The following is a 57,671-nucleotide window of genomic DNA, read 5'->3' on the forward strand; positions in this document are numbered from 1 at the left end:
AATACGACCTCCCTTCGCCAGCCGTAAGAAGATTATACAAAACTTAGACTATTTTCATCATCTGATGGTGCCGCGTCAGCGGCATGGGAGTCTATAAGAACTTGTAGGGGTATCGCCAGCATGTTCTGAACAATTATTTCGGGAAAGAGACCGTTTTTAAATAATGCGGTCTTTTTTGTTTATAAAAATATGCAAATGTTTTGATAAAATGAAAGAAAAAGACCGGATGGGATGGGGGGATGCCAATTGAAAAACCAGCACCATGTTCTTACCGCAAAACTCGCGCCTCCCCGCGTGAAATCACAGTACTTGTATCGTGACCGGCTGGATGAATTGTTCCTGCAGGTGATCGATTATCCGGTAACCCTGGTTCAGGCGGAAGCGGGCTACGGCAAAAGTACAGCGCTGGTTTCCCATATATGCTCCCATTTTGATCATGTTGCCTGGTATACGGTGGAAGAGGGAGAACGGGACACTCTCCAATTTTTGTTCTATTTGATCCACTCTTTAAAAACGGTCGACTCCCGGATCGGGGACAGATCCCTGCGGTTGTTGAAAGAGTTGGATTCCACCGTGTCCGTAATTCAACGATGCATGACCATGTTGTTGAATGACTTGGCGGAGTACGCGCCGGACCCTTCGATTCTGGTTCTCGATGATCTGCATACCGTAGCCGATGCTGAAGGTATCCAAACAATAGTGGAAATGCTGATCCGGTACCTGCCTCCCCACGTTCATCTGGTGATCGGAACCCGCAGAGGACTGGATTATCCATCCGTACGGCGGTTGCAGTCGACATTCGATTTGTTGGCTGTTACCAAACAGGATCTGCGGTTTACTGCAGAAGAAATCGCGGAACTGTTTGAAGAGCAATACGGGATCACTCTCAGCGAGGATCAACTGAAGGATTTGCAGGAACAAACGGAAGGCTGGATCATTGCTCTGCAAATGATTTGGAAAGGGCTTGAAAAAGGGATTGAATTGACTCAGTTGTGGAAGGCGCAGCCGGAAACGGGGCGACAATTGTTTCATTATCTGGCTGAGGAGGTATTTGACCGGCAGCCGGAGGAGATCCAACAATTCCTGTTTCACAGCTGTATTCTTGAACGACTCGAACCCGACATCTGTGATTTTTTAACGGACCGGGGCGATTCTGCCCAACTCCTTGTCCAACTGGAACGGGACGGGCTGTTTGTTGCCGGGTTGGGACACGGACACTACCGGTATCACCGGTTGTTTCGGCAGTTTTTGCTGACACACTTTTTGCTGAATGGCAGGGAAGAACAATGGCGTTCCCTCCATCGGAAGGCAGCCGGTTATTATTTGGAAAAAGGCGATATCGAACTCACCCTGCATCATTATTACGAAGCCGGGATGTGGGATGAGGTGGTCAGCCTGCTTTTGGAATGGGGAATCGATTTTTTGCAAAACGGCAGGTTGGAGTTGCTGCGAAGCTGGATTGACCGGCTCTCGAGCGAAGTGCTGCAGAATCACCCGCAGCTGCTGTTTTGGCGAGGCGAAATTGACCGGGTCTCCTCCCGCTTCTCCGGGGCGGGTCATTGGTACACCCTTGCTGAGGGAGGGTTTATCCAACAGGGCAATGTGTTGGGCCGCAGTCTGGTCTACCGCGGTCAGGCACAATTGTTTTTGGATACGATCCAACCGCTCAAGGCCAATCATTGGCTGGAAAAAGCGGTCAAAGTGCTGGGTGACGACCATCCGCAGGAAACTGCGAAAGTGCTCCGATTGCTGGCGGAGAACCACACGAACAGCGGACGCCTGCAAGAGGCGGAGGAAATGCAAAAGCGTGCGGATCAGCTGGACCCAGGGACTCCCAAAGACGAATTGGACATCCGAATCCATTTGCGAACGGGAAGACTTGCTTCCGCTCTTGAAATGACTTTGCAAATTATTGAGGAAGAACAAAAACAACCGGGCCCTCATCCGAAACGGATCGCCAAATCGCACCGTGAAAAACACCTGCTTTTGTCTCTGATACAAGCGTTTATGGGGGATGTTGCTGCAAGCCAGTCCAATGCGGAACAGGGCATTCGGATTGGCCGCCAGCTGCAGTCCCCGTTTGTCGAGGCAGTCGGTTACATGAGGCTGGGCCACGCGCAAGCGCTTTCCGGAAGGTTGGAGGAGGCACAGACATCCTACCGCCGTTCGATCGAAATGAGCGAAAGTTTGAATGTGGAACGGGGTAAAGTGGAGGCGCTGATGGGGCTCTGCATCACGTCCGGATTGCTTGGGGAATTGGAACAGGCGGACCGGTACGGGAGAACCGGTTTGGAGCTGGCGCTGTCGGTTCACGACATGTGGTGTGCCAATATGATACGCCTGTCGCTTGGATTGGTTTGCGCTATTTGGGGGCAGCATGAAGAAGCCCTGGCATGGTTGCTGCAAGCCGAAAAAGGGTTTCTCGATTGCGGCGACCGGTTTTTGCTTGCAAACGTCCGGATGTGGCTGGCTGTCATTTATGAAAGGACCGGACAGACGGAAGAATTTGGCCGTGTGACGCCTCTCTTTTTGCGGGCGATCGAGGAAGAGGGATACGACTATCTGGTGGCAAAAAGAACCCTGTTCGGTCCGAATGACCTGCAGATTCTTGTGCCGACGCTGATTCTGGCCCGCGATGCATTGCAATTGGAAACCGCCGACAAACTGCTTGGCCGGATCGGATGCAAGGGGATACAGAAACATCCGGGACATACTCTCAGAATCTTTACATTAGGCAAGTTTGCCGTATTCCGGGGAATGGATGAGGTGGGACGAAAAGAGTGGAAGCGGGAGAAATCCCGCCAGCTGTTCCAACTGTTTGTGACCCGATCGGGGCAATTCCTGCACCGGGATGAAATTTTTGAGCTGCTTTGGCCCGGGGCGGATGAAAAAACGGCCACCCGGGATTTCAAGGTTGCGTTAAACGCCCTGTTTGCCGCAATTGAACCGGACCGGGAGGCGAGGGCCGATTCTTTTTACATTGAACGTGTCGATTCGTCGTACCGGCTCCTTTCCGGCGCGATTGTTTGGATTGATCGCGACGAGTTTGAAATCCGGGCGGAGAAAGGGCTTGCATCCGCAGAGAAAGATTCGCTGCCGGGGGCCGATGATTCAAGGGAGACGGTAGAGGAACTGAAAGCGGCCATATCCCTGTATAAAGGGGATTTCTTGCAGGATTATCCATACCAGGATTGGTGTGCGGACGAAAGGGTACGATTGCGCAACCTGTATCTTCGGGTACTGGAAAAAATGGCCCGCATCCATCAGGTGCAGGGTGCGTTAAACGACGCGATTGCGTGCTGCGAACGCATTCTTGCAACGGATCCCTGCTGGGAGGCGGCTTATCAGATTTTGATGTCCTGCTATCAGTTGTTGGGCAACCGCAGTCTGGTCATCTCCACTTATAAAAGGTGTGTTACACAAATGGAAGACCATTTGGGATTATCCCCGATGCCGCAGACCACCAAACTGTATCACCAGCTTGTTCGCAGAACGCGTAACTCTTTTGTAACCCCTTCCGGCTAAGATGGGGAGGATACCCCGCTAAGAACGGTGCCGTCTATGGCACCAACGCGGGATAAAACATCCTGTTTTAAGGAGTTATGTGCATGACAACGATTGGGATTGTGAGCACGGGCGTATACATTCCCGAAAGATTTGAAACCGGAGCGGAGATTGCCGAAAAAAGCGGACTTCCCAGGGAAGTCGTCGAGACAAAGATGGGGATTCTGCGCAAAACCCTGCCCGGTCCGGATGACCACACTTGCCAGATGGGGATTTTGGCGGCGGAGAAGGCGTTGCGGAAGGGCAATGTGGATCCATCTTCCATTGACCTCGTGATCTATATTGGTGAGGAGCACAAGGAATATCCGCTCTGGACGGCGGGGATCAAACTGCAGAAAGCCGTCGGGGCCGTCAATGCGTGGGCATTTGACGTGCAGCAGCGATGCGGCACAATGGTCATGGCCATGAAAGTGGCAAAAGACATGATGCTTGCCGACCCGGAGATCCGGACGGTTCTCTTGGCTGGGGGTTATCGGAACAGCGATTGCATTGATTACACCAACCCCAGAACCCGCTTTATGTACAATCTGGCGGCGGGAGGGGCGGCCGTGGTTCTGAAGAAGGACCATGAGCACAACCGGCTGTTGGCCAGCCACATTATTACGGACGGGGATTTCTCCGAGGACGTGGTGGTTGTGGCCGGCGGGACCAAACACCCGATCACACCCGAAGCCATCGAGCAGCGGCTCAACTACCTGGATGTGTTGGATCCGGAAGGGATGAAACAACGGCTTGAGCAGAAGTCGATGGACAATTTCATCAAGGTGATCGAGCGGGCTGTTGAGAAGAGCGGGTACAGCGTCGGGGACATCAAGTACCTTGCCATTCTTCACATGAAGCGATCGGCCCATGACTATGTCCTGAACCGGTTGGGGCTTTCGGAAGAACAATCCTATTACCTGTCGGAGTACGGACATATCGGTCAATGCGATCAGGTTCTGTCGCTGGAGCTTGGAGTGGCAACCGGCCGGATCAAACCCGGGGACCTTGTGGTGTTTGTCAGCGCCGGCATTGGATACGCCTGGGACGCATGTGCCATTCGCTGGGGTTAAAAATAAGAAGTCAAAGCCAGGGGAACTCATTTCTTCGGGCTTTTTTCTTTGTCGAAAAATTTTTCTTTACATTATCAGACAATTATATATATTCTAAAACTGAGAGGTGATTCATATGTCAGAAATAGTGCTTGCGGAAGAAAGCGCTCAGCTGCCTCTGACCAAGAAAGGGCAAAAGACCAGACAAAAGCTGCTGCAAGCGGCAGAGGAGATTTTTGGAACGCAAGGATACTTTAACGCTTCCGTCGTGGACATTACCCAGAAAGCCAATGTCGCGCAGGGGACTTTTTACAACTATTTCTCATCCAAGCAGATGATCTTTGAAGAATTGATCAAACAGTTAAGCAGTGACTTCCGGAAAGAGATCCGGATGGAAGCGGCCAAGGCAACCAATGCCAGGGAAGCCCAATTAATCGGATTCCGTACTTTTTTCAAGTGGGTGAAGAATCATCGCAATCTCTACAGCATCGTGCAACAGGCGGTCCTGGTGGATGAACAACTGTACCGATGGTACTATGACCGGCTGGCAAGCGGCTATGTCAAGGGGTTGCAGGAAGCGATGGCAAATGGGGAATTCAAGGAACTGGATCCTGAAACGGTGGCCTATTGCCTGATGGGAATCAGCCAATTCATAGGCATGCGCTGGGTTTACTGGGAAGATCAAGAGGTGCCGGAACGGGTTCTTGAAGACATGGCAAGTTTGATTTTCGGAGGACTAAGCAAAACCAGCAAACCGTAAAGGGAGGGGGAGGCAACATGCAAGGCATCGCTTACTGGATCGACAAGAGGGCATCGATCACACCGGATCGGACAGCTTTGGCCGGAGAGGCGCGACGAGTCACTTACCGGGAAATGGCGGAAGAAATCACCCGCATCGCCCTGACTCTCCGAAATTCTTATGGTGTGGCCCCAGGCGACCGGGTCGCGATCCTGTCGGGGAACAGCATCGAATATATTGAAATATTGTTTGCCATTGCCAAACTGGGGGCCATGGCAGTCCCGTTAAATATCCGGCTGACGGAACAAGAACTTGCTTACCAGGTGACAGACAGTGGGACCTCGGTTGTAATTGCCAGTCGGGACTTCTGGCAGACGGCCCGCATTTTACAAGAAACATGCAAGTTCCATCATCTCGTGCAAGTCGATCAACTTCCGGCAGACGCAGCGAACATGGATTCCCCGGCGGCTGACGGCAGTTTGCACCCAATCGCTTCCAACATCAATGGGGAGACTCCTTACATCATCTGCTATACGTCAGGAACCACAGGCCGTCCCAAAGGGGCTGTTCTTACCCAGGAAAACATGTATTGGAACGCTATTAACAATATTCTGGCCATTGACATCACTTCAAATGACCGGATTTTGACCCTGCTGCCGCTGTTTCATATCGGCGGAATCGGTTTGTTTGCCTTTCCTGCCCTGCTCGCAGGCGGGACGGTGATTGTACCCGACAGATTCGATCCGAATCAAGCCCTGTCGTTGATTGAAACGGAAAAGATCACCATTGTGATGGGGGTGCCCACCATCCATGACGCCATTCGCAAGAGCGACCGGTTTGCATCGACCGACTTTTCATCCATTCGCTGGTTCTATAGCGGAGGAGCACCCTGTCCGCATGAATTGATCCGATTTTATCTGGAACATGGAATTCCTTTCGGTCAGGGGTACGGCATGACTGAGACTTCCCCGACCGTGTTTATGCTCTCCCGGGAAGACTTTCGTCGGAAAATTGGCTCTATTGGAAAACCGGCCATGTTCTGCGACATTCGGATTGTCGACGACGGAGGAACCGATGTTCCAACAGGAGAGGTTGGAGAACTCCTGGTGAAAGGCCCCAATGTCCTGAAGGAGTATTGGAATCTGCCGGAAGCAACCGCCGGAAGTTTCTCTGACGGGTGGCTCCATACGGGGGATCTGGTGAAGATGGACCAGGAGGGTTTTGTCTATATCGCAGGACGCAAGAAAGACTTGATCATCTCCGGCGGTGAAAATATCTATCCTCTGGAAGTCGAGCAAGTTTTCGCTCAGCATCCTTCCGTGGAGGAGGCGGCTGTAATTGGCAAACGGGATGAAAAATGGGGAGAAGTGCCCGTTGCCATTGTGGTCCCGAAAGAGGGGGTCCAACTGACAGAACGGGAATTGATCGACTATTGCATCAGGAGACTTGCAAAGTACAAGTGTCCCAAACAGGTCATCTGTGTAAGCGCTTTACCGAAAAATGCCACGGGCAAAATCGACAAGGCTTCCCTCAAAAAGCAATATGGGATTCCATCATAAGGGGGAGTTCATGTGAATCAACAAACGGTGCAAAGACAGACCGCAATCGGAATTGCAGCAACGGGTGTATTTTTTCCCCCGCAGGTGGAGACCGCAGACGCATTGGCCGAAAAAACGGGAATCCCGGCGGATGTGATACGGGACAAATTCGGTCTTGTGCAAAAACATGTTTCCGATTCCACCATGCACGCTTCCGACATGGCCATTGCAGCAGGGCGCGCCATTCTGAAGGAAGTGGATCCGCTTTCGATTGATGTGGTCATTTATTTCGGGAGCCCGCATAAGGATTATCCTGTATGGTCAAGCGCTCCCAAAATCCAGCATGAGCTGGGCGCCAAAAACGCTTACGCGTTTGAAATGATGAATGTCAGTTCGTGCTTCCCGATGGCTTTGAAAGTGGCAAAAGATATGCTGACCGCCGATGCATCCATCGAAAACATCCTTCTCGTCGGCGGGTGCAAAGAATCCCATATCATCGATTATCAGAATCCGCGTTCCCGGTTTATGTTCAACTTTGCCGACGGGGGAGCGGCAGCTTTGGTCAGGCGCGGGAATTTGACCAATCAGATCTTGGGATCCTGTTTCATCACGGATGGTTCTTTTCACAATGACGTAAAAGTTCCGGCCGGCGGATCGGTCCTCCCCGCATCCGAACAAACGGTTCGCGACAGGCTTCACTATATCGACGTGGCCGACCCGGCCGACATGAAAGTCAGACTGGATCCCGTTTCGGTGCCCAATTTCATCCGGGTTGTGAAGAAGGCGGTGGCGAACAGCGGCCACCGGGTAGAGGACATTGATTTGCTTCTGCCGCTGCACACGAAGAAATCCATGTTCCATGAAATGTTGGACGGACTTGGCCTTAAGGAAGAGCAGGCGGTTTATCTGGATCATCATGGTCACATGTCCGCTCTGGATCCTTGCATTGGGCTGCATTTTGCCAAACAGCAAGGAAGACTGAAAGGAGGGGATCTGGTCGTAACAGTCAGTGCCGGTACAGGCTACACATGGGCTGCAACGGTGATCCAATGGGGTAGGGAATCCTTTGTAACTCCCGTGTAACGAACGCACGGTAGAATTGTCACAAATCTTCGATAGATTACTATAACAAGGGGGTAGTACCGAATGCAAACCAGGAGGTTCGGAAGAATCGGACTTGTTTCTGTGCTTTCCGCATCGCTGCTGATGGCATCCGCTTGCGGCAACTCCACGGAAACAGGCGGCAAAGAAACCGGAGGCAAGGAAACGAAGACCCCAATCAAAATCGGGGTGGTAACCTCAAAAACCGGCCCGTTGGAAGCCTATGGAAAACAGGAGCTCAACGGCTTGAAACTCGGCATCAAATATGCAACGGGCGGAACCAATGAAGTTCTGGGCCGAAAGATTGAAATCATTGAAGAAGACGACCAGTTTAAACCGGAAGAAGGCAAGAACAAAGCCCGAAAGCTTCTGGAAGAAGACAAGGTTGACATCCTGCAGGGAACCGCGTCATCTCCGGTGGCCCTGGCCATCACCGATTTGGCAAAGGAAAACAAAAAGATCTTCATGATCGATCCGGCAACAGCAGATGACCTGACCGGAGCGCAATTCCATAAATACGTGTTCCGTACCGGCCGCAACACCGGACAGGACTGGGCTGCGGGAGCCAAGTATGCGGTGGAGAACCTTGGGAAAACCTTCTATCACATTGCGCCCGACAATGCGTTCGGCAAATCGAGCGCGGCTGCGGCAAGGGCTGCCATTGAAAAATTGGGCGGCCAAATCGTAAAAGAGGACTTTGCTCCGGCAACGACCCAGGACTTCACTCCCTACCTGCAAAGGGCCATTCAGTCCAATGCCAAGGTTCTGCTGATCACCTGGGCGGGAGCAACCCCCCTGTTCAAGCAAATCAACGAACTGGGAGTATATCAAAAGATGACGGTTTATACCGGTATCCCGGATCTCGCGGGAATCAAGTCAATGGGTGACGGTGCCGAAGGAATGGTTGGATTCAACACCTATCACTACACCCTGCCCAAGACCAAGGAAAACGACTGGCTGGTAGAGAATCATAAGAAGGAATACGGTACGGTGCCTGACCTCTTCACCGCTGGTGGATTCGCGGCTGGAATTGCCATCGTGGAGGGTATCAAAAAAGCGGGTTCCACGGACGGAGACAAGATTGCGGCAGCTCTTGAAGGATTCAAGTTCCGGGCAGCCAAAGGCGAATACACATTCCGTAAGGAAGACCATCAGGCTCTGCAGCCGATGTATATTGTGAAACTGAAGAAAAAAGACGGAGAACTGGTGCCGGAGCTGATCAAAGAGCTCTCGCCGGAGGAAACCGCACCGCCCATAACAGTGAAATAAGTTCTGAATACCTGGTCGGATGCCCTGCCTTGGCAGGGCATCTTTGCCAAAGGAGGGAATTCCATGTCCGAGACCATGTTGCAGACAAAGGGTCTCACCATTCAATTCGGCGGTCACGTCGCCGTCAACCGGGTGGACTTCCGGTTGGAACCCCGGACATTCAAATCCATTATAGGACCCAACGGCGCCGGAAAAACCACTTTTTTCAATCTGATCAGCGGGCAATTGAAACCCACAGCGGGGACCGTTCATTTTAAAGGGACAGACATTACCGGATTCGCAGTACATGAACGAACACGTCTGGGGATCGGACGGTCTTTCCAAATTACAAACGTGTTTCCCAATTTGACCGTACTGGAGAACGTCCGGGTGGCAGTTCAGGCAAAAAGCGGTGTTGCGTTTCGTTTGTTATCCCACTATCGAAAATTCAGTCAGATCGAGGAGCAAGCGGCCAGGCTTCTGGAGCAAGTTCACCTGGCATCGAAAGCGGAACAATTGGCCAAGAATTTGTCGCACGGTGACAAGCGAAAACTGGAAATCGCGATTCTTCTGGCACTCCGGCCGGAATTGATTCTGCTGGACGAACCGACGGCCGGCATGTCCCTGGAGGAAGTGCCGTCAATCATTGAAGTGATCCGTTCCCTGAAAGCAACGGGTGAACATACGATTCTTCTGATCGAGCACAAGATTGACATGGTATTGGATTTGTCAGATTCGATAGCCGTTCTGTTCAACGGCAGACTTCTTGCAGACAGCACCCCTGACGAAATCATGAACGATGAAAGGGTGCAATCCGCTTATCTGGGAGGTCTCTATGAAGACTCTATTAAAGGTTGAGAACCTGCAGACATTCATTGGACAGTATCACATTCTGCAGGGTGTGAATCTTGAGGTGGAAGAGGGATCTGTCACTGTGGTTTTAGGAAGAAACGGGGCCGGAAAAACCACCACCCTCAAAACCATCATGGGGATTACTCCGCCAAAAGAGGGGCGAGTGATCTTTCGGGGAGAAGAAATTCAGGGCCTGGCTCCCCACCTGGCAGCCAACCGGGGAATCGGGTATGTCCCGGAGGATCAGGGGATTTTTTCCGATTTGACGGTTGAGGAGAACATGAAGCTTGCCATACGGAAAAACGACGCTTCCACCCGGGAGAGGTTGGATGTGGTATTGGAACTGTTCCCCGATCTGAAAATCGCGTGGAAAAGAAAAGGCGGAAATCTGAGCGGCGGACAAAAGCAGATGCTGTCCATTGCCCGGGCATTCGTCAATGACAATCACCTGCTGCTGATTGACGAACCCAGCAAAGGGTTGGCTCCGATAATAGTTGAGAAAGTGATGGAAGCCATCAACCAGCTGAAAGAGCACACGACCATTGTACTGGTGGAACAGAACTTCCTGATGGCCAGCGGAGTCGGTGATAACGTCTTCCTGTTGGATGACGGTCACACGGTCTATAAAGGCACAATGGCAGAACTGCAAAGAAACGATGAGTTGAAGAAGAAGTATCTCGGGATTGCGGTGTAAGGGAAGGGAGGTTGTTGCGGTGGATTTGCATGTGAATCTGTTTCTGAACGGCATATCTTTGGGCATGTTGATATTCCTGATCGCCGCGGGATTATCCCTGATCTTCGGATTCATGGGCGTGTTGAACTTTGCGCACGGGGCCATTTTTATCTGGGGGGCTTATTCGGGATGGACCGTGTATGGTCTGACAGGCAGCTTCGCCCTTGGATTGTTGGCGGGAACGTTTATCGGCGTGGCGCTGGGATACCTGGTCGAAAGGTTCTTCGTGCAGCGTTTCTACGGGGACCATATAGCTCAAATTCTTTTGACGCTTGGCTTAATGCTGGTATTGACTGAATTGTTGAAGGTTTTCTGGGGCCCCAACATCCAAAACTTTGAAAAACCGGAGTTGCTGCAAGGGGTGGTTTCCATTCTCAACCAGCCGTTCCCCGTCTATAAAGGTTTTATCATTGTGGTGGGACTGCTGATCGTATTTGGAGTTCATTGGATGCTTACCCGCACAAAATACGGCATCATTATTCGCGCAGGCGTACAGGATCCCGTAATGGTGCAGGCATTGGGTATCAATGTAAGAAAAGTATTTACCATGGTGTTTGCTTTCGGTGCGGCTCTGGCTTCTTTTGGCGGGGTGATGTACGGTCCTTCCTTTGGCTCTTTGTTCCCGGAATTGGGGCTGCAGAATCAGCTGCTGGCATTCATTGTGATTGTTATCGGCGGCATAGGAAACTTTCTGGGAGCTTTCGTCGGCAGTTTGCTGGTGGGATTGTCCCAAACTTTTATGGGTTACTACTGGCCGGAAGCAGCTCTGGCAGTGAACGTGGCCTTGATGGTCATTGTTTTGATGCTGAAACCGGAAGGCCTGTTCGGGATGCGGAGGTGAAGGGATGCTGAAATTTCTAAACAATAGGGCGGTTCTGTTGGCTTTTCTTGTCGTACTGGCTGTGATGCCTTTGATAAGTTCCAAGACTTTTATGGCCACATTGATTCAAATTTTTATTATCGCGGTCTATGCCATGAGTTATGACCTGCTTCTCGGGTATACGGGGATTGTATCGTTCGGCCATGCCATGTTTTTTGGAATTGGCGCTTACTCTGTTGCCATCATGAGTGACAAGCTGGATGATCCGAACATGGTGGTTCCGGGGATTCTGATTGGACTTATAATTTCGGTTCTACTGTCGGTGGCAATCGGATTCCTGTCCCTTCGGGTAAGGGAAGTCTATTTTTCCATGATTACGCTGGCAGTTGCGGAACTGCTGTTTATTGTGGCGGAGAAGTGGACCCGGGTGACAGGCGGAAACGATGGGATGAGTTTTTCGATTCCGGAATTCCTGCGTGACCGTACGGTTATGTACTATGCCGCACTGCTTTTCCTGGTCTGCATGTATCTGTTCCTGAAGCGTGTGGTGGATTCTCCGCTGGGGAAAACCTTGCAGGCCATTCGTGAGAATGAACAACGCGTGGAGTCATTAGGCTATAACGTACTGGGTTTTAAAGTGGTATCCATCGTCATCTCCGGAGCAGTTGCCACTCTTGCAGGCGTTATGTTCGGTCTGTTCCAGCGTTTTGTGAATACTTCCGTCCTGGGTCTTGATAAAACAATCGAGGCGCTGTTGGCTACAATTATTGGCGGGGCCGGCACTTTGATCGGCTCCGTGTTGGGAGCGGGTGTGATCCGGTTTGCCCAGGACTGGCTCACTTCCTTGACCAAGGTTCATCCGATCTTCGAGAGATGGATGATCATCTTCGGAATCCTGTACATCTTGATCGTTATGTTCTTCCCAAAAGGGATTGTCGGCACCATCCGTGAGAAATTCATGACCAACAGGGGGAATGGCGATGCCCTTCGCGCAGGTGAACGGAATCAAACTTCATTATGATACGGCAGGCACTGGCACTCCAGCGCTGGTACTGATTCACGGCAACGTCGGGTCGAGCCGCTGGTGGGATCCGGTTTGGGGGCTGTTGGCTGACAACTATACAGTCATTCGTCTGGATTTGAGGGGAGCCGGCAAGAGCGACAAGCCGGGGGACGGGTATGCGGTTCCCCGGTACTCGGAGGATGTAAGGGCGTTGCTCAAGCACTTGGGGCATGAGAGTGTGATCGCAGTGGGCCATTCGATGGGCGGAGCGATTGCGATGGATATGGCCGTAAACCAACCCGGCCTAGTGAAGGGAATGGTGCTTGTGAATCCGGCCCCGGCGGAGGGGTTTGTCACGCCGGAAGAACGAAAACCTCTGATCGAGCAAATGATCCGCGACCGCAATCTGATGAAGATGGCTCTGTCGGCAGTTGTACCCACCGCCGCACAGGGAGAACTGTTTGAAGCCATCGTCGACGATGCAATGATCGCGGGTCCGACCATTGTGTCCAATTACACATCCCTCGGCCAGGCCGACTACAGGTCCCGTCTTTCGGGTCTTGCCATCCCCACACTCATCGTCTATGGGGTGCTGGATACCCTGATTCCGCTGGACATGATCGAACGGACCCGTGATGCGATTGCAGGCAGCGAACTGGTCCTTTATGACGGAATCGGCCACTCGCCCAATGTGGAAGTGCCCGACCGGCTGGTAAAGGATATTTCCAGGTTTATAGAGAAGATTCCCGCAGTCAAAGAGAATGACCTTTGAAACGGAACGTTCATTCACATGATGGGTAAAGCATCAGGGAATCTCCGTGTAGGAATTCCCTGATCTTATGTTATTCCAAAAATTCATCGTAAAATTCAATTCACTCTTTTGCTCAACCATAATAAAATTCCCTCATGCCTCTTTTATTCTTTGTCAATCGGGGACTTACTATGATCGTCATAGGCATCAATATATAAATGTCCATTAGCTCCCAGAACCGCATAAGCCACATCTTTTACACGAAGATTGCGTTTGTCTAATTCTTTCTCTAACCACGAGTGTGTAATTTCATTTTCCTTTAGACATTGTAATCGTTCAGTAAACCATGCTGCACGATATGTGGAAACGACGGGTTATCACCACGGACACTAATGGCCTATTCTTCCTGGATTCCAAGAAAAATCCACATAAGCTGAACGCTTTAAAATCTGTGCTTTCGTAGGATGGTAGTGGTACAAAAAGGGGGGAAATAGATGCCTATTACTCATCAATACGCATTACAATATTTTGGTCAACCTATATGTGCACAATGCCATGGTGGGGTTAAACATTACGGAATTGTACGGCAGGTAACACCAAAAGGAATTTGGCTGGATTCACTACCGGCAAGAGGAGTTCCTGTCACAGGGAGAACCAACAAAGTAAAAGCGGTTACAGCGAATAAACCTCAAGCCGTAGTTGGGGAAAATGTTCAGCTTGGATTTGGATTTGGGCGTTTCTTCCTTCCGTTCCTAACTATCCTCGCATTGTTACCACTTTTGTTCGGTGGATTCGGTTACGGTTCTGGTTATGGTTCTGGTTACGGTTCTGGTTATGGTCCTGGTTATGGTTACCCCGGTTTCTAATTAGTAATAACGAAAGAACGAGGCCAGCAACGGCCTCTTTCTTTTGATCCCGAAGAATTTCACAATTGCTTGAAAATCTGATGTTTGACAGCTGGTTTGCCTATCCAGCTGCTGTAACGTACGAGTACGAAGATCGGCAACTTGACGCTGTCCCAGTAATCATTCACATTCTGATCATACTCTTGCTGCAAAAAAGGGGTAGCGTTCAATACAGGGAAACACAGGAAAAAAGAAGTTAAATAGAGAAGATAGCAACATATACTTGATTGGAAGCATAGGAATCTCATGGCGGAGGGGAACGGGAATGAGAGAAGTCTATTTGGTGTCGGCTGTCCGATCGGCCATTGGTACGTTTGGCGGAGCATTCAAGGAAATGATGCCGAGCGAACTGGTGGTTCCGGTTTTGCAGGAAGCGGTGGCACGGGCAGGCATTCATGCGGAACAGGTTGAGGAAGTGATTCTTGGCAACTGCATTCAGCGGACGGACGAACCGAACGTGGCGCGGACCGGTGCTTTGAAAGCGGGATTTCCCATCACGGCGACCGGCTATACCATCCAAAGGCAGTGCGCGTCAGGACTGCAGGCGATTCTCAGCGGCATGCAGCAGATTCAAACCGGGAATGCTGACGTTATCGTTGCCGGCGGGGTGGAAGTGATGAGCTCCAGTCCTTACGTTCTGAAGCAGTACCGTTGGGGAGGCCGTCTGCAGCACGGGCAAGTGACCGATACCGTCTGGGAAATTCTTGAAGATCCGATTCACAAGATCATGATGGGGGAAACGGCAGAGCGTGTTGCTGAGAAATATGGAATCACCCGGGAGGAGCAGGACCAGGTTGCTTTTGAGAGCCACCGCAAGGCATTGGCGGCCCAGGAATCGGGCCGGTTCGACCGGGAGATCGTGAAGGTTGCGGCAAGAGCGGGAAGAAAAACGGTGGAAGTCTCCAAGGATGAACATCCGCGTCCCGACATTTCTTTCGAAAGCCTCTCCGCACTCAAGCCCGTCTTTCGGAAAGACGGAACCGTGACAGCGGGGAATGCTTCCGGGATTAACGACGGAGCGGCTGCAGTTGTTCTCATGTCCGGGGAAAAAGTCAAGGAACTGGGTGTGAAACCGATGGCCCGCTTGGTCGCCGGTGCTGTGGCAGGCGTTGAGCCGGAATTGATGGGATACGGTCCCGTTCCGGCGGTTCAGAAGCTCCTTGCCAAAACCGGAATGAAGAAAGAGGATATCGACGTATGGGAAATCAACGAAGCGTTTGCCGCCCAATATCTGGCTGTTGAGAAACTGCTCGAACTGGATCGCAGCAAAGTGAACCTGAACGGTTCCGGAATCTCCCTGGGTCATCCAGTCGGATGCACGGGCGCCCGGATTACCACCACACTGGTTCACGAATTGCATCAAGGGAACTTTCGATACGGAATTTCTTCCCTGTGTGTCGGGGGCGGCATCGGAGTAGCCCTACTTTTGGAAAGAGTCTGATCGAAGGAGCGGTGAAAGAACCGTTTACAGGGGATACCTCTCCCCTCCGGACGGTTCTTTTTGTTTTTACCTGTTTTAATCTTGTTGTTTTTGTCCTGAAAAGCTATATTGCTTAAAATAAAGCTATATTACAGATGGAAGAAGGATATTATGATTTATCATGTGACCTACCTGTCCGATGGATTAAAGGTGAAAGGATATCTCGGTCTGCCGAATGGTTATGAACTCCATATATCGGAATTGCAAGGTATGATCAGCCGGTTTTATGGTTCTTCAGACCTTCCGGTAACAGAAATAGCAAGTTCCATCAGTCAGGAGAAAAAAGACATCCGATTGTTCAAGTTGCCTGTTCTCCTTTACTGTCGGGGCGGCATTGGCAAATTCGGAAGGGTCAAGACGGATTGGATCGAACAATTCGCCGATTATGGATACGTGATTTTTGCTCCCTCCTATCGGGGGAACGAAGGTGGAGAGGGACGCGATGAATTTGGCGGAAGTGACAAGGAAGATGTTCTTTCCGCGTATCGTCTTCTGCAGAATCTTTCGTTCGTCAATCCCGAACGAATTTCTGTCATGGGCTTTTCGCGCGGCGCTATCAATGCCACGTTAACTGCTGTGGAAATTCCTGCAGTACACAGATTGATTCTGTGGAATGGAGTGACAGACTTGGCGCAAACCTATGAAGAGCGGATTGATTTGCGAAGAATGCTCAAACGCGTGCTTGGGGGCTCACCTGCCAAAAAGCCGGGCTCTTATCAATCCCGCTCCCCACTGCTGATGGCAAACCGTATCCGCTGTCCAGTCCTGATTATGCATGGGTCAGAAGATAGGCAAGTCGATTTCAGTCACGGGTTAAACATGTATAAAAAATTGAAAGAACTTGGAGGTAACGTGGACATGCATTTCTATCGGGGGTACGGACATCATTTTCCGCCCCCGATACATGAAGCGGCAGTCGAACGTATGTTTGGTTGGATAGGACATTAAGAGTTCTTTTTCCATGAACGTTCCCACTTGATTGCCGCTTTGGACAGCTTTTTGGCCAGTTTTCCAAGACGGTTCCAGTCGTCTTTTGCTGCAGTAATAAGATCCTTGTGATCTTTCAGCAGGTCATGGGCAAGCTCCAGCTTCCATGCTGCATCGGCCAGAAAATCCAGAGCCAGCCGGACCTCTCTTTGTCTGGCATCCATGTCCGGATCCCGGTCAGTTCCGGAAGATTTATGGGGAGCTATCGGTATTGAGTCACCCGAACTCCCTACTTGCCCGAGAAGTTGTTCCACAAACTGCTCATTCGACAGATGGTCAAAGAATAAAATTCCCTGCAGATGGTCGATCTCATGGCAAAGAACCCGTGCCAAATGGCCGGTGGCGTCCAGTTGAACCTGTGATCCGGACCTGTCTCTCGCCAGTACCGTAATCGACTGGGGCCGGGTAAGCTTCAGGGTGGTTTCCGGAAAACTCAAACATCCCTCCACGCTCTCCTGGGTTCCTTCCGAACTTGTAATTTGCGGGTTGAGCAGTGCAAGCATCCCATCGTTTGCATCGACCACAATGGCTTGCAGGTCCACACCGATCTGAGGGGCGGCAAGTCCCGTTCCCCGGTGCTGCTTCATTGTATCTTCCAGATCCTGCAACAACTGAGCAATCGAGTCATCAAATTCCGTTACGGGCGAACACTGTGTCCGGAGCAGCGGATGATCCCCTTGCAATATCTCCCTTACAGCCAAAACGGTCTCCTCCCCTGGTAAAATCCTATTGCAGTTAATGCTGCAATCTGTCCGACTGTTCCTTCCGCCTGATTGATTTCATATAAAGTAACAACAGGCGGAAAGGAGGGCAGGCATGATCCCGGTTAAAACACCGACGGAAATCGAATGGATGAGGGAAGCGGGCAGGATTAACGCACTGGCGCATCTTGCTGTCAAGAAGTTGTTGGAGCCCGGGATTGCCACAAGGGAGTTGGACGCAGCCGCCGAACAGGTATTGGCGGAGCAAGGAGGGAGGGCAACCTTTCGGAATCTGTATGAATTCCCCGGTGCCATTTGTGTCTCCATCAATGAGCAGATCGGCCACGGAATCCCTGGGGACCGGAGGATTCGGGAAGGAGATGTTGTAAAAATCGATATAGGGGTCGAGTATCAAGGTTTTCACAGCGACTGTGCAAAAACCTATATCATCGGTTCGGCAGCGCCCTCTGCATTGAAACTGGTGAATGCAACAAAAGAGGCGCTTTATCGGGGGATCTCCCAAGCAAGGCCGGGCAGCAGATGTTCCGATATTTCCCACGCCATATTTGAAACGGCAAGTCGGAATGGATTAAGTATCGTAAGGTGTCTGTACGGCCATGGAGTCGGTCAAAGGCTGCACGAAGATCCGAATCTGGTGAACTTCGGGCCACCGAACCGGGGACCCCGTCTCCGACCGGGAATGGTTGTGGCCATTGAACCGATTGTCACCAACGGATCCCGTTACATCCGAATACTTGAAGACGGTTGGACTTCGGTTACCGTCGACGGCTCGTTCAGTGCCCATTTTGAACATACGGTGCTGATTGCCGAAGAGGGTCCTGAGATTCTGACCGATTGGACGGAGGTGTCCGAAGACACAGCCAATTATAAGTTCCGGCCCAAAATTTCGGGGGAGGAACCGATATTGATCCGATTGTCCGAAAAACACATGAATCCGATCCTGATCGAAGCATGGGGACGCAAGGTGGATCCGCGGGAGATCTTCCTTGAAGGGTCGAAAACGATGGTCATCGAAACGGAAGACAGCCGGTTGGCGGGCTTTTACAACTTTATCGAGGATGAAACGGTCCTTCACTTGAATGTCATCGTCATTGACACTCCCTATCAAGGGACAGGGGTGGCTGAGAGTGTGATGAGGGAACTGGAACAGACGGCGAGACAGCGTTCCTGCTCCGAAATACGATTGAACGTGCAGACCAACAATTCAAGAGCCATCCGCTTTTATGAAAAAATGGGTTTCGTGCAGGTCGCAGCCCCATTTTTGAATACGATCCCCATGAGCAAAAAAGTAATGACAACGGCAAAAAACTGCCAATCCGGTTCGGGTTGACAGTTTTTTGCTGGAATCGGGACGAAAGGATTCAGCAATGTTTGTTTAAAACGTAATTTGGAAAATGCAGCTCCTGGTATACTGAAGACGACGAAATATAAAAAGGGGGAATCGAGCATTGGAAGATCTCACTGGCTTCAAACAGAATCGGCAAGCGAAGCAGCAGCCTTCCTTTCTGTTGGCAGGCGTTGTCGGGTCGTTGCTGTTGCTTGGGATTGCGGCTGGAATTGGGTTGCTGCAGGGGAACTGGGCTGCCGCCGCCTCAGTCATTGCTTCTTCCCTTCTGCTGGAAGTTGTGATCGGTGCTGCCGGCAGCGTCCCGTTAGGGTTTGACCCCGTGTCGGGGGCCACGGTAGCGGCAGCGTCCAATCTGGCACCGGTTCCTCTGCTGCTGGCCGCTTTTGAGCGATTGGTCAGCAAATGGCGTTGGTTTCGCAGAAAAGCGGAGAAAGCAGAGAAATGGAGCAAGAAATACGGCAAGTATGGAGTATGGGTACTGGCTCCCATGGCCCCATTGCTTGGGGCGTATGTGTGTGTGGCAATTGGCATTGGTCTGCGGTGGCAGCCGGTTATGACTTTTGTCAGCATCACGGTCGGGGTTGTTGTTTCTGCTTTTTTGACGACTTTCGGCGGCAATTGGCTGGTAGGGTAAGTCACCCTTCCAATCCCAGTCACATAAGTTGGTAACGTCCCCCGAAAAAACAAACTGTTTCAAGGAGGAGTGCCGCTATGGATCAGGGTACATTTGGATTGCTTCAACAAGCGGTGTCCATGCTGTTGCAAATCGTTCTGCTTGCCGTTGTGGCGGGGCTTGTCTGGTTGCGTAATGAACTGAAAAACTATATTGCCGCCAACACGACGATCCGTGAAAGAGAACTGATAGCCGATCTTGGAAAAGCGGCTTTCTCTTATGCGGAAACGGTATACAGCGGACTTGACGGACCGGGCAAGTTGAACGAAGCGACCAAATATATGCTGGATGTGTTGGAAGGGATGGGCAAAGAAGTTCCGATGAAGGACATCCGCGCCGCCATTGAAACCGCCTGGCTGGAAGATCGCAGACGGTCGGGAGTTCCGGCGAAGAAACCAAATACTTATGAGGTGCGGTAGTTGGCCGGGAATCGTGTATACTAACGTCAGGTGATAGATGATGACCTTACTCCTTATGACCATAGCAGTTGGTGCGGCCATCGGATTTGGCACCAATCTGCTTGCCATTCTGATGTTGTTTCGTCCCTGGCGCGAACGGCGGCTGTTTGGTGTAAAGCTGCCGTTCACCCCCGGCCTGATTCCAAAGCGGCAGCCGGAAATTGCCCATAAATTGGGGGAAGTTGTCGAAGAGCACCTTCTGACCAAGGAAGGAATCTTGTCCACCATTTCACGCCCTGAATGGGCTTCGGCTATGAGTGGGCGGATCCTGGAATGGATAGAGACAGTTTTGGCAGAAGACCGGACACTGCGGGGTCTATGGAGCCGTGTGACGGGGCAAACCGCTTTGGAGATCGCGGACCAACTGGAAAAATGGGCTCTTACGTCCAAGCCAATCCGGGATTTGCTGCCGGATGCGGTGCAAAACCGGATCGCCGTTCAAATCGGCACCTTTGCCGAGTCTCTGCTGGAAAAGGGACAAGCATGGCTCGATTCGCAGAGTGCCCGGGAATTCCTGATCGCAACAATTCAAGACCGGCTGACTGGGGGCGGCATGTTCGGCAAGCTCGCGGTGATGTTCATTCAGGAAGAAAAACTTGCAGACGAGATTGTCCCCCATCTGAAAAATTTCCTGGCAAACCCGGCCACGCTTCGCTTCATTCAGGACAAATTCCTGGAAGAATGGCAGACGCTGCTCAACCGGAATGCGGGTGAAGCGGTAAGCGTCCTGGTCAACAAAAGCGTTGATGTTGACTTGTATGAACTGTTTGAGAATCATCGTCCTGCCGTGATTGGCTTTCTTGACAAACTGCTGCTGCGGGTTCAGCAATCCTCCGGCATATGGGTTTCCCCCATCCTTCATTCCCTTGATATCAAACGGATTGTGGAAGAGCAGGTGTCTTCTTTTCCCATACCGAAGTTTGAAAAGCTGGTGTTTGATGTCGTGCAGCGGGAGTTGAAAATGATCACTTGGCTCGGTGCTTTCCTCGGTGGACTAATCGGCCTCATTCAGGCATTATTTATAATGGGGTGGCAGTGAATTCCATTTTTCCGAGGAGGCGTTTGAAGTGAAGGTTACTTACCACGGACATTCCTGTTTCCTGGTGGAAGCGGGGGACAAACGGGTAATTATTGACCCGTTCCTGACAAACAATCCAAAGGCTGTTGTCAAAGCGGAAGACATTCAGGTGGATGCCGTTCTGGTAACGCACGGACACGGAGATCATTTGGGCGACGCCATCGAGATATCCAAGCAAAACGATGCACCCATTGTGGCTGTCTATGAACTGGCCGCCTATTGCGGAAGCAAAGGTGCTCCCGTGCATGGCATGCACCTGGGGGGTGCCCATGAATTTGAATTTGGCCGGGTTAAGCTGACAATTGCATTTCACGGTTCCGGTGTGGAAGAAGACGGAAAGATGATCTATGCGGGGAACCCCGCCGGATTCCTGCTGACCATGCAGGGGAAGACATTCTATCATGCGGGGGACACGGCCCTCTTTGGGGACATGAAGCTGATCGGGGAGTTGAACAAGATCGACGCGGCGGCGCTGCCCATTGGCGACAACTTCACGATGGGGCCGGACGATGCGGTGCTTGCTGCCAATTGGCTGAATGCCAAGAAAGTGATTCCCATGCATTACAACACCTGGCCATTGATTGAGCAGGACGCAGAAGCGTTTGCGGCCAGGCTGAAACCTGCCGGAATCGAGGGATTGGTTCTGAGACCCGGCGAAACGGTGGAAATCTGAGAATGAAAAAGAAAGACCCTGACGGAGGGGGCTAATGCCATCTCCATGCGGGGTCTTTTTTTGATGGTATTGGTTTAATGCTTTGTGACCAGGTTGATCATCATTTTGGCCATTGTGGAACGTTGATCGGGATTTGCATCCCAAAGCTGTTTGAGCAGCCGTTCCTGAGGATTTTCCGGGTCTACCTTGTTGGCCAGGTATTCGCCCATTTTCGTCGCCACATCCGTAATTTGCTGGTCTGACAAGCCTGCTGCTTTTGCCTGTTCTACACGGTCGCCGAGGAACTCTTTCCAGCGGTCAAAATTGTCGAGTACTGACATGCAAAAAACCTCCTGCAGTGAGTTTTTGGAAGTTTACAGGAATTACTATTCCCTGAACCGGAAGAACTATGCATGTTACAATAGCGTAATGTCTGTGTAATTTGCTTGTAACATAATACAACTATAATGAAAGTATCGACATAACCCCCTTTCTATATTAGTGGCTGATGCCACCTTTTTTTTGCACTTTTTTGCAGGCCCATGAGGTCATACTCGTCCCAATCCTCTCATACAATGTTCCATCCGATTGTGGGGGTGTGGGTATGAAGAGGAAACAGGCGTTGCGTTCCTTCATGTACATGGGCTTGGGCTTGGCCGTGATCTTCTATGCGATTCCGCAGCTTCCGGGCCTGTCATGGTCGCTGGGCGGTGTGTTTTCGGTTGTTTGGCTGTTGTTTGGGATCCTAGTGGTGGGATCGAATTTGTATTATTTGATCGGTGTGGACAAAGAGCGCAAGCGCAGGGAGAAAAGCAAGCGCGACAGACAGAGGGAGTGGGAGAGGGAAGTGGCCCGGACGGCGGCCCGCCTTCAGTACGAACGCAGGCGGCGGCGGATGCTGTCGCGGTAATGAAACATGTTGCGAAGAAGAAGTAGAAAACAGAAGAAGTAGAAAACACTTGCCACCTGACTGAATATAAGGTAGGCTTAAACTGTATTAGTTCAAATATTGTTACTACTAGGGGGGCCCATGAGCTTGGGCTGAGAAAGAAACGCCATGAAGTTTCTTGACCCTCAGGACCTGATCTGGATAATACCAGCGTAGGAAAGTAGTTGGCTTACATACAACTGTGGGTTTGGCTTTATCGTAAGGCTTACCTGCAGTGCGCCAGCCGGGTCCTCACGATAGGGACCCGGCTTTTTGCTGCAGCCAATGTTGCTGATAGATCCAATCTTGTCCGTCTTGTTCCAAATGTGAAATATGGGAGGAAAAGATCATGTCACAAAGCACGCAAGATCAGCCAATGATCGATCTGAAGTCTGCTTTTCCGGGCAGCCGGAAAGTCTATGTGGAAGGTTCCAGACCGGATTTAAATGTACCTATGCGGGAAATTCAACTCCATCCCACTTCCACTCCAACTGGTGAGGTAGGGAATCCACCTGTTCGTGTATATGACACAAGCGGTCCTTACACCGATCCTGCTTACGCGGTGGACATCCGAAAAGGGCTTCCGGCTTTGCGCCGCAACTGGATTCTGGAGCGCGGTGATGTGGAAGAGTACGAGGGACGTGAAGTGAAACCGGAAGATGACGGTTTCCGTGCGGACGACCCGCGGGCCAACCGGGAAGTGTTTCCGGGGCTGAACCGCAAACCTCTGCGGGCGAAGCCGGGGCGCAATGTTACGCAATTGCACTACGCCCGCAAAGGGATTATTACCCCCGAGATGGAGTTCATTGCAATCAGGGAAGGCTTAACTCCGGAATTTGTACGGGATGAAGTAGCTCGCGGACGCGCCATCATTCCGGCGAACATCAATCATCCGGAAAGCGAGCCGATGATTATCGGTCGGAATTTTCATGTGAAAGTGAATGCCAATATCGGGAACTCGGCCGTTACTTCCTCGATTGAGGAAGAAGTGGAGAAAATGACGTGGGCGACCCGGTGGGGAGCCGATACGATCATGGATCTCTCGACGGGGAAGAACATTCACACCACACGGGAGTGGATCATTCGCAATTCACCGGTGCCGGTCGGAACAGTACCGATCTATCAGGCGCTTGAAAAAGTAAATGGGGTTGTGGAGGACCTGAGTTGGGAAGTCTACCGGGATACGCTGATCGAGCAGGCCGAACAAGGCGTTGATTACTTCACGATCCATGCTGGGGTGCTCCTGCGCTACATTCCTCTTACCTCGAAGCGTGTAACAGGAATCGTGTCCCGCGGAGGCTCCATAATGGCAGCCTGGTGTCTGGCCCATCACAAAGAGAACTTTCTGTATACCCATTTCGAAGAAATTTGCGAAATCATGAAAGCTTACGATGTGGCTTTTTCGCTGGGGGACGGATTGCGTCCGGGCTCCATTGCCGATGCTAATGACGAGGCCCAGTTTGCTGAGTTGAAGACTCTCGGGGAACTGACACAAATCGCATGGAAACATGATGTACAGGTAATGATTGAAGGGCCGGGGCATGTCCCGATGCACAAGATTAAGGAAAATGTAGACCTGCAGATGGAAATCTGCCAGGAAGCTCCCTTCTATACATTGGGACCGCTCACAACCGACATTGCTCCCGGGTATGACCATATCACCTCGGCGATAGGGGCTGCGATGATTGGGTGGTTCGGAACTGCCATGCTGTGCTATGTTACACCGAAGGAACATCTGGGGCTGCCGAACAAGAACGATGTGCGGGAAGGGGTTATCGCCTACAAGATAGCCGCTCATGCCGCCGATCTGGCAAAAGGCCATCCGAACGCGCAAAAACGGGACGATGCATTGTCCAAGGCGCGCTTTGAATTCCGCTGGCGCGATCAATTCAATCTTTCGCTGGATCCGGAGAGGGCCATGGAATACCACGATGAAACCCTTCCGGCGGAAGCAGCCAAGACATCGCACTTTTGCTCCATGTGCGGTCCGAAATTCTGCAGCATGCGGATTACGCAGGATATTCGCCAGTATGCGGAGGCCAAAGGGATAGACGCGGAGACGGCAATTGATGAAGGGCTGGAGGAGAAAGCAAAGGAGTTCCGGGAAGCGGGAAGCCAGATTTACAGGTAACCACATGACCTTTGAAGGAGGTCTATGCATGAAACAGGTTCAAGAGATTGAGAATCAGATCGCGGAACTGGCTTATCGCCTGCAAGTGTTGAAGGATGAGCTGGAACAGATCCGTAAGACTTGTGTTCATGAATTCATCAAGGACACCTACACACAGACATGCGCAAAATGTAATTTGACGGAGTCCCTGTATTATTGATGCAGCTTTTTGTTGAACCTAAACTCCCCTTATTGCGAGGGGAGTTTTTCTTTGTGGTGGTTATTGTTCCCATCAAGGAGTTACAAGTTGGCAAAACCAAGACGATGGAGAAGGGTGATTGCAACAATTCAGTAATACAGTCTATAATCTTGATATATAACACCTTTCGGAGGAATCCAATGTCAACAACCAAACACGAGCAAATACTTGAATTCATAGAAAGTCTGGAGATTGGGTCAAAGATTTCGGTTCGCCAGGTTGCGAAACACATGGGGGTATCGGAAGGAACAGCGTATCGTGCCATCAAGGAGGCAGAGGCTCGGGGAATTGCTTCCACGATTGAACGTGTGGGGACGGTTCGGATTGAGAAACAGCAGAAGAAAAACATTGAGCGTTTAACTTATGCGGAAGTTGTAAATATAGTCGACGGGACGGTGCTTGGGGGGGCAAAGGGCCTCCACAAGACCCTGCAGAAATTTGTCATTGGTGCCATGAAAGTGGATGCGATGGTCAAGTATATCGATCCGGACAGTCTGCTGATTGTGGGGAACCGCGACCAGGTTCACCGGATTGCGCTGCAGGAGGGGGCTGCCGTACTGATCACCGGAGGATTCGATGCAGACGATGATGTGAAAGCTCTGGCCGACAGTCTGGAGCTCCCGATTATCTCGTCTGCCTATGATACCTTCACCGTTGCGAGTCTCATCAACCGGGCCATTTACGACCGCCTGATCAAGAAAGAGATTGTTCTCGTGGAAGACATTCTGCAAAACAAACAGGATATTGATGTGATCCGGGCTGATCACACGGTACGGACCTATCACGAATTGGTGGAGAAGACCGGACATGCCCGATTCCCGGTGGTCGACGGCAACATGCGGGTTTTGGGGATCGTGACTTCCAAAGACGTATCGGGCCAAGCGGAGGATGTTCCAATCGAGAAGATCATGACCAAAAACCCGATTACCGTAACACCGAAAACATCGGTGGCATCCACGGCCCACAAGATGATCTGGGAGGGAATCGAGCTGCTGCCCGTAGTGGACGGGAAAAAATTGGTCGGCGTCATTTCGCGCCAGGATGTGATCAAGGGGATTCAGTATTTCCAGAAACAGCCCCATACGGGAGATACGATCAAAGACTTGATTCTTCGCCACTTCCGGGAAGAGAGGAATGACGACAAGTCAGTGTCACTGGTTGGGGAAGTGACTCCACAGATGACCAATTCCCTCGGCGGCGTGCTGTCCGGGGTCTTGATGACCCTGATCAGCGAAGCGGGGAAAGTGGCCATCCGCCGCTTCAAGAACTCGGATATGTCAGTCGAAAACGTTACGGTCTACTTCATGAAACCGATCCAGATCGAATCCCAGATCACGATTCGGGCGGAAGTCATCGATCTTGGACGAAAGTTTGGAAAGGCTGACATTGAAATCTTCTTTGAAGGGGAACGGATGGCGAAAGCGCTGCTGACAGCGCAGGTGCTGGATAAGTAGTTGTGCAGGTGCTTTATAAGTAGATGCATAGAGGGGCTCCGAATTCCACTCATGGCGGCGGATGGAGCCCGTTGTTTATTCGTCCGGACCAGTGGATGCATCGTCCAACTCCCGCCAAGTGGGACGCTTGTCGGGACGGGCGGATGTATCATTCAACAACCGCCAAGTTTGGCGCTTGTCAGGACGGGGTGACTTGCTGTCGGACTTGCCGCTGGTATCCTCAACTTCCCTTTTCATTCCGTTCGGGTCAAAAATCTCCTTGTTAAACAGAACAGGTTTCGGTGAAGAATAGCCTCTTTTTCGCCTCATGGCCGGATCACCTCTCATCAGTATACTTTCGTGAATTGTTGATCATGCCTAGAATCTGTGAGGCTGGCCCATCTGAAGATGTTTACCGGCACTGGGTGCCGGTAATTTTTCATCCAAGGCCGTTTGGCGGCAATGGACGTCGTTACTCCCTCCTTCTTCTCAGTGTGAGTGCGCATGTGGGAGTGCGGAAGCGGTGGAAAATATGATACAATAAAACCAAACATATGTACGCACCGATCATTAAAGTGACGTGATCGGCGAGATAGATTTCAACTTTCGGTGCGACCAAGCTGCGTCTTGCGAATAAACCTTTGATATAATTGGGCAACCGGCCACTTACCAAGGTAAGAAAAAATAGCACTGTATTTCAGGCTTATTTTGTCGATTCAAAGGTACTTCCAAAAATAGGACTGTTTTTCAGTCCTATATGCTATTTCTTTTTTGAGCACCTAAAGAATCCCCCGAATAAGGCGGAAAATCAGCTCTATTCTTGAAGTGGCAATCAAAAAGTCAAAAATAAGACTGGCAATCAGCCCTATTTTCACAATGAATTCATTATGTAAACTATAATCCGGTCCTGGAGAAGCCCCGCCAATCAATCGATTTCGAGTTTAACCAGTGATATCAAGGGGTTATTTGCCAAATTGGGCTGCGAAAGATGAGGTTTGATTGTAATCATTGGGAGAGATTTACTTTGAACTCATTTGTACATCTGCACGTTCACTCCGAATACAGCCTGCTGGACGGTGCCTGCCGGATTGACGCTCTGCTGGACCGTGTTCAGGAACTGGGCATGAAAGCCATTGCCCTGACTGACCATGGGGTAATGCATGGTGCCGTTGAATTTTACAAGAAAGCGAAAGAGCGGGGAATTCATCCCATCATCGGATGCGAAGTCTACGTGGCGAGGGGATCGATGCGGGAGAAAAGCGGGCGTCAGGACAAGCCCTGTCATTTGATCCTGCTGGCCGAGAATGATACAGGCTACCATAACTTGATGGAGATAGTATCTGCGGCCCAATTGGATGGATTCTACTACAAACCCCGCACCGACAAGGAATTTTTGAGAAATCACCGGGAAGGCCTGATCGCACTGTCATCCTGCCTGGGGGGAGAAGTGGCAAACCGCGTGCTGCAGGGGGATTTGGCCGGAGCGCGCCAGGCGGCGGAAGAGTACAGGGAAATTTTTGGTTCGGACAATTTCTATATCGAATTGCAGGACCACGGATTATTGGAGGAAAAACAGGTCAACCAGCACCTGATCCGAATTGCCCGCGACCTGGGGCTGCCGCTGGTGGCAACCAATGATGTGCACTACATCAATCGCGAGGATGCACCGGTTCATGATGTCCTTTTATGCATCCAGACGGGGAAAAGCTTGCAGGATAAAGAGCGGATGCGGTTTCCCTGCGATGAGTTTTATCTCAAGAGCGGGACAGAGATGGCGGAGTTGTTCCGTCATCTGCCGGAAGCCATCGAGAATACGGAAACAATCGCCAAGCGATGCCAGCTGGATTTGCATTTGGGGGTTACCCACCTGCCCAAGTTCGACCTGCCGGAGGGTTTCGATGAGGACTCCTATCTGGCGTACTTATGCGAGAAGGGACTGCGGGAACGTTACGGGAATCCGTCGGATCAGGCCAAGGACAGGCTTCAATATGAACTGTCCGTTATTAGACAGATGGGGTTTGCCGGATACTTTCTGGTGGTGTGGGATTTCATGAAATTTGCCCACGAACACGGGATTTCCACCGGACCGGGCCGGGGTTCCGCCGCTGGCAGCCTTGTGGCTTATGTATTGAAAATTACAGACGTGGATCCGATTCATTACCATTTGTTGTTTGAGCGTTTCTTGAATCCCGAACGGGTTTCCTGGCCGGATATCGATATCGATTTTGATTATGAGAGACGCCAGGAAGTGATCGATTACGTAACCCGCAAATACGGGGAAAGCCGGGTGGCCCAAATTGTAACCTATGGGACGATGGCAGCCAGGGCCGCCATTCGCGACGTGGGGAGAGTAATGGACCTGCCAATCCCGGAAGTGGACCGGGTGGCCAAGCTGGTTCCCCACTCCTTGAGCATGACCATCGACAAAGCATTGGCAACCGAACCGGGCCTCAAGAAAATGTATGACGAGAATCCGACGGTAAAACGGTTGCTTGACACGGCAAAAGCGATCGAAGGGTTTCCCCGTCACACGTCCATTCACGCTGCTGGCGTGGTCATCTCCAAGGATCCGCTGACCCGGTATGTACCTCTCTCCCGGGGTGCGGAAGGCGGCGTGGTCACACAGTATGCCATGGAAGATCTGGAAGCGGTGGGTCTTCTGAAAATGGACTTTCTCGGACTGCGGAACCTGACCATCATTGATCATACGATTGAAGCGGTAAAGCGCGGGCATGGAATCGAGATCGATTTCACCAAGATGAACATGGATGACCCGGCTACATTTGACCTGCTTGCCCGCGGTGATACGGACGGGTGCTTCCAATTGGAGTCGGCAGGTGTCAAGAACGTGCTGCGGGAATTAAAGCCGACCACCTTTGAAGACATTGTGGCCGTGATTTCCCTGTACCGTCCGGGTCCGATGGACAACATCCCCAACTATATCGCCGCAAAGCACGGCAAGACTCCGGTTTCCTATCCGCATCCCGATCTTGAACCGATTCTTAAAGACACATACGGGATCATTGTGTACCAGGAACAGATCATGCAAATCGCGGCGCGAATGGCCGGTTTTTCCCTTGGTCAAGCGGATCTGCTGCGGAGAGCGGTGGGCAAGAAGAAGCGGGAAGTGCTGCAGCAGCAGCGGGAATTGTTTGTAAGCGGCTGTTTGGACAAGGGCTACGATGAGAAGATCGCCAATGACGTCTATGATTTGATTGTTCGTTTTGCAGATTACGGATTTAACCGGTCCCATGCGGTGGCATACGCTGTTGTAGCTTACCGCACCGCTTACCTGAAAGCCAATTACCCGGCCGAATTCATGGCTTCCCTGCTGACTTCCTGGTTGCATTCCGGTTCGAAGGTTGCTCAGTATGTGGACGACTGCCGAAAAATGGGCATTCAGGTTCTCGGCCCCGACGTGAATGAAAGTTCCTACCGGTTTGTCGTGTCGGACGGCAAAATCCGGTTTGCTTTGTCCGCTGTCAAAAATGTGGGGATTGCTGCCATCCAAACCATACTGCAGGCAAGACAGAAAGGGCCTTTTTCCGATCTGCTCGACTTCTGCCGTCGTGTGGATTTAAGGGCCTGCAACAAGCGGGTGATCGAGAGTTTGATCCGCAGCGGTGCGTTTGATTGGATGGGGTTGGGACGCCGTTCCCTGCTGCTGGCCCTTGATGAAGCAGTGGAAAAAGGCGGCCTTCTGCAGAGGGAGCAGGATGCCCCCCAGATCTCGCTGTTCGGCATGATGGAGAAGGGGGGTGGCAAGGAAGTCTTGACAATCCCGGAAGTGGACGATTTCTCCAAAATCGAACAGCTTGAGATGGAAAAGGAACTGCTGGGTCTGTATGTTTCGGGGCACCCCCTGGACCGATACCGGACGGCCATGTCCCGGCATGCCCGACATCGGATTGCCGAACTGCACGATATGGAGGACGACACAGTCACAACCGTTGCGGGCCGGGTCCGGGACATGCGGATGGTGCAGACCCGAAAGGGGCAAACCATGGCTTTTGTTCAGATGGAAGATCTTACGGACGCCGTGGAACTGATCGTGTTTCCGGCTGTGTTTGCCTCCGCCAGGTCCCTGCTTGAGAGTGAGCCCGTAGTTCTGGTCAAAGCAAAAGTGCAGACGCAGGACGAAGGGGTGAAATTGCTGGCTGAGTCCATTCAACCGCTTGTCCCTGCCGCCGACACCAGGATTGCACAGGGCAATGAGACTCTTTTTATCAAAATAGAATCCAGCCGTGAAAACGCCAACACGCTTCGGGCATTGAAAAACTGTCTGCTGCGCCACCAGGGGCGGACTTCCGTGGTGCTCTTCTATGCGGGGAACAAAACGACACGCCAAATTACGGAGCGTGTCGAATTGACGCCTGAATTGTTCACGGAAATTGAGAGCCTGTTGGGGTCGGGCAGTGTCGCCGTAAAAAAATAGTCGTCAAGTCAGCTGCTCCACCCTCATAGCATGATAATATCTTCTTGACTTGGCTGATAGGAAATTGGCAATTTTGTCCTATCGACATAAGGGCAGGTTTACTTTGGGAGGAACTGGGATGGAGACGGAGAAAGTGGTCGCCTTATTGGAGCAACGGGGTGTGAAGGTGGACGATATTGTTGAAATTGTTTACTCGCTGCAGGTGCCTTATCACCCGGATCTTTCGAAGGAAGAATGCAAGGAAAGCGTACTGCGCGTGCTAAGCAAAAGGGAAGTGCAATATGCTCTTTATACAGGAATCGCGTTGGACATGTTGGCGGAGCAGAACCTTCTGCCGGAACCTCTTCAATCGATCCTGAATGTGGACGAACCGCTGTATGGTGTTGATGAAATCCTGGCCTTGGGCATTACCAATGTGTACGGTTCGATAGGGCTTACCTCCTTCGGTTATCTGGACAAGGAGAAAACAGGCATCATCGCCCAACTGAACAACAAAGGCAAGAGCATACACGTCTTCCTGGACGACCTGATTGCGGGCGTGGCGGCCGCAGCCAGTGCCCGCATAGCCCACAAATTCACTTAAAAACTGCTAAGAGTTGAAGAATCTGTGTCATCGACTGGTTGGTGGTCATACCATGTTTTTCCGTGGTATAATTGAGGACAACAATTGTCCATTTTGAGGTACCAGAAAAACAAGTTTTTTAATTTCGGATTCCCACCAAAGCACTTTTTGTTGCTTTGAGGCCCTTGTCAGGATGGTGTTTTACATGTCATTACGGGAAGAAGCACTGGAATTGCACCGAACTCATCAAGGAAAACTCAGCGTTGTGTCCAAGGTTTCGGTGAAGAACGCTCGCGACCTCAGTCTTGCCTATTCGCCCGGAGTGGCGGAACCATGCAAGGAGATTTACCAGCAGACTGATCGCGTGTACGAGTATACCAGCAAAGGCAATCTGGTCGCCGTCGTTTCCGACGGAACCGCAGTACTGGGGCTGGGTAACATCGGGCCGGAAGCCGCCATGCCGGTCATGGAAGGAAAAGCGGTGTTGTTCAAACAGTTTGCGGGAGTGGATGCGGTACCCATCTGCCTAAACACAACGGAAGTGGATCGAATTGTGGAGACGGTTAAACTGCTGGAACCCACTTTTGGCGGCATCAATCTGGAAGACATTGCGGCGCCGGCTTGTTTTGCCATTGAAGAACGACTCAAGAAAGAAATGAACATCCCGGTGTTTCATGATGACCAGCACGGAACGGCGATTGTTACCCTTGCGGGGTTGATCAACGCATTGAAAGTGGTCGGCAAATCGATGAACGAGATTCGTGTTGTCGCCAACGGCGCGGGCGCTGCCGGTATTGCAATCATCAAATTATTGTTATCCATGGGTGTCCGTCACGTCGTCATGTGTGACACCAAAGGCGCCATTTACGAAGGCCGCACAGAGGGCATGAACCCAATCAAAGAACTGATTGCCAGGAACACCAATCACGAGAGGATTGCGGGTACCCTGGAAGAGGTTTTGGCGGGCTCTGACGTGTTTATCGGAGTATCGGTGGGCGGTGCCGTAACTCAAGACATGGTGCGGTCCATGAACAGGGATCCAATCATTTTTGCCATGGCCAACCCGGATCCGGAAATCCTGCCCGACGATGCTCTCAAGGCCGGTGCGAAAGTAGTGGGTACCGGACGGTCTGATTTTCCCAATCAGGTCAACAATGTTTTGGCGTTTCCGGGCATCTTCCGGGGAGCGTTGGACACAAGGGCCAGCAGCATCAATGAGGAGATGAAGATTGCCGCTGCCTACGCCATTGCAAACTTGATAGACGATAGCGAATTGGCAAGCGATTACGTGATTCCCCGTCCGTTTGATCCAAGAGTGGCGCCAAGCGTTGCGGCAGCCGTCGCCAAGGCTGCAATGGATTCAGGTGTCGCTCGCATTCAAGTGAATCCCGATGATGTGGCAAACAGGACGAGAGTCTTGTCAGCAATTGAATAACAGGCGGAACTGCGGTTTTGACTTTCTTGATTCCGCTGAAATGGCTGTGTTATGATGATTTCAGTTTTTCCATCTGGCAGGAGGAACTGTGTATATGTGGACAGTCATTTACATAGCATCAGGCGAGAAAACAGCCGAATCAATCAAGCAGAAACTTACTGAAGAAGGGTTCCTGGTCAAGCTTCGTCAAACGAACATTGCCAAACAGCAATATGAAGTGTTGGTTCCCGAATCCGAATTGGATGAAGTGCAAGAGGTGCTGAAGGATATCCTGCATTCCTCCCATTTGTAAGAGGTGAAAAGGTGCTTAAAGATCTTTTCCATAAAAAACGCAAGTACGCAACGATAACAACACAGGAATTGGCAGACCGCAGGGACAGTATTCCGGAAGGCATTATGACCAAATGCAAGAAATGCTCCGAACTGTTGATCAGCCGTGAATTGGAGAAGAACTTGAAGACATGCCCTCGATGCGGATATCATTTTCCCATGTCTGCACCCGAGAGGATTGCCGCCACTCTTGATGAGGGGCAATTTGTCGAATACGACCGGGGAATGACATCGGTTGACCCTTTGCAGTTTGAAGATTATCCGGCCAAACTGGAGCAGGTGCAGACTGCAACCGGGCTTTCGGAAGCGGTTGTGACCGGAGAGGGTTTTATTGGAGGCAGTCCTGTCGTTATGGGTGTCATGGATTCCCGCTTTATTATGGGGTCCATGGGATCGGTTGTAGGGGAGAAGATCACGCGGGCGGTTGAAAGAGCCATTGAAAAACGGGTACCCGTTGTCCTGTTCGCCGCTTCCGGCGGCGCCAGAATGCAGGAAGGGGTCTTTTCCCTTATGCAGATGGCCAAGACCAGCGCGGCACTTAACAAACTGAGCAAGGAAAGGCTTCTGTTCGTGTCTGTCCTGACCCACCCGACAACGGGCGGTGTCAGTGCATCATTCGCCAGCCTGGGGGATGTCAACCTGGCCGAACCAGGTGCGTTGATCGGATTTGCCGGCAGGCGCGTGATTGAACAGACCATTCGGCAGAAGCTCCCCGACGATTTTCAGACTGCCGAATTCCTGCTTAAGCATGGCATGATTGACCGGGTTGTGCCACGCAAAGAAATGAAGCAGACACTGGCCAAAATTCTTGACATTCACGCGGGAGGTGCAGGTCATGGCCAATGAATTGCACTTTGAGAAGCCATTGACTGAACTTCGCGCAAAGATTGAGGAGCTCCGTAAGTTTACGGAGGAGAAGGGCATTGACTTCACCGACGAAATCGTCAAGTTGGAACGCAAGGCTGCCGAATTGGAGCAAACCATTTACGGGGAACTGACTCCCTGGCAGAAGGTTCAGATCGCCCGGCATGCCGACCGTCCTACCACTCTGGATTACATCCGAGGGATGTGTACCGATTTCATTGAGATGCACGGAGATCGCACGTTTGGCGACGATCCTGCATTGGTCGGCGGTATCGCGAAGCTGGACGGGATTCCGGTTACGGTGCTCGGGCACCAGAAAGGCCGGGATACGAAGGAGAACATCTACCGCCGGTTTGGCATGCCTGAGCCGGAAGGGTATCGGAAGGCGCTCCGTTTGATGAAACAGGCGGAAAAATTCGGTCGTCCGGTCATCTGTTTCATAGATACTCCAGGTGCTTACCCGGGAGTGGCGGCTGAAGAAAGAGGGCAAAGCGAGGCGATCGCCCGCAATTTGATTGAGATGGCCGGGCTTTCCGTGCCCATAGTGTGTGTGGTAACAGGAGAAGGCGGATCCGGCGGGGCGCTGGCTTTGGGTGTGGGGGATCGCATCTTCATGCTGGAGCACGCGGTGTATTCGGTAATATCCCCGGAAGGAGCTGCCGCTCTCTTGTGGAAAGATGCTTCGCAGGCACAAAGGGCAGCTGAAACCATGCGCATTACCGCTCAAGATCTGGCTCGCTTCGGCATAGCGGACGGGATCATTGAAGAACCTATGGGGGGCGCCCAGAAGGATCCCGATTTTACCATTGCCAAAGTCAGGGAAAAAGTGGTGGCTGCCATTAGGGAGCTGCTTGAAGTACCGGTGGATGAGCTTGTGGAAGCCCGCTACCGAAAATATAAAGCAATCGGGCGGTTTCACGAGGAAGTTGCCGACAAGGCTGCCCTGAATTCGGATGTTGTTGAAAGCGAAAAGGTAATATAAACTAGGAGTGTGCCCTGATGGGCACCTCCTTTTGCACTTGTTCAGGAAATTATAAGTTTTCAATGTAACAAGTTTTTCTTTATTTCCTCGTCGGGACTTATTTTGTCCCTGCGGGACATGAATCATTTCGTTTCAGCTTACTATTTTCTTCACTTTTGCCAGAAAATTTTGGGTACAATAGTTGTCAGGAGGTATTGGGGACATGAAGCGGATAGGTGTGTTGACAAGCGGTGGTGACTCCCCCGGCATGAATGCGGCAATCCGGGCGGTTGTGCGCAGCGCCATTTACCATGGAATTGAAGTCGTTGGCGTGAAACGGGGGTATCAAGGGTTGATTACCGGGGACGTGGTTCCGATGGATCTCGGTTCTGTTGCCGATATCATTCATCGGGGCGGAACGATCCTTTTTACCGCCCGATGTGAAGAGTTCAAGACAGAGGAAGGTCAGAACAAAGCACTGGCCACGATTCGCGAACACGGGATTGAAGGGATGGTTGTCATTGGAGGCGACGGTTCCTACCGAGGGGCAAATGTTCTTACCCAAAAGGGGATTCCCACCATTGGATTGCCCGGCACCATTGACAACGACATTCCCTGTACAGACTTTACAATCGGGTTTGATACAGCTATCAACACGGTCATAGAGGCAATTGACAAGATTCGTGATACAGCCACATCCCACGAGCGTACATACGTGATTGAAGTAATGGGACGCAATGCGGGTGACATTGCACTCTGGGCGGGCGTAGCCGGAGGGGCGGAATCGATTCTGATTCCCGAGGAGCCTTCAAACATTGATCAAATGGTTGATAAACTGAAACGGGGTGCGGCCCGCGGCAAAAGACATTCTATCATTCTGGTCGCGGAAGGAGTGGGGAAAGGATTTGAAATCGGCGAAAAAATCCATGAAAAAACGGGTTGGGAAACCCGGGTAACGGTACTTGGACATATTCAGAGAGGCGGTTCCCCCACCGCCTTTGACAGAACCCTTGCGTCCAGAATGGGCTCTATGGCAGTGGACCTGCTGAAGAAGGGGACAGGCGGCAGAGCGGTAGGAATTATTGGCGGCGTGCTTCAGGCAACCGATATTGACCGGGTGCTTTCAACCCCGCGCAAACCCAATATGTCCCTGTATTCCCTTGCATCGGTACTTTCGATTTGATTGTTCCTGTTGGAGGTTACTATGAGGCGTACGAAAATTGTTTGTACAATTGGACCTGCGAGTGAGTCGGTCGAGGTGTTGACGCAACTGATTGAAAACGGCATGAATGTTGCACGGCTTAATTTTTCACACGGAACTTATGAGGAACATGCTGCCCGCATCCGGAATATTCGGGAGGCGTCCCGGATTGTGGGGAAGATGGTGGCCATCCTTCTGGACATCAAAGGCCCCAAAATCAGGACCGGCATGATTGAGAATGACCAGACGGAACTGAAAACGGGAGCCATGATCACGCTTACCGCCGAGGATGTTCTGGGCACTGCCGAACGGGTATCCATATCCTACAAAGGATTGCCGGAAGATGTAAAACCCGGTTCCCGGCTGTTGATTGATGACGGCTTGATCGGCCTGGTTGTGGAGAAAGTGGAAGGCGCCGACATTTTATGCAGGGTGGTAAATGGCGGCATTCTGAAAAATCGCAAGGGCATCAACGCACCCGGTGTGAAGCTGCGAATTCCCAGTGTGACGGAAAAAGACATTGCCGACATCAAATTCGGGGTCGATCAGGGGGTTGACATGATCGCCGCATCCTTTGTCCGTAAGGCGGGCGACGTCTTGGATGTAAGGCGGGTTCTGGAAGAGAAAAATGCAGACCTGGACATAATTGCCAAAATTGAGGCGGAAGAAGCCCTTGATCAGTTGGATGAAATCCTGAAAGTGGCGGACGGCCTTATGGTGGCCCGCGGTGATTTGGGGGTTGAAATTGCGACTGAAGAAGTTCCCCTTTGGCAAAAAGTCATGATAGAGAAAGCCAATCGGGCGGGAAAACCGGTAATTACCGCCACGCAGATGCTTGACTCCATGGAACGCAATCCCCGTCCTACAAGGGCGGAAGCCAGTGATGTCGCCAACGCCATCTTTGACGGCACGGATGCCATCATGCTGTCCGGGGAGACTGCCGCCGGCAAATATCCGGTACAAGCGGTCGAAACGATGGCCAGGATTGCGGAGAGGGCAGAACGGGCGCTGCGGGAAGACCATATTCCTGCAAAAAAGCGCGGCTGGGAAGGAACCCACACGGTGACAGACGCATTGTCACAAGCGGTGGCTACGATTGCAAAGGATTTGGAGGCCAAAGCGATTGTAACTCCTACACAAAGCGGACATACCGCCCGAATGGTGTCCAAGCACCGTCCGGAAGCGGTTATTATTGCAGTCACCCCCCGGGAGGATGTGGCTCGAAGACTTTTGCTCTCGCATGGCGTCTACCCGGTCGTTGTAAAAGAGACAGGCACCACGGACGAAATGCTTGAGGTGGCAGTCGAAGGAGCGCTCAAATCCGGCATGGTGAAACACGGGGATCTGGTGGTCATCACAGCAGGCGTGCCAGTGGGGACACCGGGCACCACGAACCTGTTGAAAGTTCATACTATCAGTGACGTAATTGCCCGCGGACAGGGTATCGGCCAACAGGCTGTTACCGGAAGAGTGGTAAGCGGGAAACGGACGGAGGATGTGCTGCGCCGGATCCGGCAGGGGGATATTCTGGTTATGCCGGGAACAGATGCGGATGCCGTACCTGCCATGGAGAAAGCGGCTGCCGTTATAACAGAGGAAGGCGGGCTGACCTCGCATGCGGCCGTTGTGGGTCTGAGCCTGGGAATTCCCGTGATTGTCGGTGTGGAGAAAGCTGTCAATTTGTTGGAAAACGGGGCCATTGTTACGGTCGATCCGGTTTCCGGACTGATATACAAAGGTCAGGCCCAGATCTTGTAGACTGCGGCGTGTAAATGCAATTAGCGGGGAGAGGGCTTCAATGGAGAGCAAATGGCATGAAATCGAATTGCGGGTGCGCTACTCGGAAACAGATGCGATGCAGGTGGTGTATCATGCAAATTATCTCAATTGGTTCGAAATTGGCCGAACGGAAATGATGCGGAATACCGGAGCCCCCTACCGGGAATTGGAAGAGGCAGGCATACTGCTGCCTGTCATAGAAGCCAGGGCCTTTTACCATTCGCCTGCCCGGTATGACGATTTGATCATTATCAGGACACGTTTGACGGAAGCTCGTGTGAAAGTAAAATTTGAATACGAAATTGTCCGCCAATCGGACGCTCAATTGTTGGTGAACGGATATACGGTTCACGCGTGGGTCAACCGGGACATGAAACCCATTCAGTTAAGGAAAGCGGCACCTGAGATCTATAACGCAATACTGGGTTTCCTGACAGAAAACTAGAAGATCATTCTATGCAAAACCGCAGGGCTGTTCTCTTTTGTAAGCATCTACGTTTGAGAACAGCCCCAAGCCATTTAACCTATACTTTGAAGCGTGAAGCTGCAGCCTGCATGTGGCTGCCCGATTCGGCCAGGGACTGGGCGGCAGTGGACAGTTCTTCCATCGAGGCAAGCTGCTGTTGGGTGGTTGCCGCCACACTTGCCGTGTTGTCCGCCGTCTCTTCCACCAGCTTTGATATGTCGTCCATCGCGGAAGCAATCTGGGAACTGGCAGACGCCAATCTCTTTGAGGAAGCAATAATGGATTCGAAGTCGGTAAAAGCCGTTCGAATGCTGTTCTCAATTTGGATAAAGCTCTCATTGGCTTCATTTACTGTAAGAATGCCTTTATCAACCGCTTCTTTGCTGGAGCTGATCTCAGCTACGGTCAATTGGGTCTTCTGCAGGATTACCTGCACCAGGCTGCCGATTTGTTCAGCGGAGCGGGCAGATTGCTCCGCCAGTTTTCGCACTTCATCCGCCACAACGGCAAAACCTCTTCCGTGTTCGCCGGCACGGGCTGCTTCAATAGCCGCATTCAACGCCAACAGATTCGTCTGATTCGAGATATCAGAAATCAAACCGGTGATTTCATTGATCTTTTCCGATTGCTCATCCAACTCCCTGATGACCGCCTGAATGTGGTCGACCTGGCCGGCGATAATGGACATGTTGTCCACTACGGAATCCATCTGCTTCTTGCCGGTGCCCGCCCATTCCACCGACTGCCTGATTTCCCGCTGAACATCTGAAATGACTCCGTCTATAGCCTGGACGTCTGTATTCAAAGCCTGAACGGAATGGAGCGTATGGCTGATTTTTTCCGATTGGTCCTGGGTGCTGTAAGATACGGTTTCGAAGGATGCGGAAATACTCTCGCTGGCCTTTGTCATCTGGATGCTTTGGGCACCCAGTTCCTGAGCCATTGAAGCAACAAGACTCGCCTGTTCATTGATTTCCTTTATTATTTCCCGCATGTTCCGGGACATGGCGTTGAAGGACTCCGCCAATTGCCCAAGCTCGTCCGAGCGGTTTACTTGCAAGGAACTTCGCAAATCGCCGGAAGCGATCAATTCGGTTTGAACGGCCAACTGTTTGACAGGGGTGACGATCATGCGCGTAAGCAGGTACCATGCAAGGAAGCCGGTAACCAGAGACAATCCGAACAATATGTATTGAATTGTATGCAGCCTGGATTGCTTGGCCGCATTATCCGCTTCCATGATGGATACGATCTCAATCATTTTGTTCAGGAGAACCATGTTGTTGATTTCAACGGAACGAAGAGCGGTCCTGCGAGACTCCTCCGACTGGGCGGGGTCCGACACGGTCAGCAGCTGGTTTTGGAACTGTTTCCACTCGGGTTCCAGAGCCAGAAGTTTATCCCTGACCACAGGGTTTTGAACACCGGGAAGATTCAGACTGGGGTCCCCGTTCAAAAGCCCCTCATGGTGCTTTTGGAAGAGGGAGATGGTGGAAGTCAACGCTTTACGCACCTCGGGATTATTGATATTCTGGTAAGCAGCAAATGCCTCTTTCCCCATTTTTTGCGACAACATCCGCTGTTTGCCGGCCACATTGATTTCCGCTGCATCGAACTTGAAGCTTTGCATAAAGTAAAAAAGGACAATTTGTCCAACCAGTGAAATGGCAATAAGGGACAGCAGTGTGATCCCAAGTTTGAACGAGATCCGGTTGATCAATTTCATCCTCATCTTCCTTTCATGGCGAACACTTTACTAAAATATACCAAATTTAAACATAGTATATATACTATTCACAATAAAAACATTAATCATTCATAATTCAGACAAAGACACATGTCTGAACCCGGAGGGATTCTGGTGTTTCGCATATTGCTGCTGCTCTTTATCCTAGTGCCAATCATTGAAATTTACCTGCTGATTCAGGTGGGAGAAGTCATCGGCGGATGGCAGACCGTACTGCTGGTTTTGCTGACAGGCTTGTTGGGAGCCTATCTGGCCAAAACACAAGGACGGGCGGTCTGGTACCGCTTGCAGTCGGAATTGTCGATGGGAAGGCCCCCCGGTGATGCACTGCTGGACGGGGTATGTGTCCTGGCTGGCGGTGTGTTGCTGCTGACTCCCGGCTTTGCGACTGATATTCTGGGCTTGGTTCTGTTGTTGCCTCCCACAAGGGAACCAATCAAAAGGGTGCTCCGGCGATGGCTTGAAAAACAGTTGTCCAAAGGGACGTGGATCACCTTTCGCAGATGGTGAGCCTTTGGTGAAAAATTTCAGAGCGGCACTAGTCAAATAAAACAATATTATGGTATTATTTTTTTGAGGTGATGGTTATTGCAGGAAGAAAAGCGGAAATCCTTATTGTTTCTGGCGCTGTCCTTCGTTTTTGCCGTTTTGGCAGGTTTTTTGTTTCTTGAAAAGGTGAAAGCCGTAGAGGACCAGTTGGGTGATTCCATTCCGGTTTTGATAGCCAGGCAGCCGATTGCCGCAAGGACGCCGATTACACCCGACATGCTTGAGGAAAAACTTATTCCCCGCAAATTTGTTTTTGACTCGTTGATAACGGGCCATGAGGAAGCGGCGGGGCATGTCTCACTGGTGCCGTTGCAGAAAGGAGACGTGGTGACGAAATCCATGTTAAAACAGATCTCTAAGGTAAACAGCGAAAATGTAAGGATAGTCAATCTGACACAATCCGAGCGGGTTCTCTTTGACGAAGAGCTGGATGCCGCCGACCGCGTGGATATCATTGTATCCTATACGGAAGCTGAAAAACCCGTAACCAAACTGCTGATGCAGGATATTCCCGTGGGGCGGGTGTCCGATGCCAAAGAACGTCCCAAGGCAATCGGGGTTGAACTGTCGGTCGAAGATGCGCAGAAACTGATATTCATGCAGAATTTTGCCCGGCAGATCCGAGTCCTGAAACACAATATTCAAAACCCTGCCAGATAGGAGGGATTCGTTTGGCAAGAATCCGGATCCGACCGATGCTGGAACGCAACGAAGAACCAAGTTCCCGCGGATTGGAATGGGGGAACCCGGGCGCCTCTTTGTTCCACCGGCGGACATTCAGCATGCAACTGCCTTCCATACAAGTTTTTTTCAGTGCCAAAGGGGGCAGCGGAACCACATTGCTTGCCTGCACTTACGCAAGTGCCCTGCGGCTGTTGGCTAATGTAAGGGTACTGTTGGTCGACATGGATCTGAAGTATGGCGGAGTGGAGGCGTATATGGGCATCCGTTCCGACAGATCGATTTTCCATTTGAAACCGGTGTTGTCGGAGTTGACGGAAGTACATATCAGAAACATCACCCAGTTTGATCCCGTAAGCCAGGTTGAGATCCTTCCGAGTCCGGCAGACGCGGATCTCGCACAAGCCATTGAACCGCAAGAGGTTGTTGCTCTTCTGATGCACGCAAGAAAATTCTACGATGTCATCGTTGTGGATGCCGGCAGTGAAATGTCCCCCGTTTTGGCCGCCCTCTGTCATCAAGCCAATCATATCCACTATGTGTTGACTCCTGACACTCCTTCCCTCCGTAGATACGCACAATCTGTCTCCCTGTTTGAAAAACATGGTATTCCTCTCGATAAGGTGGGTACCGTCCTGAACCGGATCAGCCAGGTAAGTGAAATACAGCCTAAAGATTTGAAAGGCATCCGTGCCTTGCGGCTGGAGGGTACTGTTCGCGCTGATTTCCACGCAATCCAGCCACAAGTAAATCTTTCGACACCCTTAATCGGCCAGATCAAGGACAAGAAAGCGCCCGTATATCTGAGAGACGTGGTTCGTCTGGTACAGGAACTGGCGGGGCAGGTGGATTCCAGTGCTGGACAATCTGGTCTCCCATTATAAAAACCGGCTGCTGCAGGAAACAGAACTTGACAGGATCCAGAATTTGTCGGAACGGGACATGCGGTTGTCCATTATGAAAATGATCGAGCGATTCATCCAGGAAGAGAAGGTAATTCTCTCACGTTCCGACAAGGAGCATTTGATTGCCCGAATTCTGGATGATTCGGTCGGGTTTGGGCCGCTGGAAGCTTTTCTGCATGACGAAAGCATAACGGAGATCATGGTCAACGGACCGTTTGAGATTTTTGTCGAACGGGATGGAAAGCTTCACTTGACGGATTCCGCTTTTCGGGACGATGGCCACCTGCGGCATGTCATTGATCGAATGGTTGCCCCTGTCGGAAGGCGGGTTGACGAATATTCCCCGATGGTGGATGCGCGCCTGAAGGACGGCAGCCGTGTCAACGCAATTATTCCCCCCGTCAGCCTGCGCGGCCCGGTTCTGACAATCCGTAAGTTTCGAAAGCAGCCTTTTTCCATCACGGATCTCCTGCAAAAAGGAACAATGGATTCCGCAATGGCCCGTTTCCTTGAAGGGGCGGTGCAGGCCAAACTTAACATTCTGCTATCGGGCGGGACTGGAAGCGGCAAGACCACGCTGCTGAACGTATTATCCTCGTATATTCCCCATGGAGAGCGGGTGATCACCATTGAAGATTCGGCGGAACTGCGGCTCCAGGGACAACATGTGGTCAACCTGGAAACACGTCCCGAGAATGTGGAAGGACGTGGCGAAATTACAATCCGCCAACTGGTTCGCAATGCTTTGAGAATGCGTCCGGACAGGATTATTGTCGGTGAGGTCAGGGGGGATGAGGCCCTCGATATGCTTCAGGCAATGAACACCGGGCACGAAGGATCATTGACCACGATTCATGCCAACAGCCCGCATGACGCTTTGGGGAGGTTGGAGGCCATGGTGCTGATGGGAGGGGTGTCTTTGCCGCCGGGGGTGATACGCCAATACATACTTAGCGCCATCGATCTGATCGTACAGATGGAGCGGTTCATGGACGGTCGGAGGAGAGTGGTTTCCATTGCAGAAGTCAGAAGTTGTCGGGAAGGACTTGAGATTCATGAACTGTTTGCATGGGAGAGAGCGGGAATGGGACCAGAGGGCAACTCCCTTGGACAGTTCCGGAGAAGTGACAAACCCCCGGTATGCCTAGAAAGGATCAAAAACAACGGAATCAGGCTGCAGGACCTATGGAGGCATTCCACATGCTGATAGCGCTGCTTGTTTTCTTGGCTGTATTCAGTTGTTTGTTATCCTTTGCCGGTTTTCGTTCCTATCGGCTTAAGAGAAGACGTCTTCGTACTGTTATCACCAACCTGTTCAACAGCGATGACGCCCGAACCAACTGGCTGTTGCAGTTGGCTGGCCGCTTTGATCGGTCGAAAATCGGACAATCGGCAGCCCGGGAATTGGAACAAATGCATTTGACCCTATCCGCATCCGATTATTATGCGCTTCTGTTGCTTGCCAATGTCTTATTCTTTTGGATCCTGCATTCTATTTTGGCTGTCCCGATTCTTATGGCGCTGTTGTTGGCTGTTGCAGCGGTGGCGGGAGGAAGGCGGCTGTTTTTTCAAGCCAGGAAGAACCGGTATGTCGATATGTTCAACCAACAGCTGCCCGAGGCATGCCGATTGCTGGGCAATTCGCTGCGGGCCGGGCTGACTGTGACGCAAGGCATTCAACTGCTGGCAAAGGAACTGCCAAGTCCGTCGAAGCAAGAATTCCAGTTGATAAATAAGGAACTGGTATTGGGCAACGATCTCGGGCATGCGCTGGAATCCTTTCAGATCAGAATGAATACTCGGGAATGTCATCTGTTTGCCGGTGCGCTCTCGGTTCAAAGGCAAATGGGTGGAAACCTGTATGAAGTTTTGCACGACATGGCCCGGACTATGGAGGAACGGGCATTGGTGCAGCAGTCCATAAGGACGATGACGGCGGAAGCTAAGTCAATATCCTATTTGCTGCCTCTTATCCCTGTGATTCTGGTAGCCATGATCAATTTGCTGATTGACAATTTTCTGGTTCCTTTGCTGACAGTGCCGGGAATCCTGCTGACAGCGGCGTTTCTCCTTGTCCAAATTGCGGCGTTTGCCATTATAAAGAAAATATCAAACATTCAGGTGTGAAAATGGACTGGTTGTTGTATGTGTCAACTTTATTGTGCATGGGGCTTTTGCTGAAATCCATACACTCCTATACCCAATACCGTTTGGCGCATCGGAGGTTGCTGGCTTCCTTGGCCCGATGGAAAGAGTTGTCCGGCAGAACTCCGTCAAGCCGGTCGGGCCGTTGGACCCGATTGTTGATGGCCTGGGCGGACAAATGCGTTGCAGTGGGCATCCGCTTTCCGTTTCCTGATACTTTGCAGGAAGTGGAGAGTCGTCTGGACCGTTCGGGCCGACCTTATGACTTGACGGTCGAACGGTTTCTCGGGCTTAAGATTGTACTGACGGTAATGGGTCTTGCTATCGCATTGGCTTTCTGCATACTGGGACTTCCGTTTGCTCAATTGGGATTGGTGATCCTGCCACTGGCCGGTTTTTTTGCCCCGGTCATAAAGCTGCGGGAGATTGCTCGTCACCGCCAGGAATCCATTTCCCGGGACATACCCGATTTTCTTGACATGATGAGCGTGACACTGCAGGCGGGAGCTACACTAGAACAGGCGCTGCGACAAGTCAGCCGGATATTTAAAGGACCTCTGCATGATGAACTTGAGAGGCTTGGTCGCGAAATCGAGTTGGGTGTGGGTCGTGAACAGGCATGGTTGCGCTTGTTGGAGCGCAATTCAGCGCAAGAATTGCAAAAGTTGGTCAATGCATTGACCCAGGGAAGCAGACTGGGAGTTCCTGTGGCGGCAACCTTCCGGCTGCAGGCTGAAGAAATCCGGCGCTTGCAGGTGGAAATGGTAAAGTCGAGAGCAGCCAAGGCCTCCCCGAAAATTACAACCGTGACAACGATAGTAATAGCACCGTCCGTTTTTATGATGATCATGGGGTTGTTGGTGCTGAACGTATTTTACAATCCTTCGGGGCTTGGCATAGAAGGGTTGTTCAACTAACCGAATAGGAACGGAGGAATTCTTATGGAACTGATCAGAAAAATGGCGATTCTTTATGGTTGTAGACTTATAGAGGCGGTGAACCGCCTTCGCAGGGAGGAAAAGGGAGCCCAGGCAATTGAGTGGGTTCTGCTGGCGTTGGTCGTTATTGCGCTGATGGCGGGTGTCAGCAAATACTTTCAGACCGAATCGAATACTCAAGGATTGGCGAAGGCTTTGCTCACCAAATTGCAAAATTGGGTCGAAGGATTGTAGTTTCTTGTTTCACCGATTGACTGCTGATCAACAAGGTTCCCAAACAGTTGAGTTTATGATGCTGATTCCTGCTCTGCTGATCCTGCTTTTGTGCATGGGTGAATTTGGTCGGGCGGCCTATTACAAGGTTACCCTGCAATCGGCTGTCAGGGATGGAGCCCGTTTGGCTGCCCTTGACGCTTCCCGACCGGATGTGGAAGATGCCGTTCGCAAAGCCGCCGGAAACGTACCGGTCGACCAGGTGGTCATTACAAAAACCAAATCCGGACGAACCTCCCTTGCGTTTCCAAATCCTTCAGTCGACGTGACTGTCAAAATCCAGACCACTTTTCGGTTAAAAGCCCTGGCCAAACTGGGTCTTCCGGAAAATTTGCGGCAACTGTCCCTGACAGCAGAATCCCGGGTGCCGGTGGTGAGATGAACATGGAGAAAGAACGGGGAAACGCATCGCTGCTTCTTCTGGGAATGTCATTTGGAATCATGGTTTGTGCGTTGTTGGCATGGATGTATATAAGCGTACAGCTAATCCACGGTGCTGCAGGAGTTGCTGCCGAATCGGCAGCAATTGCAGCTTCAAACACCCTGCAGGAAATGTTTGCTGCGGATATTACTCCTGAGGCCTATGACAAGCTGAAATCCCTCGAGTGGCGGATTCGGGAGGATTCCTTATACAAGAGCGGGCATCGGGAAGCGGCGATTATCAAGCATACGGTGTCCTCTGCCTTGCGGGAGGAACTCCTGGCAGGCAAGAGGGGAACAGCGATAAAACTTCATGTCTTGCTGCAGTATGAACCGTTCTTTACGTCTCGGGATTTGGGAAGAAAGATCCTGGAATCCATAGAACAGCATTGGGAGAGTGAGATTCTGCCTGTGACAAGGGAATTTCTCCGCTTGCACGGATCATTTGAAGGTGAAATTCGGTTTCCTGTTCACAAAAAAATGGAAGTTCTCGCACGAATAGAAGCAACCAGCCCCATGTTGAACAAGTTGGCGGGGCAGCGGAAACTGTTTGTCGGCGGGCGTGGCCACGCCCTTTATATAAAACTCCTGGATGACCATGGCATCGTTTACGATCTGTCCGGAATTCGGCAGTTCAGCAGACGGATTCACTAATAGTTGGGGAGGGAATAAAGGTGTTGTATGGAAGGCGCTTCAAACGCTTCTGTGCTTGTTTACTGTCATTTCTCATATTGCTGTCCGGTGTGCCCTATGTCGCTTTGGCCGTCGGTTCCGGTTTTCGGCTGCCGGAGGTTACGGTTCCGAATGTAAAGATTCCGGCACCTGAAGAAATCCCGTCTGCAACCATACCCCCAGGGAGTGTTCCAAGCGGCAGTTTCCCGCACGGCACCTCACCAAGCGGTACTCCTCCAAGCAGCCGTCCTTCAATCAGTACTGCGCCTAACAGTTCCCTCCCATCTGTCACCAAGCCTGTTGCTTCCAGTTATGAGCAGGTGGCAAAGAAAGCCGTGACCCTGAAAGACATAATCAGCAATGCTGTCAAAATGTCAATCGACAGCAAGAAGGTCTTGACCAAATCCGCTTATTCCATGGACGATGCCGGGAGGATTCCCGGCGGCGGGTGGAAGGCAGTGGGAAAATATGCCGCCAGTCTGGTACTGCCATGGTTGGGGGCAGTGCCCGTGGACGGAGCAAATGCTGTTGCTGACGGCATTGATCTGGGAATCAAAGGGAGGGAAGCCTATCAAGCCGTTTCCAACTTGATCCGATTAGGCACACCGCTGAGATCTGGGGTTCCCAAGCCATTGGGTGCCGGTTTTCCGATAATCGGCGGACTGACGGGTATTGCAAATGGATCATGGGAGGTCCGGGAGAGCTTCAATCCCTCCAGCGATACTCCCGAACATGAATTGGCCGGTTCCTTTTATTCAGGGGCAGGAGATGTGCTGTCGGGCGCAGGCATGCTGATTGGTGGAATTGCGACGGCAGCAGGGGCTACAGCGTTGCCGACTGTGGCTGTTGCTGGATCCGCCCTGCTGGTAATCGGGTTGGCGCTTGGTGTGGTGGGATATGCACTGATATATTTTCCCGGCTTTGCGCAAAGCGGACCGGGAAGGTTTCTCATCAACCTGAAAAATCGCATCGGAAAGCGGTTCTTTGGATAAGGAATGACCGGATATCCGGTGCAGGATTGGGGCATTTTTGTACTGTTGGCCCTGATTTCCAACATTTTCGAACAGGTGTTGATCAACTGGTTTCACAAGGTGAAACAAAGGTTCGAGAGATGAAAAAATTTCTTGTTGCACTTTTTGCAGATATGATATGATGAAAGCGACCACAATCCAAGCAGTTCAGCAGAGTCTCAGTTGTATTTTTTGATACGAGGGGGAACGTTCAATGGCATTGTTCGAGAAGTTTGCTATGCCTGCAGAAGGAGAAAAAATCAAAGTTGACAACGGGAAATTGGTGGTTCCCGACAACCCGATCATCCCATTCATTGAGGGGGACGGCACAGGCCCCGACATTTGGGCGGCATCTTCCAGAGTATTGGATGCAGCGGTGGAAAAGGCATACAAAGGGGAACGGAAGATCGCCTGGTATGAAGTTTATGCCGGTGAGAAAGCGTTCAACCAATATGGCGAGTGGCTTCCGAACGATACATTGACCGCTCTCAGAGAATACATCGTCAGCATCAAAGGTCCACTTACCACTCCGGTTGGCGGAGGAATTCGCTCACTGAACGTGGCGCTCCGTCAGGAACTGGATTTGTATGTGTGCTTGCGCCCGGTTCGTTATTTCAACGGCGTGCCTTCGCCTGTGAAGCATCCGGAGTTGGTCGACATGGTGATCTTCCGCGAAAACTCTGAAGACATCTATGCTGGTATTGAATATCAGGAAGGCACACCGGAAGTCAAGAAAGTGGTCGAATTCCTGCAAAAGGAAATGGGTGTAAAGAAAATCCGTTTTCCGGAAACTTCCGGCATCGGAATCAAGCCCGTATCCAAGGATGGAACGGAGCGTTTGGTTCGTGCAGCGATCGAATACGCGATCAAGCATAACCGCAAAAGCGTAACCCTTGTACATAAGGGGAACATCATGAAGTTTACCGAAGGCGCGTTCAAAAACTGGGGATATGAGGTAGCCGAGCGTGAGTACTCGGATAAAGTGTTCACCTGGGCACAATATGACCGCATCAAGGAACAACAAGGCTCGGAAGCTGCCAACAAGGCTCAGGCAGAAGCGGAATCGGCCGGCAGGATCATTGTCAAGGACAGCATCGCCGATGCGTTCCTGCAGCAGATTCTGACCCGTCCGGCGGAATACGATGTGATTGCTACCCTGAACCTGAACGGCGACTACATTTCCGACGCTTTGGCTGCACAAGTGGGCGGTATCGGAATTGCACCCGGCGCCAACATAAACTATGTGACCGGACATGCGGTGTTTGAAGCAACCCACGGTACAGCTCCGAAGTATGCAGGCCTGGATAAAGTGAATCCGGGATCCGTCATCCTTTCCGGCGTCATGATGCTGGAACACCTGGGCTGGCAGGAAGCTGCGGACATGATCATCCGCTCCATGGAAAAAACCATCGGGCAGAAAGTCGTTACTTATGATTTTGCCCGCCTGATGGAAGGTGCGAAGGAAGTTAAATGTTCCGAATTCGGAACCGCTCTGATCAACAATATGTAAACCATCCTGATTTAAGGAGGAAACCTGACCATGATCAAACGCAAGAAGATTTCCGTAATCGGTGCAGGATTTACCGGAGCTACCACCGCGTTATTCCTTGCGCAAAAAGAACTCGGTGATGTAGTTTTGCTGGACATTCCCCAACTGGAGAACCCGACGAAGGGCAAAGCGCTTGATATGCTGGAAGCGACTCCCGTTATCGGCGCAGACGCCAACATCATCGGCACCAGCAACTACGAAGATACGAAGGATTCTGACGTTGTTATCATCACTGCCGGTATTGCCCGCAAGCCGGGAATGAGCCGGGACGACCTTGTTACCACCAACGCGGGGATCGTCAAGTCGGTAACCGAGCAGGTGGTGAAATACTCACCCAACTGTTTCATTATCGTCCTTTCCAACCCGGTGGATGCCATGACCTATGTCGCCCATAAAGTATCCGGCTTCCCGAAAAACCGGGTGATCGGTCAATCCGGCGTGCTGGATACTGCGCGGTTCCGTACTTTTGTCGCACAGGAACTGAACGTCTCCGTGGAAGATGTCACCGGTTTCGTTCTGGGGGGCCATGGCGACGACATGGTGCCGCTTATCCGCTACTCCTTTGCAGGCGGTATTCCGCTTGAGAAGCTGATCCCGCAGGATCGAATCGACGCCATCGTCGAACGCACACGCAAAGGCGGCGCCGAGATTGTGAATCTGTTGGGAACCGGCAGTGCCTACTACGCTCCGGCAGCTTCCCTTGTACAAATGACGGAAGCCATCCTGAAAGACAAGAAGCGGATTCTTCCTTCCATTGCCCTGTTGGAAGGCGAGTACGGTTACGAGAATCTTTATATGGGAGTTCCGACCCTGCTTGGCGGAAGCGGCATCGAGAAAGTCTACGAATTGGACCTCACGCCGGAAGAGAAAGCTGCACTCGACAAATCAGCCCAATCGGTCCGCAATGTGATGAACGTCGTTGGGTAGTAAGATAAAGAAATCTAAAAAATACCCCGTATCACTGTTCCAAGTGGTACGGGGTATTGTCTTAATAGCACTCACCGTTATTCGCATGTTTGTAATAATAGGGAAGCTCCACCTGCAAAGGTAAGAAAAAATAGGACTGCATTTCAGGCTTATTGTTGTCGATTCAAAGGTACTCCCAGAAATAGGTCTGTTTATCAGTCCTATATGCTATTTCTTACTTGTACACCTCGAAACTCACCCGAATAAGACTGAAATTCAGTTCTATTCTTGAGATGACAATCAAAAAATCAAAAATAAGGCTGACAATCAGTTCTATTTTTACAACGGATGCATTATGTAAACTAAAACTCGGTCATGGAGACATCCCACCGAACTTTTGTGAACCTTTTTTGAGAAAGGAAGGAGTAATTCTAGAAACGTACAAACGGTTACAAATGCCACAGGAAAAGTGCTGCAATTGGTTTCGAGTTGCCCGGTGATATCAATGGGTTGTCTACCAAATTAGGCTGCGAAAGTTGAATTTGTAATTTTATTAACTGCAAAGATTCATTAACCTGAAAGTCTGTAGATTATATAACCGAAAGGCTGTCTCCCAAGCAGATCTATCTGCTTGGGAGACAGCCCCGTTGTTGGGATAGCCATTATTTTTGCAGTTGGCCTTCTTTGCCAACAATCTTGTAGGATTCTCCGTTTTTGGTCAGTGTATACTTCAGGCCCTTGTATTCGATCACGAATTTGCCGTCTTTTTCAGAGATTTTCACATCTTCGAATTTGGCGCCGTTAATTGCATTGGCACCGATCTTTTCTTTAACTGCGACAGCAGCAACCGGTTTGAATTCCTTCTTGTCCGCTTTAGCTTTTTCTTCAAAAGCTTTGTTCGCCTTGTCAAGCAGTGCTTTGTCCCCGAGAACCGCTTCAAATTCTTTTTTTGCCACTTCTTTATCCCAAGATGTGCTCAGGAATTCAATAGCTGCTTCCTGGGACTTGTTTGGAACATAAAATGCTACTTCTTTTCCGCCTTCCAGTCCTTGTTTCGCTTCAAACATGCCTTGGAAACGGTCTTCTGCGAGGAGCACGGCAGCGTAGGCGGTACGCTGCGCTTGGCTGTCGTCTTTCTTTGCTTCTGTGGAAGCAGCCTGTTTGCCGGAAGAGCATCCAACACCTGCAGCAGCAGTTACAACTAGAGTAGCAGCCAGTAAGAGCGTAGACATTTTTTTCATATACTTAAACCCCTTTCACGACATGCAGTTTAACATAACAAATAGTTCTTGGGAATAGCAACAAACAATTATAGAATGTTGGTTATATACTGGGAAATTTGAAAAAAATACTAATTCTGCAATTTCTTCTTGACAATCTGCTAATATGAAAATAACAGTGCCAGCAACCGGGGTGATGGTATGGAAAAGGCAAGGGAAATACTTTCGGATCTTGATCTGTTTGCAGGCTTAAACCGTGATGAACTGGAACTTCTAGAAAGAGAAGCCCGGATATGCAGCTTCCAGGAACATGACAAATTGGCGGGAGCCGACCGTCCGCTTGAGGCGGTGTACGTGGTTCTTAAAGGACATGTACGGGTTGCGATATGCAACGACAAAGAGGAAGAAATTACGCTGCACTACCATGGACCTGGAGATATGTTCGGACTGGCGGGTCTCTTTGCGGTCTCTCCCATGCCTTTCCATTTCATTGCGGCCGAGTCTGGGGAGGCACTGTTGTTGCCTCTCCGAACGGTAAAGCAGTTGCTGTACAAATATCCGGCAAACCTGTGGGCGGCCAGCCGGGCATTGGCGGAAAGATTGTATCAGGTGTACCGGGAATTCTCAAACGAATCCTCCTATGGGGCAAAAGGCGTGGACCAGTATCCGATCCGTTTGAAGGTCGGAGATATCATGTCTGGCGATGTGGCCACTTGTCGGAGTGAAACGACGGCAGCAGAGGCTGCAGGAATCATGGGGAAGCGAAACATCGGGTCATTGGTGGTTTTGGATGGGAACGGCGAATTGGTTGGAATCGTAACGGACAAAGATCTCGTCACCAGGATCATGGCAACAGGGTTGGATCCGTGTGTCACAACTGTCGGCTCGCTTTTTACAGCCGGACCGATCACCATTTCCCATGAAGCCTTTTATTATGAAGCCCTGCTCTTGATGATGAATCACCGGGTAAGCCATTTGCCGGTAGTGGACCGTACGGGGCTGGTGGGGATTCTGACCATGAAGGATTTGCTGGATGCCAAAAGCCACCATGCGCTGGCACTGACAGAGCGAATCGAACATTCTGACCAAATTGGGGATCTGTGTTCTTTGGCGGACCGGGTGGAACAACTCGTGGACCGAATGCAGTCCGAGGGTATCAGACCTTCCGAGATTTGCCGCATTATGGCAGACTACGATGACCGGATCACCCGGAAAATCATACGTCTGGTGGAAAAAGAACTGGCGGAAGAAGGGTTTGGGCCGCCGCCTGTTCCCTATTGTTGGGTAACGATGGGAAGCGGCGGGAGGAAAGAACAGCCCCGGCGGACAGATCAAGATAATGCTTTGATATACCGGGATCCTGCGGCGGATCAGAAAGAAGCGGCGGAACGATACTTTGCCCGTCTGGCGGAAAAAACAAACGATGCATTGCACCGGTTTGGTTTCCCCTATTGCCCGGGAGGAGTCATGGCGAAAAATCCCGTCTGGAGAAAAACAATTTCCGGATGGAGAGAGGAAGTGGCCGATTGGATCAGAGAACCGGACGGACAGGGAGTGCGCAATCTGACCATTTTTCTGGATTTCCGTCCGGTTTATGGAACTTTTGAACTTGCCCATGAATTAAGAATCCGCATCCTGTATCTGACACAGAATGTGCCAATGTTTCTGCACCAGCTTGTGCTCGATGATGTGCAGTCTCCCGTACATCTTGGCTGGTTTGACAGAGGGGAAATTGAGATCAAGACCCGTCTGAGCGTTCATTTTATCAATGCGCTGCGTATATTGTCATTGAAGCATGGGCTGCCTCAGGTCAATTCGCTTGAACGACTGAGGGCGCTGACTGAGCATGGAGTCTTCACTCCGGAGGAATCGTCTGTGTATGAGGAAGCATATGAAGAATTGATGAGATACAGGGTTGGGGGTATCAGAAAAATTGACATCGGAAGCTTGAAAAAACAAGAACGTGCTCGTTTGAAACGTGTCTTTCACATAACAAAAGACCTTCAAAACCTATTGATTCATTCATTTCGGGCGGAAGGACTGGCCCTATGATCAGAAAAGCGATCGATCAGCTCATTGCCAGACTTTACGGAGGACCCCAGAAACTGCCGCCGGATGTTACACTTGAGACTATCGAAATGCTGCGCCAACTTATCGTATCCCATGACGGCAAGTCACTGGCAGACCAACAACTGACGCAATTACGGTTTGTCGTGTTTGATACGGAAACAACCGGGTTTTATCCTTTTGCCGGGGATGAGATCATATCCCTGTCGGCCGTGACAGTTGAAAACAAAGAGATACGGGAGAATCCCGCGTTTGATAGTCTGGTGAATCCTTACCGCCAGATCCCGGAAGTTGTGACAAACCTGACGGGAATCTCCAAAAAGCAAGTGGATCAGGCACCGAGTCTTTTGAACGTGCTGCTCCACTTTCTGCAGTTTGCCGGTGATGACATTTTGGTGGCGCACCCGGCCGATTTTGACATGAACTTTATTAATGCGAAACTGCGTCGCTATTGCAGATCCACGGTGCGCCATCATGTTATCGACATGATGGCGGTTGCCTACCACTTGTTTCCTATGTGGAAAGAGTATTCCCTGGATCGTTTGGCCAATTATTACGGGCTTGAAATCAGGGATCGGCACAATTCTCTGGCGGACGCCCGGCTGACAGCCCAGATTTGGTGCAGGTTTCTGGAAGAACTGGATGCTCGTGGCATTCGCACGTTGTACAGCCTGTATCTGTATATTAAAACACTCAGGTAAATATTTATTAAATAAAAATAATCGTGCCAGATTGGCAGATAGCGGAAGCATTGGGCAGAAAATCGGCTGAAAGCGGCTGTCACCGGAGACTTGTTAATACACAGGGGTCTGCGAGTTATGCTAATCTATCTCTCGAGAGGAAGGATCTGTTTTTTCTCTGGACGGAGCAGTCGAATTCCGTTATAATCGGTTTTGGATTTATTATTTTAAACATTCAAGTCCAATTTGTGTGCTTGAATTGTTTAAAAATTCTTTTATCCCGTCGGGTATAAGGTGACGAACCTTCCGTTCGGAGCCTGACCATATTTAATGAGTCATATAGAAGGGGGAAAATGCATGAAAGCCAAGAAATGGCTTGCAGCTGCAGTTGCGCTGACGATGGTCGGCGGCACTGTTGTCGGATGCAGCAGCAACAATCAGGGCCAATCTGGTGGAGGCACCAAAGGTTCGGCCAAGCAAGAAGTTACGCTCAACTACCGTGCGGAACCGGGTGCTCTTGACGTGTCCAAGTCCACTCAAGTGGCTGTCTTTACGACAATGGGTATGATGCACGAAGGGTTGTACCGGATCGACAAAGACGGCAAGGCTCAACCGGCGCTTGCCAAAGAATTGCCCCAGATCTCCGCTGACGGCAAAACTTACACCATCAAACTGAGGGACAATGTGACCTGGGCGGACGGAGTTCCGGTCAAGGCACAGGATTTCGTATATTCCTACCAGCGGACGCTGGACCCCAATACCAAAGCTCTCTACTCCTTCATGGTAGCCTGGATCAAGGGCGGTTCGGCCCTGATGAAGGCGAAAACCCCGGAAGAAATTGAGAAGGCGAAGAAAGAATTGGGTGTCAAGGCACTCGACGACAAGACCTTGGAAATCACCCTGGAGACTCCCAAAGCGTTCTTTACAGAACAATTGGCGTTCCTGACCTTCTTCCCGCAGCGCGAGGATATCGTGAAAAAGTACGGGGATAAGTATGGTGCCGACGCAAACACCGTAATCGGTGCGGGTCCCTTCATTCTCGAGAAGTGGGACCACGACCAGCAGTTGGTGTTTGTCAAGAACGACAAGTACTGGGATAAGGACAACGTGAAACTGCAGAAGATCACGATTAACATCGTGAAAGACCAGAACACCGGGTTGAACCTGTTCCAGACCGGTGCTGCGGATCTGCAGAACATCAGCGGCGAGAACATCAAGCTGTGGGAAGGCAAGCCGGAATACCTGGTACAGCCTGAGCTTTCCGTCTGGTACATCAAGTTCCAGGAAAAGACCGTTCCCGCATTCAAGAACAAGAAGATTCGCCAGGCCTTGGCAATCTCCATCGACAACAAAGCGTATATTGAAACTGTTACCGGGAAAGGACCCGTACCGGCTACCGGTTTCGTTACGACCGGAACCAGCGACGGCAACGGCGGCGAATTCCGCAAGACAGCGGGCGACCTGATGCCGAAGTTTGACCCGGCGAAAGCGAAACAGCTGCTGCAGGAAGGATTGCAGGAGCTTGGTCTGAAAGAATTCCCGAAGGGTCTGAAGATCCAAGGTGACGACCACGGGGTCGGTCCGAAAGCGCTGGAATTCCTTGTTGCCCAGTGGAAGCAAAACCTTGGCATCGAAGTTCTCGCCGAGCCGCTGCCGCACAAACTGCGCGTAGACAACGAGAACAACCACAAGTACCAAATCTCTCTCTCCGGTTGGGGTGCCGACTACAACGACCCGATGACCTTCCTTGACATGTGGATCAAGGGTGGGGAGTTCAACGATGTGGATTGGGAGCATGACCAATACACCGAATTGATCAAGAAAGCTGAAGTCGAAACCGACCGCGCGAAGCGTAGCCAACTGATGGTTCAAGCTGAGAAGATTCTGATGGAAGAAATGCCGGTTGCGCCGAACTACTTCCGTGCATTGAACTGGGTGAAGAATCCGAAGATCAAGGGTATGCTCTTCCCGCCGTACGGTGTGGAATTTGAATTGAAGTGGGCATACGTAGAGTAAACCGAGTCTGCCAAAAGCAGGTAGAAGGGCCGTTCTTGAATAGTGAGAACGGCCCTTTTTTCCAGTGGGTTATAGGAATTAACTATGGATATCATAGGTGGAACCTGTTCCGCCTTTCTTCGATAGATGGCTGCGGCTTTCTGCACTAAACATTTACAGCACTAAACATTTACAGTAGACGCGAAAGTCGAAACGTCATATAATCATCATGGTTTCTATCAAAATGTGCTAGAAGGGAACACGTTCGTTCCAATATCCTTGGATGAGCAATTATGGGGGGTGCTTATGTGGTTCGTTATACTTTGAGACGTTTTGTCTACATGCTTATAACGCTCTGGTTGATTGTAACAACTACATTTATTCTGATGAAGAACTTGCCTGGCGATCCGTTTGAGAACTCCGAGAAACTGACGAAGGAACAAAAGGCGATTCTAATGGCGCAATACGGTTTGGACAAACCGGTTTGGGAACAGTATGTGAATTATTTAAAAGACGTTGCGCAGGGAGATCTGGGGGTTTCCTTCCAGTATCCGGCACGGAAGGTAACCGAAGTGATTGCACAAGGTTTTCCGGCTTCCCTTGAACTTGGAATCTGGGCGCTTTCCCTGGCGATTACCGCAGGATTGGCATTGGGAATCATAGCTGCCTTGAAACATAATACGAAATGGGATTATACCGCCATGTTCACCGCCGTTGTGGGAATTTCCGTCCCGTCGTTTGTTCTGGGACCGCTGCTTTCTTATTTTATCGGCGTAAAACTGGGATGGCTCCCTCCCGGGCTGTGGCAAGGACCTGAACACCGGATCTTGCCGGCAATTGCGCTTTCCTTCTCAACACTGGCGATTTTGGCCCGTTTGATGAGAACGTCCATGCTGGATGTCATTAACCAGGACTATATCAAAACCGCCAAATCCAAAGGATTGTCCCAATTTGCCATCGTGACGAAACACACGCTGCGTAACGCGATCCTGCCGGTTGTTACCATCCTGGGGCCGATCTTTGTGAACGTGATTACCGGCACCCTGGTTGTCGAGCAGATTTTTTCCGTTCCCGGTCTGGGAAGGCATTTTGTGATGTCCGTATATTCCAATGACTACACAATGATCTCGGGATTGACGATTTTCTACTCGGTAATTTTGGTATTTGTTATGTTCCTGACAGATATTGCTTACGGTCTGATCGATCCGCGGATCCGGCTGGCCAAGGGGAGGGGTTAATCGATGCAGGTTGTGACAAATGACAAATTCCAACCCGTTCCGAAAACGGCCTTCGACAAAGAGGCCATTGTCCGTCCGTCTTTAAGTTACTGGAAAGACGCCTGGCGCAGACTGAAGAAAAACAAAATGTCGATGGCCGGTCTGATTACGCTGATCGTTCTTGCTCTGTTCGCCATCTTTGCTCCAATGTTCTCGAGCTTCGACTATTACACCCAGAACTACAACACCCG

The 57,671-nt window shown here is 51.0% G+C and carries 54 protein-coding genes, 1 pseudogene and 1 riboswitch (1 of these 56 running past the window's edge); of the genes and pseudogenes, 50 read left to right on the forward strand and 5 right to left on the reverse strand.

Features of this window, described 5'->3' with window-relative positions; genetic code table 11:
- Window positions 1–246: 246 nt before the first annotated feature.
- From EFBL_RS05470 to EFBL_RS05535, 14 genes are all read left to right on the forward strand, one after another.
- Complete coding sequence (locus EFBL_RS05470) at window positions 247–3,525, forward strand: AfsR/SARP family transcriptional regulator (RefSeq protein ID WP_165912614.1); 3,279 nt, start codon at window positions 247–249, stop codon at window positions 3,523–3,525.
- 83 nt (window positions 3,526–3,608) lie between these two features.
- Window positions 3,609–4,616: a 3-oxoacyl-ACP synthase gene (locus tag EFBL_RS05475; RefSeq protein ID WP_096181132.1), complete on the forward strand. Its 1,008-nt coding sequence runs from the start codon at window positions 3,609–3,611 to the stop codon at window positions 4,614–4,616.
- Between the two features lie 115 nt (window positions 4,617–4,731).
- Entirely contained in the window at window positions 4,732–5,355 is a 624-nt protein-coding gene (locus tag EFBL_RS05480; RefSeq protein ID WP_096181133.1) for a TetR/AcrR family transcriptional regulator, read from the forward strand.
- Window positions 5,356–5,372: 17 nt separating this feature from the next.
- Window positions 5,373–6,893 (forward strand): o-succinylbenzoate--CoA ligase, encoded by a 1,521-nt coding sequence (locus EFBL_RS05485; protein ID WP_096181134.1) that lies wholly within the window; start codon window positions 5,373–5,375, stop codon window positions 6,891–6,893.
- Between the two features lie 12 nt (window positions 6,894–6,905).
- Complete coding sequence (locus tag EFBL_RS05490; RefSeq protein ID WP_096181135.1) at window positions 6,906–7,955, forward strand: 3-oxoacyl-ACP synthase; 1,050 nt, start codon at window positions 6,906–6,908, stop codon at window positions 7,953–7,955.
- Between the two features lie 63 nt (window positions 7,956–8,018).
- Window positions 8,019–9,242 (forward strand): substrate-binding domain-containing protein, encoded by a 1,224-nt coding sequence (locus EFBL_RS05495; protein WP_096181136.1) that lies wholly within the window; start codon window positions 8,019–8,021, stop codon window positions 9,240–9,242.
- A gap of 63 nt (window positions 9,243–9,305) precedes the next feature.
- Window positions 9,306–10,079 (forward strand): ABC transporter ATP-binding protein, encoded by a 774-nt coding sequence (locus EFBL_RS05500; protein ID WP_096181137.1) that lies wholly within the window; start codon window positions 9,306–9,308, stop codon window positions 10,077–10,079.
- Window positions 10,057–10,767, forward strand: coding sequence for an ABC transporter ATP-binding protein (locus tag EFBL_RS05505; RefSeq protein ID WP_096181138.1), 711 nt, complete (start codon window positions 10,057–10,059; stop codon window positions 10,765–10,767). The genes EFBL_RS05500 and EFBL_RS05505 overlap by 23 nt, the downstream gene beginning before the upstream one ends.
- 19 nt (window positions 10,768–10,786) lie before the next feature.
- The gene (locus tag EFBL_RS05510) at window positions 10,787–11,647 is read left to right on the forward strand and encodes a branched-chain amino acid ABC transporter permease (RefSeq protein ID WP_096181139.1); all 861 of its coding nucleotides are present in this window, start codon (window positions 10,787–10,789) and stop codon (window positions 11,645–11,647) included.
- A gap of 4 nt (window positions 11,648–11,651) precedes the next feature.
- A complete protein-coding gene (locus EFBL_RS05515; RefSeq protein WP_096181140.1) occupies window positions 11,652–12,647 on the forward strand; it encodes a branched-chain amino acid ABC transporter permease in 996 nt (331 codons plus the stop codon).
- Window positions 12,607–13,401 carry an alpha/beta fold hydrolase gene (locus EFBL_RS05520; protein WP_165912613.1) on the forward strand — a complete coding sequence of 265 codons (795 nt, stop codon included), beginning with the start codon at window positions 12,607–12,609 and terminating at the stop codon, window positions 13,399–13,401. The genes EFBL_RS05515 and EFBL_RS05520 overlap by 41 nt, the downstream gene beginning before the upstream one ends.
- A gap of 473 nt (window positions 13,402–13,874) precedes the next feature.
- The gene (locus tag EFBL_RS05525) at window positions 13,875–14,246 is read left to right on the forward strand and encodes a hypothetical protein (protein ID WP_096181142.1); all 372 of its coding nucleotides are present in this window, start codon (window positions 13,875–13,877) and stop codon (window positions 14,244–14,246) included.
- A 304-nt stretch (window positions 14,247–14,550) separates the two neighbouring features.
- On the forward strand, window positions 14,551–15,726 hold the full coding sequence (locus tag EFBL_RS05530; protein WP_096181143.1) for a thiolase family protein: 1,176 nt from the start codon (window positions 14,551–14,553) through the stop codon (window positions 15,724–15,726).
- A 150-nt stretch (window positions 15,727–15,876) separates the two neighbouring features.
- Entirely contained in the window at window positions 15,877–16,713 is an 837-nt protein-coding gene (locus EFBL_RS05535) for an alpha/beta hydrolase family protein (protein ID WP_096181144.1), read from the forward strand.
- On the opposite strand, the gene def is transcribed toward EFBL_RS05535, so the two are convergent.
- The gene (gene def, locus EFBL_RS05540) at window positions 16,710–17,453 is read right to left on the reverse strand and encodes a peptide deformylase (RefSeq protein ID WP_096181145.1); all 744 of its coding nucleotides are present in this window, start codon (window positions 17,451–17,453) and stop codon (window positions 16,710–16,712) included. The two genes, EFBL_RS05535 and def, sit on opposite strands and share 4 nt — an antisense overlap.
- Window positions 17,454–17,568: 115 nt before the next feature.
- Between def and map the strand changes: the two are divergent.
- The 6 genes and pseudogenes from map to EFBL_RS05565 form a co-directional block, all read left to right on the forward strand.
- A pseudogene (gene map / locus EFBL_RS21115) lies at window positions 17,569–18,306 on the forward strand (type I methionyl aminopeptidase); the annotation flags it as partial.
- Window positions 18,307–18,402: 96 nt separating this feature from the next.
- Window positions 18,403–18,804, forward strand: a complete 402-nt coding sequence (locus EFBL_RS21120) for a GNAT family N-acetyltransferase (RefSeq protein ID WP_269432681.1) — start codon at window positions 18,403–18,405, stop codon at window positions 18,802–18,804.
- A gap of 118 nt (window positions 18,805–18,922) precedes the next feature.
- The gene (locus EFBL_RS05550; RefSeq protein WP_165912612.1) at window positions 18,923–19,456 is read left to right on the forward strand and encodes a small multi-drug export protein; all 534 of its coding nucleotides are present in this window, start codon (window positions 18,923–18,925) and stop codon (window positions 19,454–19,456) included.
- 77 nt (window positions 19,457–19,533) lie between these two features.
- Window positions 19,534–19,914 (forward strand): phage holin, LLH family, encoded by a 381-nt coding sequence (locus EFBL_RS05555; RefSeq protein WP_096181148.1) that lies wholly within the window; start codon window positions 19,534–19,536, stop codon window positions 19,912–19,914.
- 40 nt (window positions 19,915–19,954) lie between these two features.
- Window positions 19,955–20,992, forward strand: coding sequence for a DUF445 domain-containing protein (locus EFBL_RS05560; RefSeq protein WP_165912611.1), 1,038 nt, complete (start codon window positions 19,955–19,957; stop codon window positions 20,990–20,992).
- Between the two features lie 28 nt (window positions 20,993–21,020).
- Window positions 21,021–21,704 (forward strand): metal-dependent hydrolase, encoded by a 684-nt coding sequence (locus tag EFBL_RS05565; protein WP_096181150.1) that lies wholly within the window; start codon window positions 21,021–21,023, stop codon window positions 21,702–21,704.
- A gap of 74 nt (window positions 21,705–21,778) precedes the next feature.
- On the opposite strand, the gene EFBL_RS05570 is transcribed toward EFBL_RS05565, so the two are convergent.
- The gene (locus tag EFBL_RS05570) at window positions 21,779–22,024 is read right to left on the reverse strand and encodes a DUF3243 domain-containing protein (protein WP_096181151.1); all 246 of its coding nucleotides are present in this window, start codon (window positions 22,022–22,024) and stop codon (window positions 21,779–21,781) included.
- A 263-nt stretch (window positions 22,025–22,287) separates the two neighbouring features.
- Between EFBL_RS05570 and EFBL_RS05575 the strand changes: the two genes are divergently transcribed.
- From EFBL_RS05575 to EFBL_RS05585, 4 genes are all read left to right on the forward strand, one after another.
- The gene (locus EFBL_RS05575; RefSeq protein ID WP_096181152.1) at window positions 22,288–22,593 is read left to right on the forward strand and encodes a hypothetical protein; all 306 of its coding nucleotides are present in this window, start codon (window positions 22,288–22,290) and stop codon (window positions 22,591–22,593) included.
- A gap of 100 nt (window positions 22,594–22,693) precedes the next feature.
- Window positions 22,694–22,808, forward strand: a riboswitch (TPP riboswitch).
- Window positions 22,809–22,960: 152 nt separating this feature from the next.
- Entirely contained in the window at window positions 22,961–24,742 is a 1,782-nt protein-coding gene (gene thiC / locus EFBL_RS05580) for a phosphomethylpyrimidine synthase ThiC (protein ID WP_096181153.1), read from the forward strand.
- Window positions 24,743–24,770: 28 nt separating this feature from the next.
- Window positions 24,771–24,941 (forward strand): hypothetical protein, encoded by a 171-nt coding sequence (locus EFBL_RS20460; RefSeq protein WP_165912610.1) that lies wholly within the window; start codon window positions 24,771–24,773, stop codon window positions 24,939–24,941.
- A 179-nt stretch (window positions 24,942–25,120) separates the two neighbouring features.
- Entirely contained in the window at window positions 25,121–26,434 is a 1,314-nt protein-coding gene (locus EFBL_RS05585) for a DRTGG domain-containing protein (RefSeq protein ID WP_096181205.1), read from the forward strand.
- 75 nt (window positions 26,435–26,509) lie between these two features.
- Here EFBL_RS05585 and EFBL_RS05590 read toward each other — a convergent pair whose 3' ends face one another.
- Window positions 26,510–26,743 carry a hypothetical protein gene (locus tag EFBL_RS05590; RefSeq protein ID WP_096181154.1) on the reverse strand — a complete coding sequence of 78 codons (234 nt, stop codon included), beginning with the start codon at window positions 26,741–26,743 and terminating at the stop codon, window positions 26,510–26,512.
- Window positions 26,744–27,437: 694 nt separating this feature from the next.
- Between EFBL_RS05590 and EFBL_RS05595 the strand changes: the two genes are divergently transcribed.
- The 9 genes from EFBL_RS05595 to EFBL_RS05635 all read left to right on the forward strand — a co-directional run bounded on the left by EFBL_RS05595 (window position 27,438) and on the right by EFBL_RS05635 (window position 38,425).
- Window positions 27,438–30,848 carry a DNA polymerase III subunit alpha gene (locus EFBL_RS05595; protein ID WP_096181155.1) on the forward strand — a complete coding sequence of 1,137 codons (3,411 nt, stop codon included), beginning with the start codon at window positions 27,438–27,440 and terminating at the stop codon, window positions 30,846–30,848.
- 118 nt (window positions 30,849–30,966) lie between these two features.
- Window positions 30,967–31,431: a phosphatidylglycerophosphatase A family protein gene (locus EFBL_RS05600; protein ID WP_096181156.1), complete on the forward strand. Its 465-nt coding sequence runs from the start codon at window positions 30,967–30,969 to the stop codon at window positions 31,429–31,431.
- A 184-nt stretch (window positions 31,432–31,615) separates the two neighbouring features.
- Window positions 31,616–32,845 (forward strand): NADP-dependent malic enzyme, encoded by a 1,230-nt coding sequence (gene ystJ / locus EFBL_RS05605; protein WP_096181157.1) that lies wholly within the window; start codon window positions 31,616–31,618, stop codon window positions 32,843–32,845.
- 94 nt (window positions 32,846–32,939) lie between these two features.
- Complete coding sequence (locus EFBL_RS05610) at window positions 32,940–33,137, forward strand: glutamate decarboxylase (protein ID WP_096181158.1); 198 nt, start codon at window positions 32,940–32,942, stop codon at window positions 33,135–33,137.
- Between the two features lie 11 nt (window positions 33,138–33,148).
- Complete coding sequence (accD, locus tag EFBL_RS05615) at window positions 33,149–34,021, forward strand: acetyl-CoA carboxylase, carboxyltransferase subunit beta (RefSeq protein ID WP_096181159.1); 873 nt, start codon at window positions 33,149–33,151, stop codon at window positions 34,019–34,021.
- On the forward strand, window positions 34,011–35,021 hold the full coding sequence (locus EFBL_RS05620) for an acetyl-CoA carboxylase carboxyltransferase subunit alpha (RefSeq protein WP_096181160.1): 1,011 nt from the start codon (window positions 34,011–34,013) through the stop codon (window positions 35,019–35,021). Before accD ends, EFBL_RS05620 begins: the two co-directional genes overlap by 11 nt.
- A gap of 202 nt (window positions 35,022–35,223) precedes the next feature.
- Window positions 35,224–36,183 (forward strand): 6-phosphofructokinase, encoded by a 960-nt coding sequence (gene pfkA / locus EFBL_RS05625; protein ID WP_096181161.1) that lies wholly within the window; start codon window positions 35,224–35,226, stop codon window positions 36,181–36,183.
- A gap of 21 nt (window positions 36,184–36,204) precedes the next feature.
- A complete protein-coding gene (pyk, locus tag EFBL_RS05630; protein WP_096181162.1) occupies window positions 36,205–37,959 on the forward strand; it encodes a pyruvate kinase in 1,755 nt (584 codons plus the stop codon).
- A gap of 40 nt (window positions 37,960–37,999) precedes the next feature.
- Entirely contained in the window at window positions 38,000–38,425 is a 426-nt protein-coding gene (locus EFBL_RS05635) for an acyl-CoA thioesterase (protein ID WP_096181163.1), read from the forward strand.
- 79 nt (window positions 38,426–38,504) lie between these two features.
- Here EFBL_RS05635 and EFBL_RS05640 read toward each other — a convergent pair whose 3' ends face one another.
- The gene (locus tag EFBL_RS05640) at window positions 38,505–40,172 is read right to left on the reverse strand and encodes a methyl-accepting chemotaxis protein (protein ID WP_165912609.1); all 1,668 of its coding nucleotides are present in this window, start codon (window positions 40,170–40,172) and stop codon (window positions 38,505–38,507) included.
- 135 nt (window positions 40,173–40,307) lie between these two features.
- Here EFBL_RS05640 and EFBL_RS05645 point away from each other — a divergent pair, with 135 nt between their 5' ends.
- The 12 genes from EFBL_RS05645 to mdh all read left to right on the forward strand — a co-directional run bounded on the left by EFBL_RS05645 (window position 40,308) and on the right by mdh (window position 50,262).
- Window positions 40,308–40,703 carry an FxsA family protein gene (locus EFBL_RS05645; protein ID WP_096181165.1) on the forward strand — a complete coding sequence of 132 codons (396 nt, stop codon included), beginning with the start codon at window positions 40,308–40,310 and terminating at the stop codon, window positions 40,701–40,703.
- Window positions 40,704–40,781: 78 nt separating this feature from the next.
- Window positions 40,782–41,402: a Flp pilus assembly protein CpaB gene (gene cpaB, locus EFBL_RS05650; RefSeq protein WP_096181166.1), complete on the forward strand. Its 621-nt coding sequence runs from the start codon at window positions 40,782–40,784 to the stop codon at window positions 41,400–41,402.
- A gap of 11 nt (window positions 41,403–41,413) precedes the next feature.
- Window positions 41,414–42,307, forward strand: coding sequence for a CpaE/TadZ family protein (locus tag EFBL_RS05655; RefSeq protein WP_096181167.1), 894 nt, complete (start codon window positions 41,414–41,416; stop codon window positions 42,305–42,307).
- Window positions 42,279–43,535 carry a TadA family conjugal transfer-associated ATPase gene (locus EFBL_RS05660; RefSeq protein WP_231705692.1) on the forward strand — a complete coding sequence of 419 codons (1,257 nt, stop codon included), beginning with the start codon at window positions 42,279–42,281 and terminating at the stop codon, window positions 43,533–43,535. The genes EFBL_RS05655 and EFBL_RS05660 overlap by 29 nt, the downstream gene beginning before the upstream one ends.
- A complete protein-coding gene (locus EFBL_RS05665) occupies window positions 43,529–44,455 on the forward strand; it encodes a type II secretion system F family protein (protein ID WP_165912608.1) in 927 nt (308 codons plus the stop codon). Before EFBL_RS05660 ends, EFBL_RS05665 begins: the two co-directional genes overlap by 7 nt.
- 2 nt (window positions 44,456–44,457) lie before the next feature.
- On the forward strand, window positions 44,458–45,390 hold the full coding sequence (locus tag EFBL_RS05670) for a type II secretion system F family protein (RefSeq protein ID WP_096181168.1): 933 nt from the start codon (window positions 44,458–44,460) through the stop codon (window positions 45,388–45,390).
- A gap of 24 nt (window positions 45,391–45,414) precedes the next feature.
- Window positions 45,415–45,645 (forward strand): Flp family type IVb pilin, encoded by a 231-nt coding sequence (locus EFBL_RS05675; protein WP_096181169.1) that lies wholly within the window; start codon window positions 45,415–45,417, stop codon window positions 45,643–45,645.
- A gap of 4 nt (window positions 45,646–45,649) precedes the next feature.
- Window positions 45,650–46,066: a TadE/TadG family type IV pilus assembly protein gene (locus tag EFBL_RS05680; protein ID WP_096181170.1), complete on the forward strand. Its 417-nt coding sequence runs from the start codon at window positions 45,650–45,652 to the stop codon at window positions 46,064–46,066.
- 2 nt (window positions 46,067–46,068) lie between these two features.
- Complete coding sequence (locus tag EFBL_RS05685; RefSeq protein WP_096181171.1) at window positions 46,069–46,758, forward strand: hypothetical protein; 690 nt, start codon at window positions 46,069–46,071, stop codon at window positions 46,756–46,758.
- Between the two features lie 20 nt (window positions 46,759–46,778).
- Window positions 46,779–47,768, forward strand: a complete 990-nt coding sequence (locus EFBL_RS05695; RefSeq protein WP_131927720.1) for a hypothetical protein — start codon at window positions 46,779–46,781, stop codon at window positions 47,766–47,768.
- Between the two features lie 232 nt (window positions 47,769–48,000).
- Window positions 48,001–49,296, forward strand: coding sequence for an NADP-dependent isocitrate dehydrogenase (gene icd / locus EFBL_RS05700; RefSeq protein ID WP_096181174.1), 1,296 nt, complete (start codon window positions 48,001–48,003; stop codon window positions 49,294–49,296).
- Window positions 49,297–49,326: 30 nt separating this feature from the next.
- On the forward strand, window positions 49,327–50,262 hold the full coding sequence (gene mdh / locus EFBL_RS05705) for a malate dehydrogenase (RefSeq protein WP_096181175.1): 936 nt from the start codon (window positions 49,327–49,329) through the stop codon (window positions 50,260–50,262).
- 641 nt (window positions 50,263–50,903) lie between these two features.
- Here mdh and EFBL_RS05710 read toward each other — a convergent pair.
- Window positions 50,904–51,482 carry a hypothetical protein gene (locus EFBL_RS05710; protein ID WP_096181176.1) on the reverse strand — a complete coding sequence of 193 codons (579 nt, stop codon included), beginning with the start codon at window positions 51,480–51,482 and terminating at the stop codon, window positions 50,904–50,906.
- 180 nt (window positions 51,483–51,662) lie between these two features.
- On the opposite strand from EFBL_RS05710, the gene EFBL_RS05715 reads away from it, so the two are divergent.
- The 5 genes from EFBL_RS05715 to EFBL_RS05735 all read left to right on the forward strand — a co-directional run.
- Entirely contained in the window at window positions 51,663–53,513 is a 1,851-nt protein-coding gene (locus EFBL_RS05715) for a DUF294 nucleotidyltransferase-like domain-containing protein (protein ID WP_096181177.1), read from the forward strand.
- Window positions 53,510–54,229 (forward strand): 3'-5' exonuclease, encoded by a 720-nt coding sequence (locus EFBL_RS05720; RefSeq protein ID WP_096181178.1) that lies wholly within the window; start codon window positions 53,510–53,512, stop codon window positions 54,227–54,229. Before EFBL_RS05715 ends, EFBL_RS05720 begins: the two co-directional genes overlap by 4 nt.
- Window positions 54,230–54,565: 336 nt before the next feature.
- Entirely contained in the window at window positions 54,566–56,224 is a 1,659-nt protein-coding gene (locus tag EFBL_RS05725) for a peptide ABC transporter substrate-binding protein (RefSeq protein WP_096181179.1), read from the forward strand.
- 287 nt (window positions 56,225–56,511) lie between these two features.
- Window positions 56,512–57,441: an ABC transporter permease gene (locus EFBL_RS05730; protein WP_096181208.1), complete on the forward strand. Its 930-nt coding sequence runs from the start codon at window positions 56,512–56,514 to the stop codon at window positions 57,439–57,441.
- 3 nt (window positions 57,442–57,444) lie between these two features.
- Window positions 57,445–57,671: the 5' end (the start) of an ABC transporter permease gene (locus EFBL_RS05735; RefSeq protein WP_096181180.1), read on the forward strand. 691 nt of this gene lie beyond the right edge of the window; 227 of the gene's 918 nt are visible here — the first part of the coding sequence; its start codon is at window positions 57,445–57,447; its stop codon lies off the right edge, out of view.

Source organism: Effusibacillus lacus (assembly GCF_002335525.1).
Classification (GTDB): domain Bacteria; phylum Bacillota; class Bacilli; order Tumebacillales; family Effusibacillaceae; genus Effusibacillus; species Effusibacillus lacus.

Excerpts from the sequence above, each read along its gene's own strand:
- thiC (WP_096181153.1), top strand. The coding sequence starts at position 22,961 with ATGTCACAAAGCACGCAAGATCAGCCAATGATCGATCTGAAGTCTGCT.
- EFBL_RS05710 (WP_096181176.1), bottom strand. The coding sequence starts at position 51,482 with ATGAAAAAAATGTCTACGCTCTTACTGGCTGCTACTCTAGTTGTAACT.
- EFBL_RS05675 (WP_096181169.1), top strand. The coding sequence starts at position 45,415 with ATGGAACTGATCAGAAAAATGGCGATTCTTTATGGTTGTAGACTTATA.
- EFBL_RS05575 (WP_096181152.1), top strand. The coding sequence starts at position 22,288 with ATGAAGAGGAAACAGGCGTTGCGTTCCTTCATGTACATGGGCTTGGGC.
- EFBL_RS05555 (WP_096181148.1), top strand. The coding sequence starts at position 19,534 with ATGGATCAGGGTACATTTGGATTGCTTCAACAAGCGGTGTCCATGCTG.
- EFBL_RS05520 (WP_165912613.1), top strand. The coding sequence starts at position 12,607 with ATGCCCTTCGCGCAGGTGAACGGAATCAAACTTCATTATGATACGGCA.
- EFBL_RS05500 (WP_096181137.1), top strand. The coding sequence starts at position 9,306 with ATGTCCGAGACCATGTTGCAGACAAAGGGTCTCACCATTCAATTCGGC.
- EFBL_RS05530 (WP_096181143.1), top strand. The coding sequence starts at position 14,551 with ATGAGAGAAGTCTATTTGGTGTCGGCTGTCCGATCGGCCATTGGTACG.
- EFBL_RS05640 (WP_165912609.1), bottom strand. The coding sequence starts at position 40,172 with ATGAAATTGATCAACCGGATCTCGTTCAAACTTGGGATCACACTGCTG.
- EFBL_RS05560 (WP_165912611.1), top strand. The coding sequence starts at position 19,955 with ATGACCTTACTCCTTATGACCATAGCAGTTGGTGCGGCCATCGGATTT.
- icd (WP_096181174.1), top strand. The coding sequence starts at position 48,001 with ATGGCATTGTTCGAGAAGTTTGCTATGCCTGCAGAAGGAGAAAAAATC.
- EFBL_RS05515 (WP_096181140.1), top strand. The coding sequence starts at position 11,652 with ATGCTGAAATTTCTAAACAATAGGGCGGTTCTGTTGGCTTTTCTTGTC.
- EFBL_RS05525 (WP_096181142.1), top strand. The coding sequence starts at position 13,875 with ATGCCTATTACTCATCAATACGCATTACAATATTTTGGTCAACCTATA.
- EFBL_RS05620 (WP_096181160.1), top strand. The coding sequence starts at position 34,011 with ATGGCCAATGAATTGCACTTTGAGAAGCCATTGACTGAACTTCGCGCA.
- EFBL_RS05685 (WP_096181171.1), top strand. The coding sequence starts at position 46,069 with ATGGAGAAAGAACGGGGAAACGCATCGCTGCTTCTTCTGGGAATGTCA.
- EFBL_RS05725 (WP_096181179.1), top strand. The coding sequence starts at position 54,566 with ATGAAAGCCAAGAAATGGCTTGCAGCTGCAGTTGCGCTGACGATGGTC.
- EFBL_RS05585 (WP_096181205.1), top strand. The coding sequence starts at position 25,121 with ATGTCAACAACCAAACACGAGCAAATACTTGAATTCATAGAAAGTCTG.
- EFBL_RS05635 (WP_096181163.1), top strand. The coding sequence starts at position 38,000 with ATGGAGAGCAAATGGCATGAAATCGAATTGCGGGTGCGCTACTCGGAA.
- pfkA (WP_096181161.1), top strand. The coding sequence starts at position 35,224 with ATGAAGCGGATAGGTGTGTTGACAAGCGGTGGTGACTCCCCCGGCATG.
- EFBL_RS05715 (WP_096181177.1), top strand. The coding sequence starts at position 51,663 with ATGGAAAAGGCAAGGGAAATACTTTCGGATCTTGATCTGTTTGCAGGC.
- EFBL_RS05480 (WP_096181133.1), top strand. The coding sequence starts at position 4,732 with ATGTCAGAAATAGTGCTTGCGGAAGAAAGCGCTCAGCTGCCTCTGACC.
- EFBL_RS05505 (WP_096181138.1), top strand. The coding sequence starts at position 10,057 with ATGAAGACTCTATTAAAGGTTGAGAACCTGCAGACATTCATTGGACAG.
- EFBL_RS05570 (WP_096181151.1), bottom strand. The coding sequence starts at position 22,024 with ATGTCAGTACTCGACAATTTTGACCGCTGGAAAGAGTTCCTCGGCGAC.
- EFBL_RS05485 (WP_096181134.1), top strand. The coding sequence starts at position 5,373 with ATGCAAGGCATCGCTTACTGGATCGACAAGAGGGCATCGATCACACCG.
- EFBL_RS05720 (WP_096181178.1), top strand. The coding sequence starts at position 53,510 with ATGATCAGAAAAGCGATCGATCAGCTCATTGCCAGACTTTACGGAGGA.
- EFBL_RS05475 (WP_096181132.1), top strand. The coding sequence starts at position 3,609 with ATGACAACGATTGGGATTGTGAGCACGGGCGTATACATTCCCGAAAGA.
- EFBL_RS05600 (WP_096181156.1), top strand. The coding sequence starts at position 30,967 with ATGGAGACGGAGAAAGTGGTCGCCTTATTGGAGCAACGGGGTGTGAAG.
- EFBL_RS05495 (WP_096181136.1), top strand. The coding sequence starts at position 8,019 with ATGCAAACCAGGAGGTTCGGAAGAATCGGACTTGTTTCTGTGCTTTCC.
- pyk (WP_096181162.1), top strand. The coding sequence starts at position 36,205 with ATGAGGCGTACGAAAATTGTTTGTACAATTGGACCTGCGAGTGAGTCG.
- EFBL_RS05670 (WP_096181168.1), top strand. The coding sequence starts at position 44,458 with ATGGACTGGTTGTTGTATGTGTCAACTTTATTGTGCATGGGGCTTTTG.
- mdh (WP_096181175.1), top strand. The coding sequence starts at position 49,327 with ATGATCAAACGCAAGAAGATTTCCGTAATCGGTGCAGGATTTACCGGA.
- EFBL_RS20460 (WP_165912610.1), top strand. The coding sequence starts at position 24,771 with ATGAAACAGGTTCAAGAGATTGAGAATCAGATCGCGGAACTGGCTTAT.
- EFBL_RS05665 (WP_165912608.1), top strand. The coding sequence starts at position 43,529 with ATGCTGATAGCGCTGCTTGTTTTCTTGGCTGTATTCAGTTGTTTGTTA.
- EFBL_RS05535 (WP_096181144.1), top strand. The coding sequence starts at position 15,877 with ATGATTTATCATGTGACCTACCTGTCCGATGGATTAAAGGTGAAAGGA.
- EFBL_RS05610 (WP_096181158.1), top strand. The coding sequence starts at position 32,940 with ATGTGGACAGTCATTTACATAGCATCAGGCGAGAAAACAGCCGAATCA.
- EFBL_RS05590 (WP_096181154.1), bottom strand. The coding sequence starts at position 26,743 with ATGAGGCGAAAAAGAGGCTATTCTTCACCGAAACCTGTTCTGTTTAAC.
- EFBL_RS21120 (WP_269432681.1), top strand. The coding sequence starts at position 18,403 with ATGAATCCGATCCTGATCGAAGCATGGGGACGCAAGGTGGATCCGCGG.
- ystJ (WP_096181157.1), top strand. The coding sequence starts at position 31,616 with ATGTCATTACGGGAAGAAGCACTGGAATTGCACCGAACTCATCAAGGA.